Origin of the sequence: Vreelandella arctica (assembly GCF_037070215.1) — a bacterium.
GTDB classification, from domain to species: domain Bacteria; phylum Pseudomonadota; class Gammaproteobacteria; order Pseudomonadales; family Halomonadaceae; genus Vreelandella; species Vreelandella arctica.
This window is the reverse complement of the sequence record NZ_JBANSN010000020.1, coordinates 1-57,192: the sequence shown is the minus strand read 5'-3', so window position 1 is coordinate 57,192 and position 57,192 is coordinate 1. Positions and strand designations below refer to the sequence as shown.

General features: G+C 52.6%; 58 protein-coding genes and 2 rRNA genes. 19 read left to right on the top strand and 41 right to left on the bottom strand.

Annotated features, from left to right (window positions below; genetic code table 11):
• The first annotated feature begins 151 nt into the window (after positions 1-151).
• The gene (locus V8L70_RS16210; protein ID WP_431313229.1) at positions 152-694 is read left to right on the top strand and encodes a hypothetical protein; all 543 of its coding nucleotides are present in this window, start codon (positions 152-154) and stop codon (positions 692-694) included.
• 11 nt (positions 695-705) lie between these two features.
• Here the strand turns inward: V8L70_RS16210 and V8L70_RS16205 are convergent, their stop codons facing one another.
• The 27 genes from V8L70_RS16205 to V8L70_RS16075 all read right to left on the bottom strand — a co-directional run bounded on the left by V8L70_RS16205 (position 706) and on the right by V8L70_RS16075 (position 30,234).
• Positions 706-2,712: a sensor domain-containing diguanylate cyclase gene (locus V8L70_RS16205; RefSeq protein WP_336270157.1), complete on the bottom strand. Its 2,007-nt coding sequence runs from the start codon at positions 2,710-2,712 to the stop codon at positions 706-708.
• Positions 2,713-2,740: 28 nt separating this feature from the next.
• Complete coding sequence (locus tag V8L70_RS16200) at positions 2,741-3,412, bottom strand: OmpA/MotB family protein (RefSeq protein ID WP_101145809.1); 672 nt, start codon at positions 3,410-3,412, stop codon at positions 2,741-2,743.
• A gap of 5 nt (positions 3,413-3,417) precedes the next feature.
• A complete protein-coding gene (locus tag V8L70_RS16195) occupies positions 3,418-4,239 on the bottom strand; it encodes a motility protein A (protein WP_101145810.1) in 822 nt (273 codons plus the stop codon).
• A gap of 41 nt (positions 4,240-4,280) precedes the next feature.
• Positions 4,281-4,982 (bottom strand): RNA polymerase sigma factor FliA, encoded by a 702-nt coding sequence (locus tag V8L70_RS16190; RefSeq protein ID WP_101145811.1) that lies wholly within the window; start codon positions 4,980-4,982, stop codon positions 4,281-4,283.
• A gap of 26 nt (positions 4,983-5,008) precedes the next feature.
• A complete protein-coding gene (locus V8L70_RS16185) occupies positions 5,009-5,437 on the bottom strand; it encodes a flagellar protein FlhE (protein WP_101145812.1) in 429 nt (142 codons plus the stop codon).
• Positions 5,438-5,462: 25 nt separating this feature from the next.
• Complete coding sequence (locus tag V8L70_RS16180; RefSeq protein ID WP_101145813.1) at positions 5,463-6,038, bottom strand: hypothetical protein; 576 nt, start codon at positions 6,036-6,038, stop codon at positions 5,463-5,465.
• Positions 6,035-8,263, bottom strand: a complete 2,229-nt coding sequence (flhF, locus tag V8L70_RS16175) for a flagellar biosynthesis GTPase FlhF (RefSeq protein WP_101145814.1) — start codon at positions 8,261-8,263, stop codon at positions 6,035-6,037. The genes V8L70_RS16180 and flhF overlap by 4 nt, the downstream gene beginning before the upstream one ends.
• Before the next feature lie 56 nt (positions 8,264-8,319).
• Positions 8,320-10,410, bottom strand: a complete 2,091-nt coding sequence (gene flhA / locus V8L70_RS16170) for a flagellar biosynthesis protein FlhA (protein WP_101145815.1) — start codon at positions 10,408-10,410, stop codon at positions 8,320-8,322.
• Positions 10,407-11,573, bottom strand: coding sequence for a flagellar biosynthesis protein FlhB (gene flhB, locus V8L70_RS16165; protein WP_101145816.1), 1,167 nt, complete (start codon positions 11,571-11,573; stop codon positions 10,407-10,409). Before flhB ends, flhA begins: the two co-directional genes overlap by 4 nt.
• 103 nt (positions 11,574-11,676) lie before the next feature.
• Positions 11,677-12,372 (bottom strand): protein phosphatase CheZ, encoded by a 696-nt coding sequence (gene cheZ, locus V8L70_RS16160; RefSeq protein WP_101145817.1) that lies wholly within the window; start codon positions 12,370-12,372, stop codon positions 11,677-11,679.
• A 42-nt stretch (positions 12,373-12,414) separates the two neighbouring features.
• Positions 12,415-12,804, bottom strand: a complete 390-nt coding sequence (gene cheY / locus V8L70_RS16155) for a chemotaxis response regulator CheY (protein ID WP_009097747.1) — start codon at positions 12,802-12,804, stop codon at positions 12,415-12,417.
• A gap of 70 nt (positions 12,805-12,874) precedes the next feature.
• On the bottom strand, positions 12,875-14,566 hold the full coding sequence (locus V8L70_RS16150; RefSeq protein ID WP_101145818.1) for a methyl-accepting chemotaxis protein: 1,692 nt from the start codon (positions 14,564-14,566) through the stop codon (positions 12,875-12,877).
• Positions 14,567-14,652: 86 nt separating this feature from the next.
• Positions 14,653-15,714, bottom strand: a complete 1,062-nt coding sequence (locus V8L70_RS16145; RefSeq protein WP_101145819.1) for a protein-glutamate methylesterase/protein-glutamine glutaminase — start codon at positions 15,712-15,714, stop codon at positions 14,653-14,655.
• 91 nt (positions 15,715-15,805) lie between these two features.
• The gene (locus tag V8L70_RS16140; protein WP_101145820.1) at positions 15,806-16,678 is read right to left on the bottom strand and encodes a CheR family methyltransferase; all 873 of its coding nucleotides are present in this window, start codon (positions 16,676-16,678) and stop codon (positions 15,806-15,808) included.
• Entirely contained in the window at positions 16,675-18,846 is a 2,172-nt protein-coding gene (locus V8L70_RS16135) for a methyl-accepting chemotaxis protein (RefSeq protein ID WP_101145821.1), read from the bottom strand. The genes V8L70_RS16140 and V8L70_RS16135 overlap by 4 nt, the downstream gene beginning before the upstream one ends.
• A gap of 57 nt (positions 18,847-18,903) precedes the next feature.
• On the bottom strand, positions 18,904-20,193 hold the full coding sequence (locus V8L70_RS16130; RefSeq protein WP_101145860.1) for a methyl-accepting chemotaxis protein: 1,290 nt from the start codon (positions 20,191-20,193) through the stop codon (positions 18,904-18,906).
• A gap of 119 nt (positions 20,194-20,312) precedes the next feature.
• On the bottom strand, positions 20,313-20,810 hold the full coding sequence (gene cheW, locus V8L70_RS16125) for a chemotaxis protein CheW (RefSeq protein WP_101145822.1): 498 nt from the start codon (positions 20,808-20,810) through the stop codon (positions 20,313-20,315).
• The gene (cheA, locus tag V8L70_RS16120) at positions 20,807-22,900 is read right to left on the bottom strand and encodes a chemotaxis protein CheA (RefSeq protein WP_101145823.1); all 2,094 of its coding nucleotides are present in this window, start codon (positions 22,898-22,900) and stop codon (positions 20,807-20,809) included. Before cheA ends, cheW begins: the two co-directional genes overlap by 4 nt.
• Positions 22,901-22,952: 52 nt before the next feature.
• A complete protein-coding gene (gene motB / locus V8L70_RS16115) occupies positions 22,953-23,879 on the bottom strand; it encodes a flagellar motor protein MotB (RefSeq protein WP_101145824.1) in 927 nt (308 codons plus the stop codon).
• Positions 23,876-24,745, bottom strand: a complete 870-nt coding sequence (gene motA / locus V8L70_RS16110; protein WP_101145825.1) for a flagellar motor stator protein MotA — start codon at positions 24,743-24,745, stop codon at positions 23,876-23,878. Before motA ends, motB begins: the two co-directional genes overlap by 4 nt.
• A 252-nt stretch (positions 24,746-24,997) precedes the next feature.
• Positions 24,998-25,540, bottom strand: coding sequence for a flagellar transcriptional regulator FlhC (flhC, locus tag V8L70_RS16105; protein ID WP_101145826.1), 543 nt, complete (start codon positions 25,538-25,540; stop codon positions 24,998-25,000).
• Positions 25,537-25,869, bottom strand: a complete 333-nt coding sequence (gene flhD, locus V8L70_RS16100; protein WP_101145827.1) for a flagellar transcriptional regulator FlhD — start codon at positions 25,867-25,869, stop codon at positions 25,537-25,539. Before flhD ends, flhC begins: the two co-directional genes overlap by 4 nt.
• 106 nt (positions 25,870-25,975) lie before the next feature.
• Positions 25,976-26,269, bottom strand: a complete 294-nt coding sequence (locus V8L70_RS16095) for an EscU/YscU/HrcU family type III secretion system export apparatus switch protein (protein WP_101145828.1) — start codon at positions 26,267-26,269, stop codon at positions 25,976-25,978.
• On the bottom strand, positions 26,253-27,512 hold the full coding sequence (gene fliK / locus V8L70_RS16090; protein WP_198556015.1) for a flagellar hook-length control protein FliK: 1,260 nt from the start codon (positions 27,510-27,512) through the stop codon (positions 26,253-26,255). Before fliK ends, V8L70_RS16095 begins: the two co-directional genes overlap by 17 nt.
• Complete coding sequence (gene fliT / locus V8L70_RS16085) at positions 27,509-27,919, bottom strand: flagellar protein FliT (RefSeq protein ID WP_101145829.1); 411 nt, start codon at positions 27,917-27,919, stop codon at positions 27,509-27,511. The genes fliK and fliT overlap by 4 nt, the downstream gene beginning before the upstream one ends.
• Before the next feature lie 7 nt (positions 27,920-27,926).
• Positions 27,927-28,343, bottom strand: coding sequence for a flagellar export chaperone FliS (fliS, locus tag V8L70_RS16080; protein ID WP_101145830.1), 417 nt, complete (start codon positions 28,341-28,343; stop codon positions 27,927-27,929).
• A 202-nt stretch (positions 28,344-28,545) separates the two neighbouring features.
• Positions 28,546-30,234: an HD domain-containing phosphohydrolase gene (locus V8L70_RS16075; protein WP_101145831.1), complete on the bottom strand. Its 1,689-nt coding sequence runs from the start codon at positions 30,232-30,234 to the stop codon at positions 28,546-28,548.
• 320 nt (positions 30,235-30,554) lie between these two features.
• Here V8L70_RS16075 and V8L70_RS16070 point away from each other — a divergent pair, with 320 nt between their 5' ends.
• Positions 30,555-30,923, top strand: a complete 369-nt coding sequence (locus V8L70_RS16070) for a flagellar protein FlaG (RefSeq protein WP_101145832.1) — start codon at positions 30,555-30,557, stop codon at positions 30,921-30,923.
• A 4-nt stretch (positions 30,924-30,927) separates the two neighbouring features.
• Here V8L70_RS16070 and fliE read toward each other — a convergent pair whose 3' ends face one another.
• Positions 30,928-31,260 (bottom strand): flagellar hook-basal body complex protein FliE, encoded by a 333-nt coding sequence (gene fliE / locus V8L70_RS16065; protein WP_101145833.1) that lies wholly within the window; start codon positions 31,258-31,260, stop codon positions 30,928-30,930.
• 255 nt (positions 31,261-31,515) lie between these two features.
• On the opposite strand from fliE, the gene fliF reads away from it, so the two are divergent.
• The 13 genes from fliF (at position 31,516) to fliR (ending at position 43,059) form a co-directional block, all read left to right on the top strand.
• A complete protein-coding gene (gene fliF / locus V8L70_RS16060) occupies positions 31,516-33,297 on the top strand; it encodes a flagellar basal-body MS-ring/collar protein FliF (RefSeq protein ID WP_101145834.1) in 1,782 nt (593 codons plus the stop codon).
• On the top strand, positions 33,290-34,297 hold the full coding sequence (gene fliG / locus V8L70_RS16055) for a flagellar motor switch protein FliG (RefSeq protein WP_101145835.1): 1,008 nt from the start codon (positions 33,290-33,292) through the stop codon (positions 34,295-34,297). The genes fliF and fliG overlap by 8 nt, the downstream gene beginning before the upstream one ends.
• Positions 34,290-35,060, top strand: a complete 771-nt coding sequence (locus V8L70_RS16050) for a flagellar assembly protein FliH (protein ID WP_101145836.1) — start codon at positions 34,290-34,292, stop codon at positions 35,058-35,060. The genes fliG and V8L70_RS16050 overlap by 8 nt, the downstream gene beginning before the upstream one ends.
• 11 nt (positions 35,061-35,071) lie before the next feature.
• A complete protein-coding gene (gene fliI / locus V8L70_RS16045) occupies positions 35,072-36,478 on the top strand; it encodes a flagellar protein export ATPase FliI (protein WP_336270144.1) in 1,407 nt (468 codons plus the stop codon).
• Positions 36,475-36,927, top strand: a complete 453-nt coding sequence (fliJ, locus tag V8L70_RS16040; protein WP_101145838.1) for a flagellar export protein FliJ — start codon at positions 36,475-36,477, stop codon at positions 36,925-36,927. Before fliI ends, fliJ begins: the two co-directional genes overlap by 4 nt.
• A gap of 19 nt (positions 36,928-36,946) precedes the next feature.
• On the top strand, positions 36,947-38,416 hold the full coding sequence (locus V8L70_RS16035; protein WP_101145839.1) for a flagellar hook-length control protein FliK: 1,470 nt from the start codon (positions 36,947-36,949) through the stop codon (positions 38,414-38,416).
• Positions 38,417-38,591: 175 nt separating this feature from the next.
• Positions 38,592-39,068, top strand: coding sequence for a flagellar basal body-associated protein FliL (gene fliL / locus V8L70_RS16030; protein ID WP_101145840.1), 477 nt, complete (start codon positions 38,592-38,594; stop codon positions 39,066-39,068).
• A 21-nt stretch (positions 39,069-39,089) separates the two neighbouring features.
• Positions 39,090-40,145, top strand: a complete 1,056-nt coding sequence (fliM, locus tag V8L70_RS16025; protein WP_101145841.1) for a flagellar motor switch protein FliM — start codon at positions 39,090-39,092, stop codon at positions 40,143-40,145.
• Entirely contained in the window at positions 40,142-40,663 is a 522-nt protein-coding gene (fliN, locus tag V8L70_RS16020; RefSeq protein WP_101145842.1) for a flagellar motor switch protein FliN, read from the top strand. Before fliM ends, fliN begins: the two co-directional genes overlap by 4 nt.
• Positions 40,660-41,103, top strand: coding sequence for a flagellar biosynthetic protein FliO (fliO, locus tag V8L70_RS16015; protein WP_101145843.1), 444 nt, complete (start codon positions 40,660-40,662; stop codon positions 41,101-41,103). Before fliN ends, fliO begins: the two co-directional genes overlap by 4 nt.
• 8 nt (positions 41,104-41,111) lie before the next feature.
• Positions 41,112-41,924 (top strand): flagellar type III secretion system pore protein FliP, encoded by an 813-nt coding sequence (gene fliP, locus V8L70_RS16010; protein ID WP_101145844.1) that lies wholly within the window; start codon positions 41,112-41,114, stop codon positions 41,922-41,924.
• A 69-nt stretch (positions 41,925-41,993) separates the two neighbouring features.
• On the top strand, positions 41,994-42,263 hold the full coding sequence (gene fliQ, locus V8L70_RS16005; protein WP_101145845.1) for a flagellar biosynthesis protein FliQ: 270 nt from the start codon (positions 41,994-41,996) through the stop codon (positions 42,261-42,263).
• A gap of 4 nt (positions 42,264-42,267) precedes the next feature.
• Positions 42,268-43,059, top strand: a complete 792-nt coding sequence (gene fliR, locus V8L70_RS16000; protein WP_101145846.1) for a flagellar biosynthetic protein FliR — start codon at positions 42,268-42,270, stop codon at positions 43,057-43,059.
• A 63-nt stretch (positions 43,060-43,122) separates the two neighbouring features.
• Here fliR and flgL read toward each other — a convergent pair whose 3' ends face one another.
• The 11 genes from flgL to flgB form a co-directional block, all read right to left on the bottom strand.
• Complete coding sequence (gene flgL / locus V8L70_RS15995) at positions 43,123-44,421, bottom strand: flagellar hook-associated protein FlgL (protein WP_101145847.1); 1,299 nt, start codon at positions 44,419-44,421, stop codon at positions 43,123-43,125.
• A gap of 18 nt (positions 44,422-44,439) precedes the next feature.
• Positions 44,440-46,356, bottom strand: coding sequence for a flagellar hook-associated protein FlgK (flgK, locus tag V8L70_RS15990; protein ID WP_101145848.1), 1,917 nt, complete (start codon positions 46,354-46,356; stop codon positions 44,440-44,442).
• Positions 46,357-46,429: 73 nt separating this feature from the next.
• Positions 46,430-47,464: a flagellar assembly peptidoglycan hydrolase FlgJ gene (gene flgJ, locus V8L70_RS15985; RefSeq protein ID WP_101145849.1), complete on the bottom strand. Its 1,035-nt coding sequence runs from the start codon at positions 47,462-47,464 to the stop codon at positions 46,430-46,432.
• Entirely contained in the window at positions 47,464-48,594 is a 1,131-nt protein-coding gene (locus V8L70_RS15980; RefSeq protein WP_101145850.1) for a flagellar basal body P-ring protein FlgI, read from the bottom strand. The genes flgJ and V8L70_RS15980 overlap by 1 nt, the downstream gene beginning before the upstream one ends.
• A gap of 61 nt (positions 48,595-48,655) precedes the next feature.
• Positions 48,656-49,345, bottom strand: a complete 690-nt coding sequence (locus V8L70_RS15975; RefSeq protein WP_101145851.1) for a flagellar basal body L-ring protein FlgH — start codon at positions 49,343-49,345, stop codon at positions 48,656-48,658.
• A gap of 35 nt (positions 49,346-49,380) precedes the next feature.
• Positions 49,381-50,163, bottom strand: coding sequence for a flagellar basal-body rod protein FlgG (flgG, locus tag V8L70_RS15970; RefSeq protein ID WP_101145852.1), 783 nt, complete (start codon positions 50,161-50,163; stop codon positions 49,381-49,383).
• A gap of 50 nt (positions 50,164-50,213) precedes the next feature.
• Positions 50,214-50,972 (bottom strand): flagellar basal-body rod protein FlgF, encoded by a 759-nt coding sequence (flgF, locus tag V8L70_RS15965; protein ID WP_101145853.1) that lies wholly within the window; start codon positions 50,970-50,972, stop codon positions 50,214-50,216.
• 31 nt (positions 50,973-51,003) lie between these two features.
• Entirely contained in the window at positions 51,004-52,515 is a 1,512-nt protein-coding gene (gene flgE, locus V8L70_RS15960) for a flagellar hook protein FlgE (protein WP_101145854.1), read from the bottom strand.
• A gap of 34 nt (positions 52,516-52,549) precedes the next feature.
• Positions 52,550-53,239, bottom strand: coding sequence for a flagellar hook assembly protein FlgD (locus tag V8L70_RS15955; RefSeq protein ID WP_101145855.1), 690 nt, complete (start codon positions 53,237-53,239; stop codon positions 52,550-52,552).
• Between the two features lie 2 nt (positions 53,240-53,241).
• On the bottom strand, positions 53,242-53,652 hold the full coding sequence (gene flgC / locus V8L70_RS15950) for a flagellar basal body rod protein FlgC (protein WP_101145856.1): 411 nt from the start codon (positions 53,650-53,652) through the stop codon (positions 53,242-53,244).
• Between the two features lie 31 nt (positions 53,653-53,683).
• Positions 53,684-54,118: a flagellar basal body rod protein FlgB gene (gene flgB / locus V8L70_RS15945; RefSeq protein ID WP_336270141.1), complete on the bottom strand. Its 435-nt coding sequence runs from the start codon at positions 54,116-54,118 to the stop codon at positions 53,684-53,686.
• Between the two features lie 201 nt (positions 54,119-54,319).
• Between flgB and flgA the strand changes: the two genes are divergently transcribed.
• From flgA to V8L70_RS15925, 4 genes are all read left to right on the top strand, one after another.
• On the top strand, positions 54,320-55,036 hold the full coding sequence (flgA, locus tag V8L70_RS15940; protein ID WP_336270140.1) for a flagellar basal body P-ring formation chaperone FlgA: 717 nt from the start codon (positions 54,320-54,322) through the stop codon (positions 55,034-55,036).
• Positions 55,037-55,072: 36 nt separating this feature from the next.
• Positions 55,073-55,399 (top strand): flagellar biosynthesis anti-sigma factor FlgM, encoded by a 327-nt coding sequence (gene flgM, locus V8L70_RS15935; RefSeq protein ID WP_336270138.1) that lies wholly within the window; start codon positions 55,073-55,075, stop codon positions 55,397-55,399.
• A 12-nt stretch (positions 55,400-55,411) separates the two neighbouring features.
• Positions 55,412-55,861 (top strand): flagella synthesis protein FlgN, encoded by a 450-nt coding sequence (locus V8L70_RS15930; RefSeq protein WP_336270137.1) that lies wholly within the window; start codon positions 55,412-55,414, stop codon positions 55,859-55,861.
• 76 nt (positions 55,862-55,937) lie between these two features.
• Positions 55,938-56,678: an SDR family NAD(P)-dependent oxidoreductase gene (locus V8L70_RS15925; protein WP_336270136.1), complete on the top strand. Its 741-nt coding sequence runs from the start codon at positions 55,938-55,940 to the stop codon at positions 56,676-56,678.
• A 69-nt stretch (positions 56,679-56,747) separates the two neighbouring features.
• Here the strand turns inward: V8L70_RS15925 and rrf are convergent.
• Together rrf and V8L70_RS15915 are read right to left on the bottom strand one after the other, a co-directional pair.
• Positions 56,748-56,863, bottom strand: a 5S ribosomal RNA gene (gene rrf, locus V8L70_RS15920).
• Between the two features lie 136 nt (positions 56,864-56,999).
• Positions 57,000-57,192 (bottom strand): 23S ribosomal RNA (locus V8L70_RS15915); the annotation flags it as partial.

Sequence of the window (57,192 nt, the reverse complement as noted above, 5' to 3'; positions counted from 1 at the left end):
ATTATACGTGGCATCGGAGTGAAGTATAGACTTGACTTTCCACCATATGAGGCACTTTTTTAACTATTTTCTACCATATATAGAAAAATCAGCGCGTTACTCTTTTGCCAGCTTCGACCACTCGATAGACTAAGGATTTGGGTTAATAACAATGTTACTACCGATAGCAATAGCGGCCTCTCTGTTGGTCACAGCGACCATGTCTACCGCAGCCACGTTTAATACTGAAGGCGTAGCCACCCACGATCATTGGCAGTCGATGACACTGTCATTGGGGAGTGAACGACACTACCGGGCGATAGAAACTCACAGCTATTCTGATGCCACCCTAAGCCTGAACGCCACCGCAGGCGTTTGTGATTTACCCTGGCTGGAGATGCGCGTGACGCTTGAGCAGCAGCAAGGTGAAAGCCGTGCAGTGAACTTAGTACCCGCCAGGCTACGCATTGATGAGCAGCCCGTGATTGATACCATGGCGGAGTTTATAACCGAACGCGGCGACGACGGGTTTTATGCCCACTTTTACTTAAGCGACTTAACGGCGCTGATGGCCGACATGCGCCAGGGCGAGCAGTTATTTCTCGGTTTTGACCAGGCAGAGCGCGAGCCTTGGTATATGACCTTTAGCCTGCAAGGCGCTGACGCGGCGATTAACCGGATGCTCACCCAGTGTGAAGGTAGCGGAACCCATTAAGGTGTGAATGATTAGATCGGCATCACAGGCTCAGGCGCCATTTCAACGCGATTACGTCCGCCATGCTTAGCGCGGTACATCGCATCGTCTGCCCGGGAAATGATGGTTTTACAGCTGTCGCCCGACTGCCAAACGGCAACGCCGATACTCACCGTGATCGTTTGCTCAAGGCCCGCAATGCGTAGCTCTGCTACCAGCGAGCGCAGGCGCTCGGCTAAACCAATAGCGGCATCAACGTCTGAATGAGTGGCCAGCACAATAAACTCCTCGCCCCCCCAGCGGCCTAAGTGGTCACAGCCCCGCAACGAACTCTCCACCAGGCGCGCCAAGGCCACCAGCACATCATCACCAACGTTATGGCCGTGGGCATCGTTGATCTGTTTGAAGTTATCGACATCAAATAGCAGCAGGGCAAAGGCAGCCGCGTAGCGCTTGGCCGCCACTAGCTCTGCATTGATCGCTTCCTCGATGCGGTAACGGTTCCACACCTTGGTTAAGGGATCGAAATGCGCTAGCTGCTCAAGCCGCTGTTTTGCCTCGGCAAGGGCTTCCCGCTCTCGCTCCAAATGCATGTTCAGTGAGCTAATTTCATAGGCTGAAATCGCCAACGTCAGGTCTTCACCTAAATCGACCGCCGCTAGGCGCTCTACCCGCTGCCATGCTTCGCTTTTGCCCACCACCTCTTCATGCCAAGCAACCGACGGGGTCACTATCGACGCTGGCTGAGGGCTAGTCGAAGGCTGCATCGCCCAATACAATGTTTCTACCTGCTCAGGGCGAAAGAAAATTAACCATGCGCGCTGGGTAGAGTTCATCGGTAGCGGGACGGCCAAGGCGCCGCACTGGTCGGGCATGGCTAACGAGCAGGTTAACGGCTCTTTGGCCAGCTCACGTGTGCACCAAGGTCCGCTATGTACGTGGGCTCTTTCGAGGCGTAACACAAACTGACTTATAGCTTCCGGGGCAGGCGTCACGCCCGCTTGATAAGCGCCCCCATTCACCCAGAGCACGATGCCATGGGCGCGAAACAGCTTCATCCAGGTAGCCGCCTGCTCATGGAGTAGCTGCTGGGGGCTCTGCGGCTCACTGGGCGCTCGTGCACTCAATATCAAGCTATCCTGTACGCGCTGTAAGTAGCGCGCTTCTTGACGCGCCCGCAGTAACAGCATGCGCTGCGTGGCCATTTGCACTAAGGTGCGTACGGCATCGCGTACCGATGGCTCAACTGAATGCGGGCTTGCCGAGTGGCAAAACACCAAGCCCCACAGGCCAGTATCTCCTTGCATGGCTAAACTCAGCGAACCACGCACCCCCATGCGCTTTAGGTAGCGCTGCCTTTCTGGAGCCGGGGCACGTAAAAAACTGCCGCTTAAGCGTGTGGCGGAACAAGCGGGCATCAGCGTTTCAGGCGGAGCATTAACGTCTTCAATCAACCGCACAGGGTGATTTTCATAGCTCAGTCGCAACGTGCTAGGAAAGTCACTAGCGGGAAAGCGCTGGCCCAGTAGCGGAGGCAAATGCTCTCCCTGCGCTTCGGCAACCATTAAGCCATGCCAATCACTATCGAAATGGCACACGCTGACACGATCATAGCCGGTGAGCTGTTGTATAGCATGTACCAAGGAGTCGAGTAGCTCCTCTTGATGAGTCGCTTCAGCCAAGTGCATCAACCGTTCGTTCACCGTCCCCAGTAGACGCCGCTTGCCGAGGGGATTGAGAGGCTCAATTTCAACAATAACTTGCTCATCCTCTCGGTAAGCATGCAGTTGAAAACGTACGCTACTGTGCTTAGGGCGAATAAACGCCAATGGCCCAGGCAAGCGTTGCTGCCCCTGAAGCTCACGGCGTACCCGCTGGCTAAGGCGTTTGCCCAACACGCAGGCAAGACTTAACTCCCCGTTTTCAGGGCACTCAATGCCGGTTAAGCGGGTTAAATTTGTGCTGGTAGCTTGGATACGCCGACAATCGGCATCTAAAACCAGCAGGGCACCAAACGACTGTAATAGCGGGCGGTACATGGACACAGGCGTGGCCTCAAGAATCTATTCACCCTTCGACCTGCTGCCTCAACAACAGCTCTACGCGCCGGTTGGCCGCTCGGCCATCCGCGGTTGCGTTCGTTTCCATGGGTTGGGTGTCAGCATAGCCGACGGCCCGCATATGAGAAATATTGAACCCTTGGCGCTCTAAATGACGCACGACGGCAATAGCCCGCGCGGATGAAAGCTCCCAATTAGAGGGAAAGCGCGCTGTCGAAATGGGTACGCTATCGGTATGACCTTCCACCGAAATCTGCCCGTCAAAACTGGCTAATACATCGATAAGGCTTTCAACCACGCCGCGCCCTTGAGGCGTCAACACTGCTTGGCCACTGGAAAATAATAGGCTGTTATCAATACGCAGTGTGACCCCTTCACGCCCTTGCGACACGCTCACTCCAGGAATATTGAGCCCGGAAAACTGCGGCTGCAGCCCTTGGTGGCGGGGCTGTATACCTGTGGCAAGTGACGCTAGCGGCAGCGATGATACAGCGCTAGCCGAGCGCATAAAAGCCGTATCCGCCGCTTCACCACCCCCCGGTGGCGTCAGTGAAAGCAAGAGGACAAATAGCGTGATGAGCAGCGTCAGCACATCAAGATAGCTGGTTAGCCATCCCTCTTCGCCCTCCCCAGGCGAGACCGGTATTTCCAGGGCGTGACGGGTATCACGGTCTAACATGATAACTATCCCTTCGCCGCCGAACTAACCGAGGAGTCTGGTCTTGGTTTGACGCTGTTATCACGAATTTCATCGTGGTAATTGGCCACAAACGAGTTAAGGGTCTCTTCAATGAACGAGGGCAGACGGCGCTTAGTGATCAGTGAGATGCCTTCCAAAACCATGTTCATGGTAATCAAGCGCTCTTCGGTCCGGCGCTCTAGCTTCACTGCAATCGGCTTAAACACCAAATTGGCGAGTAAAATGCCGTAGAAGGTGGTCAGCAGTGCCACCGCCATGCGTGGGCCAATGACCTGCAGGTCGCCAGCATCCATGACTTCCAGCATGTTCACCAGCCCCACCAGGGTGCCGATCATGCCAAATGCAGGCGCATAGGTAGCCATGGTGCGAAATATTTGTGCTTCAGCCTGTTCACGCGCTTTCAGGCGGGCAATGCGCCAGCGCAGCATGTCAAAAATTTCGTCCTCTTTGGTGTTGGCGATCACCAGTTGAATGCCGGTGCGTAAAAACGGATTGCGGGTATGCTCTAGCTCGCGCTCAACCGCCCGCACATCGCCTTTAAACCACAGTCGTGACATATCGACCAGTTCCCGGATATCGTCACGCATATAGGTGTTTTCGCGCCGGAATACTAGGCCCACCAACCGCACCACACGGAGCACTTCTCTCAGCGGATAGCTGATAAAGGTAGCCGCCAACGTACCAGTCACCACAATGGCCAGGCCCGGCAAATTGATAAAGCTTGAAGGGGACTCTGCGGTCAAAAACAGTACACTGACCAGCAGCAATATGCTGGCAAATATACCTATCAGCGTCGAAGGATTCATCCACGGCTCCTTGCCGGTCACAAGTGAGTAAAAAAGAGGTGTTATGCCGAGTCGTGTAAACGCGCACGTAAACGGCTGACGGCCTGACTGTGTAGTTGAGAAACGCGTGATTCCGTTACGCCCAACACAGCCCCTACTTCCTTGAGGTTGAGTTCTTCCTGGTAATACAGTGCCATGAGCAGTTTTTCACGCTCTGGCAGTGCGTCAATCGCATCAATCAGCGTTTGCCGCTGCTGGCCATCAAGCAACTGCTCGAACGGTGAGTTGCTCAGTTCATTACTGACCGGCTCGCCGCCATCGGCCACCAGCTCTTCAAACGGCAGCAATTGGCCACTGTTGGTGTCATTGAGGAGCTGCTGGTATTCACTCAACGGCATTTCAAGATGGTGGGCGATTTCGTTCTCTTCCGGTGCTCGCCCCAGCTGTTGTTCTAACTGGCGAACGGCATTGTCTACTGCGCGCGCTGAACGACGCACACTGCGGGGCAGCCAATCGCGGGTGCGCAATTCATCCATCATCGCACCGCGAATTCGTTGGCTGGCAAAGGTCGCAAAGGTCGCACCTTGGGTAGCATCAAAGCGACCGAGCGCTTCCAGCAGCCCTACCATCCCTGCTTGAATAAGGTCATCGAGCTCAATGCTGGCTGGTAAGCGGACCTGAAGCGTCAAGGCCTGACGTCGTACCAGTGGCATATATTGCGTCAACAGCTCACTCTGTTTGATCCTACCTTGTGCTGTGTACATCCTTTCGCCTCGCGGCTATACAGCCTTCACTGATAGTTCACAATCATTTGCAGCCCCTGCACTCGAACCGGCCGTTGGCCTGGGCGTAAGGCGAAACGAAAATGCAATGGCACACCTGCCGTCCGTCCTGCCAATGCGGTAGTGGACCCGCGCATGCCGGTTAACGCAACGCACTGCTCAGGATGGCACAACCAAGCGTTTAACAGCGCACCGGGAGGATGGCTGAACTGCCACTGAATACGCTCAAGCTGCTTTGTCCGAAGATTCGCCGCAGCGGGCGGAGAAACGTTTTGGCTAGCGCTTGCCCGATCACTCATCGCCACCATCAGCCCAGGAACCTGGGTGCTCCAACTGCCGGTAGCGGCCTGGGCACTCGCCGTTAATCCTGCCAGTAACCACCCTGTTAGCAGTAGCGCCACCAGCGGCAGCGCCCTTCTTAATTGCAAGCTTAGCATGCTTAGTCACCTTGGCGGAGTATGCTCATCGTGCAAGTACCAGTAGTTCCATATTTAAGTAGTATTCGGCGGCACCACGCAAGTTGTCGAGCAATCCCTGGCGCGGCAAATGCGGTTCATGAAGCGCTAGCAAACGACGCGGCCCACCGTGTTCCTGTAGCTGGCGCAAGGTGCTGTACATGGCAGCAAAGGCATCGGCATCGCTATTGATCCATAGTGCCCAACGGCTGTACTGAGCGCGTAACTGAGCAAGGTCAGCAGTATCTGCCGCCACGATATGCACATCCCAGTCTTCAGGGTCACCGGCCCAGCTTCGACCTAACGTGGACCACTGCCCCAGACGTGCTTTGACTTTGTTTACCTGAGAGGCACCGCTACCGGGCAGCCCAACCACTATAAGCGGAATTTTGGGTCTGGGTGGCGCTATCGCCTCAGGCGCTTCTGCTTCTACTGCTGCAGCCGTAGGCGTTAATAACGATGGGCTCTGTTCTGGTTCTGGCACATGCTCGGCCGCCGCGACATCAACCGCCCCTTCCGCCTGCTGCTGGCGCTGCAGATTCGCCCACTTACGCAGCCCTGAAGCTTGATCTTGATCGCTCACGTCACACCCTCTCGGCTGACACTGCCCATTTGGCGAATCGCATCGCGGGCCATAAACGCGTAAACCAGCGCATCAAGCATGCCAGTATCGCGACGCCGACGGCTCGTGCCTAATAAATTGAGCAGGTCGCCGCGCAGCGTTTGCGCCTCTTCATCATCGGCAACATCAAGATGCCCGGCAACGGATGCCAAGCCGCTGGCCATGAGTAGGCGCACTTCGGCATTAACATCGCCGCTGTCGGCCTCTTTTAACTGCTGCCAAGCGCGGCGTGTTAATGCCGCTAAGCCATCGCTTTGAAGTTGTGTTAACAGTAGCGAGAGCACCTCGGCTCCCAGCCGAGCAGGGGTAAGCCAGTAGCGGCGCGCTACCACTTTGGCGCTTTCCGGATCACGCACTTCACCGTACCAAGCAAGCAGGGCATAACCCGTCGCATCCTCTACTTCGGCGTAGGCGGTCCACAGCTGCACGGATTGACCACGAAAACGAACGCCCACTTGGTGCGTCAGCACGCTGTCATTAAACAGCTGACGAATGGACTGGCGCTCGTGGTGAAAGCGTACCCGATGACTAGGGGATACTTGGCTGACCCAGGTCAAATGCTCGGCTTCCAACCACGCCAACGCATCAGGCTCGGGTAAGCGCGGCAATAAATGCACCGCGACGCCGCTTGATTCCGTCAGCGCGGCTAAGCGCGGCTGCCACCCAGCAGCATGGCGATGCTGTAACCAGGGTAGCGCCAGCCAAGCGCCCTCTGTGTCCAGGCCAATATCGGGCATTGCCCAGTCGCAGCCGCGCTCATTCCGCCGAGCTGACCACGCCATACCCAACGTCGTATTCACGGCGGGATAGTGGGCGAGCAATGCGTCCAAACGCTCTTCCTGCAGTCGGCTTGGGAGTGACGCTAAATCCCAGATCGCTTCTAATTCCGTAAATCCCGTCACGCGTTGGCGCAGCCGCGCCAGTAGCGACGACAAGCGGCGCCCTTGCCCGAGTACATCCCGCGACCAGCGCGGCATCCCCATGGGGGCGTCAGCGCTTTGTACCTGTTCGCGCTGCGGCGTTGCCGTACTTAGCGCTTGATCCACGAGTGCTTCAGGGGAAGCAATGGCCATATCTTCAGGCACCTGCTGACCATTTGAACCAAACAGCACACGCATCCCGTGGCGCATCACAATGTCGAGCACCGGCGCGAGGCGCCCCGCTTCATCCTGTTTAGTAATAATACAATCGTCTAACTCTGCCCCCGCCGCACGGGCAGCCTGACGATAACGCAGCACGACCTCTTCGAGGGTTTCCGGCTGGCTGGCGGCATTGAGCAGTAGCACCAGGCGCACTCGCGAGCGTCCCCCTTGCAGGTGGGCAATCTGCTCAATCACCCGCTGGTCACGCTGGCTCATGCCTACGGTGTCGATAATCACCCACTGCTTGCCCTGCAAGCGGCCCAGTAAATCGTCGATGGGTTGCTCGGCATCCAGCGCGTACATGGGCGTGTCCAGCAAACGCGCATAGATGCGTAGCTGCTCGTGGGCACCAATACGAAAGCTATCGGTAGTCACCAAGGCAACGGGGCGGGTACCGTGGCGCATCACAAAACGCGCGGCCAATTTAGCCGTGGTGGTGGTTTTGCCTACCCCCGTGGGGCCCACCAACGCAACGATACCGGTTTGGTCGAAAAAGCTGGCTTCATCGCTCAACACACAAAGGCGTTCGATCAGCTGCTGTCGCAGCCACTGCAGGGGCGCTTCGCTGTCGGCATTTAACGCGGCAAGCGGTTCGGGAAGCCCTGTCAGTAGCTCATCGGCAAGCTCGCTGCTAAAACCAACGTTCCATAGCAGTTGGCGCAGGCGGGCGGCCGTTCCCGTTGCTAGCGGCGGCTGGTAGGCAGCCGCTTTTGCGGGTGCGCTGCTTGCCAGCAGCTCACGCATATCCTGCATCTCACGCAATAACCGCTCGCTCATTGCCTGCATGGAGTCTTGCATTGGCGGCGCTGGCGATGGTTCTGGAGACGATAGCCCTGGGGACGATGCCCCTGAAGACGACGGCTCTGGAGGAAGTGACTCTGGCGAAGGCTCAAAATGGTCAATAGCTTCATCCGCCATGGCCAGAATCTCAACGCCCCCTTCGGTGCGCCGATTAGCCACAATCAGGGCATCTTCACCGAGCGCTTCGCGCACTTGGCGCATCACATCACGACTGTTGGCTCCCACGAAACGTCTAACGCTCATGACTTACCCTTTGCCTATGCTGAAAATGGTCAACGCTAGCCTATCACGGCAGGTGGCTACGAACGCCCGCCGACTAGGGTGGTGACCCTTAATGTACGGTCATCGGGAATCTCGGCTTGCGACAACACCGACATATGCCGTAGGCGACGGCGTAAAAAGCGCGAAAGCACTGCCCGCAACGAATGCTGCACGACCAGCACCGGCGGCTCGCCTGAGCTTTCGTGACGCTCTAGCGCCTGCTGCGCCTGGGTCATCAGTGTCTCGGCCAGGCCAGGTTCCATGGCACCGTTGCCATTCATCGCCTGTACCAGCACTTGTTCCAACTGAGCATCCAGCCCCATCACATTGAGCGTCTCTTGGCCGGCAAACCACTGCTGAACAATGGCACGCCCCAAGGACACACGGACTAGCGCGGTCAGCTCGTTGGGGTCTTTTTGCTGGGTGGCGTACTCCGCCAGGGTATCCAAAATGGTGCGCATATCACGGATGGACACGTCTTCATCGAGCAGGTTTTGTAAAATACGCTGCAATACCGTCAACGAAATCGCTTTTGGAATGACTTCTTCGACCAGGGCTTTTTGATCATCGCCCATTTTATCCAGCAGCTTCTGCACTTCTTGGCGGCCTAACATTTCAGGTGAGTGGCGGTGCAGCAGGTGGTTCAAGTGGGTCGCAATCACGGTGCTGGCATCAACCACGGTGTAGCCATATACCTGAGCGTGCTCACGCTGGCCGCTTTCAATCCACACAGCGGGCAAACCAAAGGCTGGGTCTTGGGTATGAGTGCCCTGCAATTCGCCTGAGACCTGGCCTGGGTTAATCGCCAGCCATTTACCCGGCTGCGCTTCGGCGCGGCCGATTTCAGCGCCTTTCATCGAAAGCACATAGGCGTTGGGCGGCAGCTCTAAATTATCGCGGATATGCACGACCGGCGGCAAAAAGCCCACTTCTTGAGCAAACTTTTTGCGCACACTTTTAATGCGCCCAAGCAGCTCACCTTTTTGGCGCGAGTCCACCAGCGGTATTAAGCGATGGCCCACTTCCAGGCCAAGAGTATCGACCAGCTGCACATCTTCCCAGCTTGCTTCCGGGGTCTCTTGTACAGGCACGGGGGCTGCGTCAATTTCCTCTTTAACCAAGGCCTTCTCTTTTTGGCGCGACAACAGCCACGCTAAACCACCCAGCAGCGCGGTGAAGAAGAGAAAGACAAAATTGGGCATGCCGGGCACCATGCCTAGCAAGCCCATGACCACGGCGGCTAAGATCAGTACCTGGGGGTTAACGAACAGCTGGCTCAGCATTTGCTGGCCAATATCCTCGTTCGTGTCGGTGCTCACCCGCGATACCGTGACACCCGCTGCGGTCGAGATCACCAGGGCGGGAATTTGTGCCACTAGGCCATCACCAATCGCCAGCAGCATATAGGTCTGGCCAGCAGCGCCAAAGCTCATATCATGCTGCAGCATACCAATCAGCAGCCCACCGATGATATTGACCACCATAATCACCAGGCCGGCGATGGCATCACCGCGGACAAACTTACTTGCACCGTCCATCGAACCAAAGAAGTCAGCCTCTTGGGCGACTTCTGCACGGCGCTTTTTGGCGTCTTCTTCGCCGATTAAACCGGCGTTAAGGTCGGCATCGATGGCCATTTGCTTGCCGGGCATCGCATCCAGCGTAAAGCGCGCACCCACTTCAGCAATACGGCCAGCACCTTTGGTAATGACCATGAAGTTGATAATGACCAGAATCAGGAAGACCACCAGGCCCACCGCGAAGTTACCGCCGACCAAGAACGCCCCAAACGCTTCAATTACCTTACCCGCGGACGCACCGCCTTGGTGGCCCTCCATTAACACTACCCGAGTGGAGGCGACGTTAAGCGAAAGACGCAACAGTGTGGTGAATAGCAACACAGCAGGAAACGCCGCAAAATCCAGCGGCTTCTGCGTAAACATGCTGACCATCAACACCATAATGGCCAAGGCAATATTGAAGGTGAAGAGTAAATCGAGCGCAAAGGGAGGCAAGGGCACAATCATCATGCCCAAAATCATCAGGATGAGCATCGGCCCGACCAGCAGCTTCATGCGCACGTTACCCATCCAGTCGCGCCGACCAATTAGCTGGTTTAAGCCTTTCATGATTGCGCCTCGTTACCGCCGGTGCCACGCCCGGGGTTTTCCAGCTCTGGGGGAACCGGTAGGTTATCGGGTGTTGGGGGCACGTCACCTCCTTGTTGTGCGACTTGTTTAAGCCGGTAGGCCCAGGCCATTACTTCAGCGACCGCAGTATACAGTTCGGCGGGAACCTCCGCATCGAGATCCACGTGATGGTACAGTGCGCGCGCTAATGGCGCTGCTTCTAAACGGGCAACGCCTGCTTCCTCACCAATTTCGCGAATACGCAAGGCCACCGCATCGGCACCTTTTGCTACCAAACGCGGGGCACCCATGCTGCCTTCCTGATACATCAGCGCTACTGCATAGTGGGTCGGGTTGGTAATGATGACGTCGGCCTGGGGCACTTTACTCATCATTCGGCCCCGCGCCATGGCCTGTTGCTGCTGGCGAATACGCGCTTTCAAGAGTGGGTCACCTTCAGACTCTTTATGCTCGCGCTTGATTTCTTCTTGGCTCATGCGCAGCTTTTTGGCGTTGCTCCAAAGCTGAAAGGGCACGTCGATCAAAATAACCACGATAAGCACCAGCACCATCAGGCCAGCCGCTTGAGCCGCCATACGCAGCGCGTTGGTGAGCGCCTGCTGGATAGGCTGGTCCATCAGCGCCATAAACTTGCCGATGTTGTAATACAAAAACACCGAGACAACACCGCCTACCAACACCGATTTGGCGATAGCTTTCGCCAATTCCACCAGTGCCTGAGAGGAGAAGATCCGCTTTACACCCTTAATCGGATCGAGCTTGGAAAGCTTAGGCTGCATCGACTTCCCTGATATCAACCAGCCGCCCAGCAGCCCGGGCGCTATTAACGCGATGATGGTTAATAGTAAGAACAGCGGCATCATGGCCAATAGCGTGCGCTGACCAAGATCAAGCGCGTTGACCAGCATGGGCGTGCTTTCCATTGCCTGGCGACGTTCAAATAGGAACGCCTGCTCCATCACCATGCCTAACTGGTTATAAAGCATACTACCCATGCTCGATAGGCCAATGACGCCGCCCAATAAGAGCATAAACGTGGTTAGCTCGAGGGAGCGAGGTACCTGCCCCTCTTCACGCGCTTTTTCCTTACGTCTGGGCGTGGCTTCTTCGGTCTTTTCCTGGTCGCTATCGTTATCTGCCATAAGTCATCCGACCAGGTGAAACAAAGGTTATCACGTATTCAGCCGCCCATAGGGACGGCTAAATGGCGCTCTTATTTGCCCGCAGGGCGTTTAACCACGTGCTCTAAAAGCCTAGCTCGTCCAATAAGTCGTCGACTTGATCCTGCCCAGTGACGATATCAGGTGCATTGTCCCTTACTTGCGGCCCATTCAAAAGCTCTTCGTTACGCCGTGCATTGTCGCTTTTCCACTGATCCTCGACCTTGCGCTGCATCGTTTCTCGTGCATGGGCGCCCGGCGCGTTTTCGATCAGCACCTGTACCAGCTGATGTTCGATCTCTTGGATCACGTCCATCATCTTCTTAATCACCTGGCCGGTCAGGTCTTGGAAGTCCTGGGCCATCATAATTTCCATCAACTCTTTGTTGGTCGCTGAGGCCATATCGGGCACGTCACTAAGATAAGTCCGTGTCTCAATGACCAACGCTTTGGCCTCATCGAGCTCTTTGGGGGCTTCAAACCACTCGGCCCAGCGTTTATCCAAGGCGCTGGCACGGTCCGACAACTGATCCTGGAGCGGCTGCGCACGATCAATGGCATTGAGCGAGCGGTCTGCTGCCTGTTCTGTCATGGTAGCGACATAGTGCAAGCGGTCACGCGCATCCGGAATGGCTTCTGCCGCTTTCTCAATCTCTTTATCCAGCCCCAGCTCACGCATATTTTCGCGCAGCATGCGCGTTAATTTGCCAATGCGGTGAATTAGGTCTTCAGCGGCGTCTTCAGACAGCTGGGCAGAACCGGGCTGCTCATTCTGACTCATTATGTGGTCTCCTCGTTAACCAGGCACGCAGGCCTAGCCGCTTTATTTACCCATTTTGTCGAAGATTTTATTGAGCTTCTCTTCAAGGGTAGCGGCAGTGAACGGCTTGACGACATAGCCGTTAGCGCCCGCCTGAGCGGCCGCAATGATATTTTCTTTTTTTGCTTCAGCGGTCACCATCAACACAGGAAGTCCCTTCAAGGCCTCATCCTGGCGGATCTCCTTAAGCATCTCTAAACCATCCAAATTCGGCATATTCCAATCGGAAACGACGAATTCAAAGTTGCCTGCACGCAGCTTATTGAGCGCGTCTTGACCATCTTCTGCTTCATCCACATTGGTGAAGCCCAGTTCCTTAAGCAGGCTACGCACGATCCGACGCATGGTAGGAAAGTCATCTACAACCAGGAAACTCATATTCTTATCTGCCATCGGTCATCCTCTCGTCAATACATGGCACATGGGGTGACTGGTAAGTACAGTCAGGGGTTAAAACGCTTCCTTAAAATTCTTCCCACTCTTCGTGGTCACTGCGCTGCGCGGCAGGCCGACGGGCTGGCTGGTCGGCTCTGGCGGCAGGCATTGTCTGAGAGGTCGAAGTCGCTGACGGTAGCGATTGATGCGCCGCCGCCTGCATACCCAACAGTTTGAAGACTGCAACGGCCTGCTCTAAGCGATTGGCCTGCTCTTCCAACGAAGCCGCAGCAGCAGACGCTTCTTGCACCAGCGCAGCGTTTTGTTGAGTGACTTGATCCATCTGGCCAACGGCTTGGCTGACCTGTTCAATGCCGTCGCTCTGCTCTTGGGAAGCGGCAGAAATTTCATCCATGATATCGGTGACCCGGCGTACCGCGGTGACGACATCAGACATCGTGGTACCTGCCTGCTCGACCAGGGTGGAGCCTTGTTGGATCTGCGTTACCGAGGCATCAATCAGGGTTTTAATCTCTTTGGCAGCATCGGCACTGCGGCTGGCCAAATTGCGCACTTCCCCCGCCACGACCGCAAAGCCGCGGCCTTGCTCGCCGGCACGCGCCGCTTCTACCGACGCATTGAGGGCCAAGATATTGGTTTGAAAGGCAATCGAATCTATAACGCTGGTGATATCGGCGACTTTTTTCGAGCTGGTAGAGATGCCGTGCATGGTCTGAACCACTTGCGCGACGACTTGGCCGCCACGTTCAGCAGTGGTTGAAGCGTCAGCTGCCAACGTACTGGCTTGGCGGGCGTTATCGGCATTCTGTTTTACCGTCGCGGTCATCTCTTCCATGCTGGCGGCAGTTTCTTGAATCGATGCGGCCTGCTGTTCAGTGCGCGATGAGAGATCGGCGTTGCCGCTGGCAATCTCACGGGTACCGTGGTGAATCTCATTACTGCCTTCACGCACCCGGCTAACGATATTGGTGAGGTTCTGCTGCATGGTGCCCATAGCACCAAACAGGCGGCCAATTTCATTTTTACCCGCTTCTGGCAATGGATCGGTCAGATCAGCCTCTGCAATCGCATCCAGGCGCTGAATGGCGCCTCTTAGTGGTGCAATCACCGTACGGCGCAAACCTAAGTAGGTCACTAAGGTCATCAGCAAGGCAAAGATAACTACCCCCGCATTAATCATAGTAAACAGATTGCCCTGAGCCGCTGCATCGGTGCGAATAGCATCTACCCGCTGGAAACCGTACTCAACAAACGCCGTCATACTCGTTGCCAAATTGCTTAATGGCTCAACCAGCTCGTCACGTAGGTTGTTGTAGCTGGTCACATCCATATATTCGAAAGTTTCGTGTTGCTGCTTAACTAGCCCGAGTACAGACCGAAAATCTGCAGTTAAAGCGTCCCCTAACGCTTTTCCTTGTGGCGATAGAGAAGTTGCAGCAAAGCGTTCAAAACGCTCCTCTGCCCGCGCAATGCGATCACCAGCGATGGCGACTTGTGCATTGGATTGCTGGGTCTGGCCGACCATCAAATAGTTAGAAGCGGTTTCCATCTCCAGCATCGCTTGGTTTAACAGCGAGTCGGCACGGTTAATCTCATTTAACTGCGCATCGCTAATACTACTGAGCGTCGACAGATTACTTTGTGAATTGCGGTCGGCCACAACCGCCATGCCCGCAATTAATAATATTAGGGTGGTAAAGCAGACGAGTGCCGTGACCACAGCGGCGTGGATACTCAAATTGCGTAGTAAACGATTCATTGGGAGTTCCCTTGCGAGCTTATTAATTTTTATGCCACTTTTTCACAATGCTTAGACTAGCTTTAAGCTAAGTATAATGATCCGCCCTAAACGCGCTGCGCGCGGCCTGAGGCTGCGATTAGCGCCATCATGCGCGTGGGAATGTCGTCTAACGCCACCACTTCCACCGCACCACCCACCGCAATGGCCTCACGGGGCATGCCGAAGACCACACACGTTTGCTCATTCTGGGCAATGGTCGGCGCTCCCGCTTGTCGCATCTCAAGTAAGCCTGCTGCGCCGTCTTTACCCATGCCGGTCAAAATCACTCCAATGGAATTTTTACCTGCGTGCTGCGCCGCGGAGTGAAATAACACATCTACCGACGGTCGGTGGCGGTTTACCGGTGGGCCACTGTCTAAGCGCGCCACATAGTTAGCGCCACTCCGCGCTAATTTGAGATGCTGATCACCGGGGGCGATATAAGCGTGCCCTGGTAGAATCCGCTCGCCATCAGTCGCCTCTTTAACGGTAATTCGGCATAGCCGATCTAAGCGCTCGGCAAATGAGCGGGTAAAGCCGCCAGGCATATGCTGAGTAATCAAAATGGCGGGGGCGTTAGCCGGTAGGGGCTCAAGCACTGATCGAATCGCTTCGGTGCCACCGGTTGATGCACCAATAATAATCAGCTTCTCGCTGGTGACTAACGGGGCCTTTAAGGCGACAGGCGGCGGGGTATTTTTATGCCGCGCCTGGCGAGGCCGAGAGCGCGCCGCAGCACGTATTTTTTCGGCGATCTCGTCGGCGTACTCCATCATGCCATTGCGAATACCCAGGCTTGGCTTAGCAACAAAATCAAGCGCACCAAGCTCAAGCGCGCGCAGGGTAATTTCCGAACCGCTTTGGGTTAGCGACGACACCATGAGCACCGGCATGGGCCGCAGACGCATTAAGCGTTCGAGAAAATCCAGGCCATCCATGCGTGGCATTTCGACGTCTAGGGTCAACACATCAGGATTGTGCTGCTTGATCAAATCCCTGGCGGCAATAGGGTCAGGCGCTACCGCAACGACTTCCATATCAGACTGGGAATTAATAATTTCCGTTAATAAATCGCGAATTAGCGCCGAATCATCGACACACAGTACTTTGATCTTGGCTGCGCTCAAAGCACGCCTCCTCTTGCTGTAGACGCCTGATGTGTGATTGCAACCGCTGGAGCCACAGCGCCTGAAGCGATCATAAAGACACGACAATTGTTCATTTTTTTGCCAGGGTATAGACGGTCTGGCCGCGTAGTTTGAAAGCGTCGCTGATATACGAGAAGTTTTCTGAGTGGCCGGCAAACAGCAACCCATCCGGCTTCATCAGTGGCGCAAATCGCTTGAGTATTTTTGATTGAGTATCTTTATCAAAATAAATCATGATATTCCGGCAGAACACCGCATCAAAAAGCCCCTTAATTGGCCATTGCGGCGCCAGCAGGTTAAGTGGCTGAAACTCGACGAGGGCCGACACTTCAGGCCGGATCCGCGCAAAGCCTGCATGGTTACCGGTACCTTTCTGGAAAAAACGCTTTACCCGCGCTTCATCAAGCTTGCGCACCTGTTCTAGCGGGTAGACGCCTGCGCGGGCTCTAGCCAACGCATCTGTATCGATATCGGTGGCAATCACTTTGGCTTGTGACGCTTTAGCGCCTAATGTTTCTAAAAGTGTCATGGCTAGTGAGTAAGGCTCCTCCCCAGTGGAGGCTGCCGAACACCAGATTGTGACCGGGTCTTGCTTATTTTTTATATGCTCAGCGAGCAGCGGAAAATGGTGCGCTTCACGAAAAAAAGCCGTGAGATTGGTCGTCAGTGCGTTGGTGAACGCCTCCCACTCCTTAGCCTCGGGCTGGCGATCCAGGCGCTGCAGATAATCGGTAAAGCGCGTCAGGCCATGGTGGCGTAGCCGCTTGGCCAGGCGGCTATAGACCATTTCACGCTTATGTTCTGCCAGCACAATCCCGGCACGCTGATAAATCAGTTCACGAATGCGCTTAAAATCCGCATCGGTGAGTATCAGATCGCGCTCGATCTGATTATTGGATGCCCACTGACCTGCATCTACAACCCCTTCACTTTGTTCGGTCAAAACGCTTCCCACTCCTCTACTGAGGCTGCTTGCCGTTTAACGGGCGAATGAGGCGACGTTGCACTAGGCGGCTGAGCGGCCAATGCGTTCGGCGTCTGCGCGACGTGTTTGGTTGCTGTTAACGCAGGCGGACGTAAAGCGCCGTTGCTGTTTAAGCGAAATGCTTCCACTGATAGCGCTAATAGTCCCGCCTGTTTCTCTAAGGAAACAGCCGCGCGGGCCGTCTCTTGAACACGCAAGGCATTACGCTGTGTCGCTTGATCCATTTCTGCCACCGCCTGGTTGACCTGCGTAATCCCATTACTCTGCTCTTCAGAAGCGGCCGAAATCTCATGCATAATTTGAGTCACGCTACGTGCAGCTTCTGCCACTTCGCCGATCGCCTCTTCAGCTTTGGTTACCAAACTGGAACCGGCGCTAACCTCGCGATTAGAGCCATCAATCAAGCCACGAATTTCTTGAGCAGCACCTGCACTGCGGCCCGCCAGATTACGCACCTCTTCGGCAACCACCGCAAAACCACGCCCATGCTCGCCAGCACGTGCCGCCTCTACCGACGCATTCAGCGCCAGAATATTGGTCTGAAAAGCTATTGAGTCGATCACATTGATGATATCGGCCATCTGCTGGGAGCTTTGGGTAATCCGCTGCATATTGTCGACCAGCTGTGCCATTAGCTCGCCAGTATTTGTTACCTGGATAGCATTGTTATCGGCTAAGCGGCGGGCTTCTTGAGCATTTTCGCTGTTTTGCCGCACAGTAGAGGTCATTTCTTCCATGCTGGAAGCCGTCTGCTGCAGAGAGGCCGCTTGCTGCTCAGTGCGCGCCGATAGCTCTTCATTACCACTGGCAATGTCCCGGGCAGCAGGAGTGACAACATCAATACCCCCTTTGACGTCGGCGATGATGCTGCTGAGGCTCTTGCGCATGGTGTTGAGCGAGTCCATTAACTGGCCCACTTCGTCACGCCTCGGCGGTGGTACTTTTGTCGCCAAATTTCCGCCTGCAATTTGCAGCGTAAAACGCGCTGCACTTTTTAAGGGACGAGTAATCGAACGCAGCGTCAATACACCAATCAAAATGAGCAACAATAAACCAACGCCAAGCACGATGGTTTGCGCACCGAGCATGGTGGCTTGCCCTTGCTGGGCGTCAACGGCCATGGATTCCGCTGCTTGTTGTTTCTGGGCAATCAGTTGATTAACCATTCCTGACAAGTCGCGACCATCGCTGTTCATCACGTTGATGACTGCATCTAATCCGGTAAAGGCTTGATAGGTTTCTTCCGCTTGCAAAACACTGGCAGCTTGGCCCATACCATTGTCTAAAAATGCCTGTAACTGCTGATCAAACTCACCGGCGAGTTCGGTTTTATTGACGTCTCGAGAGTAGTATTCCTGCCATACGGCGGCGACTTCTGCAGTGCTCTCTTCAATACTTTCGCCCATTTCAAAACGCTGATTGATGAGATCCATACGTTCCGGCTCAATCATCGCTTGCCGGGTTTGGGCGATGGTTTGATCGATTTGCTGCAAGCGAACGACATCACGCAGACCATCATTATTTAGCTGCGCCAAACGCTCGCCGGAGGCATTTAAGCCATACAGCCCCAAGCCGCCACTCATAAGCAGTAGCACCCCAGCCACCACAATCATGCCTGCCAATCTTGCCCGAATGGTATCGAGCCGCACTCGAGCCAGACGGCTGAACAGCCCTTTCTGACGTAAACGACCTTTATCCAAATAGAGCCGTTTATTGCGTCCTTCACGTAGGTCAGCGTAAGCCCGCTCCGCTTGCTCAATAGCCTGCCGTGCGGCTTGAACACGTACCGAGGTGTAACCCACCACTTGTTCATCTTCGATAATCGGAGTCACGCTGGCATCCACCCAGTAGTGGTCACCGTTTTTGCAGCGGTTTTTAACCAGCCCGCGCCACGTTTCCCCCGTTTGCACGGTTTGCCAGAGGTTTTCAAAGGCTGCTGGCGGCATATCGGGGTGACGTACCAGGTTATGTGGCGCACCTATCAGCTCTGCGTGGTCAAAACCACTAATATCGATAAACGCGGGGTTCGCATAGGTAATACGCCCTTTAGCATCGGTACGTGAGACTAAGAAATCATCTTCTTTTAACTCGATTTCACGCTGAGAGACTGGCTGGTTATTCCGCATGATCTACCTTTTTAGTGTTTGTTATTCATTAAGAGCGTGCCTGCCCTACCAGACACATTAAAACGATGCCCACTCTTCGCTGTGTTCTGCTGATTGTTTGTGACTCGCTAGGGGCGAGTGTGCTACTACAGCCAGGGCTGGCGTAGGAATGGCAGAAGAAGAGTGATGGTTTGATGTTTCAGTGACACGGAAGCGCTCCACTGCTTCACGTAAACGAGCCGCTTCACTTTCCAGCTCATTGGCACTTCGCGCCGCCTGCTGAACCAGTTGGGCATTTTGCTGCACCACCTGATCCATTTGTGCAACGGCTTGATTTACTTGGCTAATACCGCTGCTTTGCTGTGCAGAAGCGGCGGCAATATCATCCATAATGTCACTAACGCGCTGAACAGCCGCCACTAGATCTTGCATCGTTTGCCCGGCTTGATTGACGCGCTGGGTGCCGGTATCGACTTTATTGAGCGAGGCTTCAATCAGCGTACGGATCTCTTTTGAAGCAGCGGCACTGCGGCTGGCCAGGCTACGCACTTCCTGTGCGACCACCGCGAACCCCTTACCATGTTCGCCAGCACGAGCAGCCTCTACTGAGGCATTCAGCGCCAAAATATTGGTCTGAAACGCAATATTATCGATAACCGTTATGATATCCGACACTTGGTGTGAGCTAGCGCTGATCTCTTGCATGGTATCAACGATTTGCCCGACTTCTTCACCGCTACGTCGTGCAGTTAACGTCGCGCTACCGGCCAGTTGGCTGGCTTGGCGAGCGTTCTCAGCATTGTGGCCTACCGTAGAGGCTAACTGCTCCATGCTGGAGGCGGTTTCTACTAACGAAGATGCCTGCTGCTCTGTGCGTGAAGAGAGGTCGTTATTACCACTGGCAATTTGCTGGGAGCGCTCATAAATCGATGTACCGCTAGTACGCACGGTGCCTACCGTTTGGGAGAGAGAGCCCTGCATATGAGCCATCGCGCTGTAGAGACGCCCAATCTCATTGTTACCCGGCGAGGTAATGCGTTGGCTTAAGTCACCCTGCGCCATGCGCTCAAAATGACCCACCAAGCGATCTAACGGGCGCAGCACGTTGGCGGTCACCCCCCAGATCACCACGATAACCGTGGCCACCGTCATCGCTACGATGCCGAGTAACGCCCAACGTATTGTGGAGGCAAACGCACTGAAGGCGGCTTGCTGGGTCTGCACATCGTTCGATGCTTGCACGATTGCCGCGCCATGGTGCAATGCATAAAGGCCGATACCACTGGCAACTAAGACGAGTACTGATAGGGTCGCAAGCACTAAGCCCCAACTTAAACGCACCGTCATATTATTCATTAATTGCCGCATTTGCTGTGTCACGCCCTTTTCTCCACGCACAACCTGCGCTCTCGGTGCTTTCCATAGCGCGAGAGTGCATCATTAGGTAGAACGTAACCGGCATGTCCCTTATGCCTTGTTGTTTAGGTTTAGTGACTGCTGGTGCTGTCGACTAGCGCCATCTCTTCGCTGGTCAGCAGCTTGTCGATATCGACCAATACCAACATGCGATCATCTAGGCTACCTAAGCCACTCAGGAAATCAGACGAGAGCGTAACGCCAAATTCCGGTGCGGGCTTGATCTGATCGGGCGTCAGCGTCATTACGTCCGAAACGCCATCGACCACGATGCCGACCACGCGGTCTGCGACATTGACGACGATGACCACCGTCTGGCCGCCGTACTCGACGTTTTCAAGATGAAATTTAATACGTAGGTCGACAATCGGCACAATCACGCCGCGCAGATTGGTGACCCCTTTGATAAAATCAGGCGCATTGGCGATCCGAGTCACGTTTTCGTACCCACGGATTTCCTGCACTTTCAAAATATCAATGGCGTACTCTTCATCACCCAATGAAAACACGAGAAATTCGCGGTTTTCGGCTTCTGCGGCTAATACCGCCCCACTGTTGGCTTGACTCATAACGGCTCAGCCTCCTTGAAAAATGAAAAGTTTTGATTGTTCACTACTTTTTTGCCTGCTTCTTTTTTGTACCGGCTTAAGCGATGTAAACCGGTAATATCCAGAATTAACGCAACACTGCCATCGCCTAAAATGGTAGCGGCCGAGATCCCCGGCACTTTGCGGTAATTGTCTTCCAAATTCTTAACCACGACCTGCTGCTGCCCAATCAATTCATCCACCAGCATGGCGTAACGACGGCCTTCGCCCTGCACAATAACGGCAATGCTTTTGGTGGGATCGGTAATGGCGTTCTCAACATCCAGCACTTCGTGAATAGCGATAACGGGCAGGTACTCATCGCGCACTTTGATGACCACATCGTCGCCAGCCATGGCGTACATATCGTCTTTAGAGGGCTGAAGCGACTCAAGCACGGTTGACAGCGGCAGTATGAACGTTTCACCGCCGACTTTAATCGACATACCGTCCAGAATCGCCAACGTCAGCGGCAATACGATGCGCGTATTGGTCCCCTCACCTAGCTTCGACTGAATTTCGACGCGACCGCCCATGCTTTGAATGTTGCGCTTAACGACATCCATACCCACACCACGGCCGGAAACGTCGGTGACCTCTTTGGCGGTAGAAAAACCAGGGGCGAAGATAAGCTGAAAAACCTCTTCGTCAGACATGGAGTCAGAGACGTTAATGCCATTTTCACGGGCTTTAGCAAGCAGACGGTCACGATCCATACCGGCACCGTCATCGCGCACTTCAATCAAAATATTACCGCCTTGATGGCGCGCCGATAGCGTTAATTTACCTACACGCGGTTTGCCAATCGCTTCACGTACATCAGGCATTTCAACGCCATGATCAAGGCTATTGCGCACCAGGTGGGTTAATGGATCGGTGATCCGCTCCACCAGGCTCTTATCCAATTCGGTAGACTTGCCTTCGGTAACCAGCTCAATCTCTTTACCTAGCTTCCCGGCGGTGTCGCGCACTACGCGTGGAAAGCGACTGAAGACAAACTCCATGGGGATCATACGAATCGACATGACCGCCTCTTGGAGGTCACGCGCATTGCGTTGAAGCAGGCTCATGCCATTTTGCAATGAGCTATTACCCACTGACTGATCTTCTAAATCACTAACCGTTTGATCAAGCATCGACTGGGTGATGATCAGCTCACCCACCAAGTTGATAATTTGATCGACTTTATCCACAGAGACGCGGATTGAAGATGACTCGGCGGCGGCTTTTTTAGGTTTCTCTTTGGTCGCTGCTTTTGTCGGGCTCGCCTTTGAGGCTGTTTTTTCCGCAGGCGCTTGCGGCACAGGAGCCGAAGCTTCTGGCTCAGAGGTTGCTGGCGCGGAGTTTGATGACTCAGCAGCAACGCCCTCGACAGCCGTAATCTCAATCTGATCTGGCTCGATAATAAAGCACATGACCGCTTCAATATCGTCTGCACTGTCGCTACTTTTAAGGATGACTTCGTAGCGCTTTGCGTCGCCGGATTGGGACTGCACTTCGCCAAGCTGCTCTAACTCTTCAACCAGCAAAATGCGGTCTTTATCGACAACATTCAGCAGTGCCACTAACAGAAGTCCGTTTGCGCCTTGCTCTTCGCTACTGCTTGCTTCTGCGCTGTTTTCGCTGGTAACAGGTGAAGCCTTGGGCTCAGCCGCTGGAATAGCGGGTCCATCTAACTGTTGCCCAATTTCATCCAGGGCAATCTGTTGTAGCGTTTGGCAAATGCGCTCAAATGCCTCTTGGTTTGGCTCCTCTTCGCTACGGTAGGCATCGAGTTGCTCATGCATGATGTCTTTAGCCTCTAAAAAGGTATCCACGAGGTCGGCGCGCAGCGTTAGCTCACCTTTACGTGCGTAATCGAGAAGGTTTTCCAAAATATGCGTGGTTTTCTGTAACACGACAAAACCAAAGGTCCCAGCTCCCCCTTTGATCGAGTGGGCGGCACGGAAAATAGCATTGAGCTGTTCACTGTCTGGATCATCAACATCCAGCTCCAACAAATGCTGTTCCATATCCGACAGCAGCTCTTCTGCCTCTTCAAAAAAGGTGTCAAAAAAATCCGCTATATCCATTCACCGCTCCACCCTTAACGTCGCTTTTATGAAAGGCTCTGACAGGCTCAGGTCACTCTGGGTCTTGCGCCTGAGGCTCGTCTTGTTGTGGTAATTCTGTTAGCGCTTCAGACGCATCGTCTGGCAGTGAAGCTCCCGGGCCCATAATGGCTGGATTACGGATCGCTTCGGCTATTTCTGGCAGCAGCACCACCAGCTCTATGCGCCGATTAATGGGGTCTGTTGGCTCAGTCTCCGGCAACATGACACGGTCTGCAAAGCCTGATACGCGAAGCAATTGATCTGGGTCAAACCCGCCGGCAATAAGCTCTCTACGCGACGCGTTGGCGCGATCATTGGAGAGTTCCCAGTTGCTATAGCCGCTATAGCCTCCCGCATAGGGAACGCTATCGGTATGGCCCCCAATACTTAGTTCATTGGGTAGCTCGTTAAGTAGTGGTGCGATAGTACGCAGTAGGCTGCGCATATAAGGCGCGACTTGGTCGCTACCCAACTCAAACATGGGCCGCTGATCCGTATCTAATAACTGTATGCGAAGCCCTTCTCGAGTGAGGTCAAAGCGCATCTGAGAGCGCAACTGACGTAGCTCGGGATCTCGCTCGATAGCTCGCTCAATACGCTCTTGCACATTCATAAAGAAGCGTCGATCCTGCGAACTAGGGCGAGAGCGCTGAAGGCTATCAATCATTGCCCGCTCCCCATCGCTATGAGTGGGATCCGGCCCACCGCCAGGAATCGCACTGGTACTACCCGAACGATCGCCCCCCGTAATGGCGCTAATCAGTGGGGTACTGAAATACTCTGCTACGCCCCTGCGCGTCTCTTCGCTGGAAACGCTCAAAAGCCATAGCACCAAAAAAAAGGCCATCAGAGCGGTCATAAAATCCGCTAGGGCAATTTTCCAAGCACCACCGTGATGGGTATGGACGACTTTTTTGCGTCGAATAACGATTGGACGCTTGTCACCACCCTTACTCATGCGCTACCGGCCTTTTTTGCATCTCTCACATACTCTTCAAGCTCTATAAAGCTCGGGCGCTCGGCGGTAAAGAGTGCTTTGCGGCCAAACTCAACGGCCAACTGCGGCGCGTACCCATGCAAGCTTGCAAGCAATGTAATGCGAATACACTGCAGCATTTTTTCGGCTTCTTTAGCCTGCCGTTCGATGTAGCTTGCGAGAGGGCTAACAAAGCCATAGCCCAGCAAAATACCCAAGAAGGTGCCCACTAGCGCTTGGCCGATCATTACGCCCATCTGAGCTGGCGTAGCATCGGCATAGGTGAGTGTTTTAACGACCCCCATCACCGCCGCCACAATGCCGAAGGCAGGCATGGCATCGCCGACTTTGGCAATGGCATCAATGGGGATATGGGCTTCCTGCTCGAAGACTTCAATTTCATGTAGCATCAACTCATCGATTTCCATAGGCTCCATCCCGCCACTGACCATTAAGCGCAGATAGTCCGTCAGGAAATTCATGATGTGGGGATCAGCTAATACCGTTGGGTGCTCTTGAAACAGAGGGCTCTCTTGCGGGTTATCAATATCGCGCTCAATGCCTAGCATGCCCTCGCGGCGAATTTTGGACAGTAGCTTGTACTGCAGCGCCATGAGCTCCATATAAAGCGCTTTGTTATATTTTTTCGCCCGTTTGAGCCGCGGCAGAATTTTAAACGTTGCTTTGATCGCTTTGCCATTGTTGGCAGCGATAAATGCGCCAACCCCCGCACCGCCAATGATGAGTAGCTCTAGCGGTTGGTAGAGAGGGCCTAAACTGCCGCCTGCCAGTACATAGCCGCCAAATACAGACAGCAATACAATCACATAGCCTAGAGGTATCAGCACAAGCAAGGTCCTTGCGGTATTCAGTATTAAGTAAGGGAACCAAAACTTAGCCACCTGATCTGATGATTAAGAAATGTTCCATCCAAAGCACAATTTAGTCCCATTATACTAGGGCTAAGCTGCTGTTTAATGAAAAAGTACCATTAGCTTTTGTGGCTATCTACGCCGTTGCACTCATATTTTATTATTAAGTACCTATCCCTACGTCTTATACCTTAATTACAGCTAATGGGCGCGTAGAAGATTGAGTTGTTACATTTTTTCACTATTTTCCTGCTGGGCTTTGCGTGTTTTCCCCGCCCGTGAAGGTGGTTGGCATATGCCACATACATAGTGCTGTGCAGGGCTATGCGCATGTGCCACAAACTGCCCGGTGCAACGCGTACACTGATTGCGCTGTAGCAAGTCACTTTCAAAAAACCGTACTAATGTCCAAGCGCGCGTCAGCCCAAGCACCGGCTCCACCTTTTCCAACGACATTTGCTCGTCATAAAGCCGATAAGCTTTAACGAAGGCATCAATTCGTTCACAACCTGCGGTCTCTTTTAGGCTGATATAAATGTTGAAAAACAGCGACGAATGAATGTTGGGTAGCCAAGTAATAAACCAATCAGTAGAGAACGGTAGCATCCCCTTGGGGGGCGACATGCCCCGCACTTCCTTATACAGCTTGATCAAACGCGTGCGGCTTAATTCCGTCTCGGTTTCCAGCACCTGCAAGCGCGCACCCAGCTCAATCAACTCGATTGCCAGTTGCACTTGGTGCATTTCATCGACCAAGCTTTTCTGGCTCACTTCACTTCTCCTGACGGCATTGGCTCAAATGGTTCGCTAGCCAGCAGCAGCGAAGCATGGAGCCCAGCCAAACCCTGGTCACGAGGGTTGTCAGTGAGCTGGCGCAGACGCTCGGCACTCGTTTGGCTGAACCGGCACAATAGCTGGCTGGTGCGTGCCAGTTTGGTAAGCTGACGAGCATTGAGCGACACAAGTAGCTCAGCAACCTCGCTATCTATTTTCAGGCGAAACATGGCGGCCTCGCGATCTTCATCAAGCAAGCGCTGCGCCAGAAGTAAATAAGCTAAATTTATTTCCTGAATTTCATCGAGAAAGTTGGTTTGACTCATGATGTCCCATTAAATGACTCAGGCGCGATATGTTGACCATTGTACTGGCGCCATTAATGACTTTTTATTACCTATCCTCATGGTTGCATACAACGTCTGTAATTGGCTACTCAGGCATTTCACGATGACTTAGCCCTTCTTCTGAAAGCTCAAACACCCATACCAAGAGTTCCGCGACAATTTGATAGAGTCCGGCGGGGATTTCCGCGTCCAAATCTAGCTGCATCAAAAGCGCTACCAGCTCGGGCGCATCGTGCACATAAATACCCTGACGCTGTGCCTCTGCCATAATGCGCTCGGCCAGATCTCCATAGCCTTTCGCCACAACACGAGGGGCACGGTCATTCTCTTGGTAAGCCAGCGCAACAGCTTGACGACGACGCTCACCCGGCGTGTCCATGGGCTACCTCCGCTTCGACATAACGTGCGCGAAGCTGCACTTTCTGTAAGTCTAAAGCACTCAGGCGCTTCTCTAACGCTGGTAAACCAGCGTTAATTCGTTGATGGGCCTCTGTGCTTTCAGTGGTGAAGTCGATACTCAGCACATTTCGGTAGAGCCATAACGAAGCATTGAACGACCCCAAGTTAGGAACGTCTAGCCGCATATCTGAGCGCCAACCACCCTCTGGCTCACCCTCTTGCTGCTTGTTCTCTTGCCCCTCTTCACGAGCGGGCAAATTAATCACTAAGGCCATAAAAATACCTGCCCAAACATCGCCTTCCCAGCGAATAGTGGGCATCACCAACATCTCAAGCTGCTGACGCACTAGGCTCTGTAGGCTTTCATGCACGACATCCCGCGCTGGACGGTTAGCTATCAGCTCAGTCACTTCCCTTGCGTGACTTAGATCTACTCTTGCTTGATTACTCTCAGGCGCTGAACTGGGCATAGCAGCTGAAGGCGCCTGGGTAGCCGCACCTGGTGAATTCATAAGCGGAGCAGCCGCCACTAAATTCTGCCGAGGCGCCAAGCCATTTTCTTGAGTCACCGGTACTAACGGCACGTTAGGCAGGATAGTTACCCCTTGCCCAGCCGCCTGAGCCCCCGGTGTGACCAATGGTGCTAATCCCGTTAACCCATTGGTGACGCCCAACCCAGCGGGTAACAAGGGCGCCAAAGGGCGCGGCCCAGGCTGCATTTGAGGTTCATTCATTAACTGTTGGCGGGTTCCCGCGCCCTGGAACCACCGTTTTAAATGCGACTCGTAGAACAGCCCGCTGTCGCGGATGCTCGCTTCCAAGCGGGTCGCAACGGCGCTGACTCCGGGTGCTTCTGGGCTGGTGAAAAGAGGCGCTTCGGGTCGCATGACGGAGGGAGGTGCTGGAAAGCGCAGCAGCACGTCAGCAATAGTTCGTGCAGCGGGGCTAAAATGGGTTTGGGTTGACCCCGGCGGAGAAGGCAGCGGCTCACCGCGGGGTAGCGCTTTTCCACCATCAAGAGGAAGGGGCAAGCGCTTTAAATCATTTAATGGTGTCGCTGGCGCTCTTCCATCTAAATTAGCGTCACGCATTACGGCACGCGGCCCTTCTCCAGGCGCAACGGGCTTAACTGGTTGATCTAACGCCCGCTGCAGCGACACCTCCCCTTGTCGCCCTAACACTTGGTTCAAGAGCGTATCAATGAGAGGGGTAATACCGCTCACGATGACCCCGTAACATCAGCATCATCGGCGGCATAGGACACCCCTGCGCCCTGCTGGGGTGCATAAGCGCGATGCAAGTCGCGCTGACGTTGCGACACCCCAATTAGCTTACCCAGCTCATCTCGACGTGCTACCAAGCGACGCCGGATATCAACATCGTGCTCAAGTATGCTCTCAAGCAACTCTGCCTTTCGTTGTTGGGCAGCACCGTCAAGCAGCACGGTCGCATCCAACTCACGCAGTTGCTCCACTAACACAACATAGTTGGTACGTTGGTCAATGAGCTCGGCCCACTGCTCAGCATTGGCAAGTTCATGCATGTATTCAACGCTGCTCAATAGCGCTTCGTAACTAGCAAGCAATGACTGTTGAGCATTTTGGTCACAAGCGGTGGTAGAAGCTAACATTATTGCCTCACGCGCTCTGCTGTTGGCCAATATCGCGCCACGCTGAGCCAATATCTTCAAGCAAACGCTCGGCTTGATTTAAGCTCTCTTCATCGTTACGCAGATTAGCCGCCAACAGCAGGCGTACAATATAGTCATACAAAGACGCTAAGCGCTCGGCAATTTCTCCACCTTTCTCCTGATCGAGCGCGGCGGCGAGACCGTTATTAACGATATCAAGCGCTTTTGATATCGATTTACCTTTCTCAGCTATATTGCCTGCCTGCATATGAATGCGGGCAGCGCGAATAGCCGCTTGAGCGCCGTCAAATAACATCACAATAAGTTGATGTGGGTCTGCCGACATCACTCCGCTTTCTACGCCGATACGCGCATAAGCGTTAGCTCCACGCCCATAGGCGGCGCCACCGCGAGAGTAAGTCATAAGCGGAACTCCTGTGCGTGGTTTGGTTATCGCCTATAGCGGGGAACCACGAAGATTAAAAGATATAAAACAGCAAACTGCACGCTGCTACTATTAACTATCGGCGCGAGCCAGAGGGACTTTAACGTCTCGCAATGCTTTTTTACCCAGGCCTATTTGACGGCAACGAATGGCTAACCATTCACTAGCGCTTTTTGCACTTTCAGGTAGAAACAGCGATTTCGCCTACCGTTCGCCCAAGCCGCTCAGTGACATCGTCCTTTACTATCGCCCCGACATTGTCACGCATGGGCGGTTCAGCTTGCGGTGCAAGCAACACCTCGGTGGGATTACCCTTTGCATCTAGGCGCAATATCCAACCCTGTTGCTGGCTGGAAAAACGCGCCAGCGAACCCACAGGTAGCCCCTTGAAATGCTCGATATAGCGCTTGATCCAACGCATATCGAATTGATGTGGATGCTGTAATAAATGACGATAAATTTGCTGTACCGTTTTAGCGGGACGATCAGCGCGGTCACGCCTCATCGCCTCGACCACATCAACAACAGCACTGGCTTTCGCTAACTCACTGAGCTCAGTCCCACCTACTCCCTCAGGATAACCACTGCCGTCCATACGCTCATTAATCCCTCCAATAACGGCCTGCACAATCGCCACTGACAGCCACTGACAGCCGTGCAAGCGATCTAACAGCAACTGGACATGCTCGCTGACTACTTTTCGATGACTTGCCTCAAAATGCGGCGCCTTAAACAACACCTGGGGAACCAGCGCCTTGCCAAGATCATGAATAAGACCACTGGCGACAATCGCTTTGCGCAATTCTCGCGGCATACTCGCGCCCACAAAATCAAGCAAATGAATGGCCACTGCAATGCCGTGGCGCACCACCAAAGGCTCTGGAAATAAGCAGCGGGAGGCAAACAGCAAGGCTTCACGATCCTCATCGTGAAGATCCAATATTCGATCAGCATAACGAGAGAGCTGGCGCCCATCGATATCACTGCCTTGCTGCAACGATAGTAGCTGCGCATCTAAATAGGCGGCTACCTTTACCAGTCGTCGCGCCATCGGCGTGGCGTAACGCTTAACATCTCGTCGCCCCAGTAGCTCGTCTGCGCCAGAACGCTTATTCGGTAATACAAACAGTGGAGAGGGCTGGCGCTCGTCCTGTTGCTCTTTGTTATAACGGGCAGCCTCACGTTCAATTTCACACACAAAATACCAAATTTGGCGTTCTTGCTCCGCGCTGCACTCAACGAAGTTAAAACCAACACGCAGCAGGTGCCGTTCAGCATCAGTTTTTTGATGCCGGGCATCGCCAAGCACTTCAAAATAAGTGCCGTCAGGAAAGGTAAACGCCAACTTTAGCGAGTTAGCATCTTCTGCCAATAGACCACTGGCCGCTAACGGCAACTCAAGTTGGCAGCCGTCTTGGGAAAGGTCTTTTAGCTCGCCAGCCACCTCGGCATCCCCACTACCCAAACTGGCCGCCACCACCATCCCCATTCGCAACTCGGCGCGAAAGGATTCACGGCGCTGAAGTACGTCTAACGTCGCAGGGTAATCACTGCAACACAAAAAACGCCCACCTGCATGGCGCGTTTCCGTCAAGTGCAAGAGAGGTGTTTGAACCACTTTCCCCTGAGCCTGCCCGCGCAAGTAGAAAGCAGCACCGCCCTGCAAGTGGTGAAGCAAATAATCAACCGAGGAGAGATCCATCACCAAGGTTTGGTCCCGATGCTGCTCCATCAATACAATAGGTTCTGGACGCGCATCAGCCGTGGCGAGACACAGGGATACTCCGCCCGTTTCAATTAGCGCGTTCAGCAGAGACTCAATTACCGTTGTGCTTGCTACTGTTTCAAACTCATCCTGCTGCGCTGCCATGCTCGCCTCACTTACTCTTATGCGTTAATTAGTTCACCGCAAAGCGCAGAAGCATATCAGATGCCAACAGCGGGGCGTATGCACAAAAAGCCATCATTCCTATGCTTATTAAAAGACTATAGAAGCAGAGGCAGAAGAATATGTATCTGGCTCTTGCGCCAACAAACAGCCCCCCCCCGGTGCAGCATAAAGTTTTTCTGCGCCATGCCGATAAAAAGGTAGAGGCGTATATTGATAATTAAAAATCCAAGCTGAAGCCGCCGTTACTCGCTGCTGCACCACAACCGGTTGCCAAAGCTAACTAAAGAGGAATGTGCCCCATGAGTTCATTACCCCCTGCTGAAGCAACCAAGCCGCTGACCTCGGTTCTCACCAACCTAAACCCGGGACAACGGCTAGAAAACACGCTGGCCCAGCTAGCGCCAACGAACATTCAAATTAAAAATATCGACCAAGACGAACGAGAAATCTCCGCTGACAAACTTATCGAGCCCATTCAACGCATTAACGAAGCGATGCGCCCACGCGGCTTAGAGTTTGAGTTAAGCGAAGAGACATCACGCGTCATTACACGAGTAATCGACCGAGAGTCTGGAGACGTCATACGCCAAATTCCCGCGGAAGAAGTACTAAAAATTGCTGAGCGGCTAGAGGCAATGCAAGGGCAGATCATCTCTTTGGAAGCCTAAAGCTCTACACTTGCATATTCATAACGTCACGATATGCAGACACTAAGCGATTGCGAACCTGAAGCCCCATTTGAAAAGCAACGCTGGATTTCTGCATATCAACCATCACATCGTTGAGCTGCAAGTTAGGGTCGCCCGCCTGGAAAGCCATCGCCTGGCTGTTAGCCGTTTGCTGAAGACGGTTAATACGCTGAATGGAAGCCTGCAATTCACCGCCAAAACCGCCGTGCCCTACCGCTGTTGACGCCTGAGCACCGCTAAGAGGCTGCGTGGATGCCGCCTGAGTTGCCAAGCCTTGCATTTGTTGTAGCGTAGCCTGTATTGCGGGAGTGCTCATACGCTTACCTCAATTCGCAAAAAAGAACTAATGCAAAAAGCCTAACACTGAAGTGATTAACCTCATACAGACAAATGCGCATAAAAAGCGAAGCTTATCGCTCCTTTAGGCTGGACTAGTCACCGGATAATGGCGTCCATCACAATTCCGCTTCATCATTTTGGCGGATAACCGCGATTGACGGATATAGCCTATGCCTTCTTTGGTGATGCGCCTGGGCCGACGCCAGTTTTGCCTGCCCCTTAGGAGGGTCGCATGAGCGAAACCGGTGCAACGGCAGGCCGTCAAACTAGTACGAATCAAGCCGCCCCTCGCAGTGGCGGTACCGCTAATGGAAATTCCGAACGTGATGCCGCCAGCGACTCGGCCTTTGGGCGTACGCTGAAGCAACTGCGTGGTAATCCATTGGTGGCGCTACTCATCGCCGGCGCCGCCTCTATTGCCATTGTGGCAGCCCTCTTCATGTGGGCAAGCAGCCCAGAGTATCGCGTTCTTTATAGCAACTTGAGCGAATCCGATGGCGGCGGCATTATCAACGAGCTTGATGCCCGCGGCATTCCCTATCAGTTCAGCGAGGGCGGCCAAGCATTAATGGTGCCTAGCGACCAAGTCCACACCTTGCGTTTGCAACTAGCTGAGCAGGGCCTTCCCCGTGGTGGCAATTTGGGCCTGGAACTGATGGATAGCCAGGCGTTTGGGATTAGCCAATTTGCTGAGCAGATTAATTATCAGCGCGGCCTGGAAGGCGAGCTGGCGCGCTCAATTGAATCACTAGGGCCAGTCGAAGGCGTTCGTGTTCACCTCTCCATGGCCAAACCATCGGTATTTATTCGCGATCGTGAACCTGCGAAAGCATCTGTGGTGCTCACGCTATTACCCGGCCGCGTGCTGGGTGAAGGGCAAGTTAGCGCTATCGTCCACATGGTCTCAGGCAGCGTTCCCGACCTTGCTGCTGAAGACGTCACCGTGGTTAACCAGGATGGTCGCTTGCTGTCTGCCGAAACAGGCAGCGGAAACGATCTCGATGGTTCGCAGCTTGAGTATATTGTCGAAGTTGAGCGCTCCTACCAGCAGCGTATTGAACATATTTTAACGCCCATTTTAGGTCGCGATAATGTGCGTGCCCAAGTTGCCGCACAAATAGACTTCTCACGACGCGAGGAAACGTCTGAACGCTACGGCCCCAATCAGCCACCTAACGAAGCCGCCGTGCGTAGCCGTCAGCTCAGCCTTGCCTTTGATGGCGAAGACCCATTGGCCACTGGCATTCCAGGTGCGCTAAGCAATACACCGCCAGGCACCCTGCCCTCCCCTATTAATGAACCAGCGGAAGAGGGCGACCCAGAAGTTGACGACCAGCAAGAGGACGCGCCCCCTGAAGCGCTGCGTAACTTACGCCAAGACGACGTTATCAACTACGAAGTTGATCGCAGCATTGAGCATGTGCAACACCGTCTCGGCCAGATCGAGCGGCTATCGGCGGCAGTGGTAGTGAATTACCGCACAGAAATGAATGACGAAGGCGAGTGGGTAGATGTTGCCCTAACGGACATTGAGATCGCTCAAATTGAGCGCCTGGTTCGTCAAGCAATGGGCTTCTCGCAGCTTCGTGGCGATGAGGTAGAAGTCGTCAATTCACCCTTCGCGCGCAGTGTTGATGAAACCACTGACGTCGTGTGGTGGCAGCAACCCAACACCCTTTCAATAGCCGCCACTGTAGGTCGCTACTTGCTGGTTGCGCTGGCTATCTTATTACTCTACCTACTGATTTTGCGCCCCTTAATTAAGCGCTATACCCAATCCCCGGTTATGGCAACTGCAGTACCTGGCGGTACGTTGGCCGCGAGCGTAGGCGACGAAGATGGCGAAGAGGGTGAAGAGTCCTCTGATGAGGGCGATGAGACCTACGCTAAGCCCAAGCGGCGGCGTAAGACCTCACTTTATGAGCATAACCTCAATGACCTGCGTGAAATGGCCCAGGAAGACCCCCGCATGGTCGCGATGATCATTCGTAGCTGGATGAATGCTAATGAGTAGTTCAATTGCTGAAATGAGCGGTGCCCGCAAGAGCGCCGTCTTATTGCTTGCACTCGATGAAGACAGTGCCGCTGAGGTGTTTAAGTACCTTGGTGCCAATGAAGTGCAAGAAATTAGTATGGAGATGGCCCGTCTGAATCAGGTCTCCCATGACGACATGAAAGCGGTGCTCGAAGCTTTCCATAAAGAAACCGAAGAGTTTGTAGCGCTTAACCTGAATTCAAGCGACCACATTCGCTCGGTGCTGACCAAAGCACTGGGTAGCGAACGCGCCACTAGCCTGATCGAAGATATTCTCGAAACGACGGGCGGCAACTCTGGCATCGACGCACTCAATCTCATGGAAGCCTCCATGGTGTCTGAGTTGATTCGCGACGAACATCCACAAATTATTGCGACTATTCTGGTTCACCTGGATCGTCATCAAGCTGCTGATATCCTGGAGCTATTTGAAGAGAAGCTACGCAATGATGTCGTTCTAAGGATTGCCACCTTTAGCGGCGTTCAGCCCGCCGCCTTACAGGAACTGACCGAAGTGCTTACCAGTATGCTCGACGGCCAGAACCTCAAGCGCAGCAAAATGGGCGGCGTAAGAACAGCGGCCGAGATTCTTAACTTAATGAACTCTTCTCAAGAAGAGACCGCCATCGAAACAGTTCGCTCGCACAGCGAAGATTTGGCACAGAAAATCATCGACGAAATGTTCCTATTCGAGAATCTGCTCGACCTCGACAACCGTGCCATTCAAATGGTGCTTCAGGAAGTCGATACCAACTCGCTGGTGGTGGCCCTTAAAGGTGCTCAGGACGCCTTGGTGGACAAATTCCTGCGCAATATGTCGCAGCGCGCCGCCGATTTAGTGCGCGAAGATATGGAAGCCCGCGGCCCCATCCGTGTCTCTCAAGTGGAGACCGAGCAGAAAGCCATTTTGCAGGTTGTGCGGCGCTTAGCTGATTCAGGTGAAATTGTCCTAGCAGGTGGAGATGATGAGTATGTCTAATACTCACTCGCCTAAATTTGATCGCCATGGCGATTGGCGCCGCTGGCAAATGGATGAGCTGGCCACCACGGCTGAGCGCGTTGCTGATGGCGAGGAACCCACGGCTCACCAACGCAAGGTACAGGCGGCGCAAAAGGCAGCCGAACTGGCGCGCCAGCGTGAAGAGAAAGAGCGCCAGGAACTCCATGACCGTATTCGCCTGGAAGCGGAAGAAGAAGGCTATAAGGCAGGCTTTGAACAGGGCCACAAAGAGGGAATGGAAAAAGGCTTGTCAGAAGCCGCTGAGCAGGCACAAGTGGAGTTACAAGAGCAAATTCGGCTAACCGTTACCCCGCTACAAAGCCTTGCAAAGCAATTCTCTGATGCACTAGAGCGCATTGACGACACCATCGCCCATGACCTGGTTGAGTTAGCGCTAGCGACCGGCAGACAGCTTGCCAGTGATGCCATACAGGAAACGCCTGAGCAGATTTTAGCGATGGTGCGCGAACTTCTGCACACCGAGCCGCCCTTGGTAGGTCAGCAGCGCTTGTGGCTCAATCCCAATGATCACTCTTTGGTAGAAGAACACTTAGGTAATGAACTTAAGGCCGCCAACTGGAAGCTGCAGCCCGATGATCAACTTGCCCGTGGCGGCTGCCGGGTCACCAGTGCTCAAGGGGAAATTGACGCGACTTTCGAAAGCCGCTGGCAGACCATTCAAGCTCAGTCGCGCAAACGTGGCCTCAATTCACCACCACCTTCTAACGTCCCCACATCCTAGGCATATACGCTATGGCAGATACTACCTGTCCCCATCAACATCGCTGGAATAAGGCAGTGCGACGCACGCAGCAGCGCGTCAGTCATTTGCCGCGTTACCGCAATAGCGGTCGCGTCATTCGCGCGACAGGTATGGTGATTGAGGTGGTCGGGTTACGAGTGGCCGTCGGCAGCGCATGTCGCATTGAATTACCGGGCAGTGATGGTCGCTTGGCTGATAGTGACAAACACGCTGAAGCCGAGGTGGTCGGTTTTGCCGGTGACAAACTGTATTTAATGCCGCTAGAAGAGGTTTCCGGGTTAATGCCTGGCGCACGCGTTTCCCCATTGGATGAAGGCGGTAGCAACAGCGCACGGCGATTCCCAATAGGCGAAGATTTGCTAGGCCGCGTGCTTGATGGCAACGGCAACCCGCTTGATGATCGCGAAAACTTACTCAAAAACATAGAAGAAACGCCTCGTGCAACACTCAGCACGCCCTCTCTTAATCCCCTTTCACGCGCCCCTATTGAAGAACAGATCGATGTCGGCATCCGCGCAATTAATGCGCTGCTAAGCGTAGGGCGAGGGCAACGGATGGGGCTTTTTGCAGGTTCGGGGGTAGGTAAATCGGTGCTGTTAGGGATGATGGCTCGCTATACCAAGGCCGATGTGATTGTAGTTGGCTTGATTGGTGAACGGGGCCGTGAAGTACAGGACTTTATCGACAATATTTTAGGCCCGGAAGGTCGACGGCGTGCCGTGGTAGTGGCGGCCCCCGCTGACACCTCGCCACTGCAACGCTTACAGGGCGCGGCTTACGCGACCCGCCTAGCGGAAGGCTTTCGCGATGAGGGCCGTAATGTGCTGCTGATTATGGATTCGCTGACTCGCTATGCCATGGCCCAGCGGGAAATTGCCCTGGCTATCGGTGAGCCACCCGCCACCAAAGGCTATCCGCCGTCAGTGTTTGCCAAATTACCTAGTTTAGTAGAGCGCGCAGGCAACGCTGAGCGCGGCGGCGGTTCGATAACAGCGTTTTATACAGTTCTTACGGAAGGCGACGATCAGCAGGACCCGATTGCCGATGCTGCTCGCGCCATCTTAGACGGGCACATTGTGTTATCAAGAACGTTAGCAGAAGCAGGACATTATCCTGCCATTGATATAGAAGCGTCCATCAGCCGGGCGATGACCTCGATCACCGCTCCTGAGCAACTCCAGGAAGCGCGTGTTTTCAAGCAGTTGTTTTCGCGCTACCAGCGTAACCGGGACCTTATTAGTGTCGGTGCCTACAGCCCTGGTCACGACCCACAGCTCGACGAGGCGGTGAAACGGTTCCCTTCATTAGAGAACTTCCTTCAACAAAATATTAATGAGAGCGCAACGCTTGCCGATTCTCGTCAAGCGTTGCGCTCACTGGTGGGAGGGCGTACATGAGTACATCGCAACTCGAAATGCTAACCGACTTAGCCAGAGACTCTCGCGATCAAGCGGGCAAAGTACTAGCGCAAGAGAGACAAACAGAGCAGCAAACGACCGCTCAACTACAGTCGCTGCTGAGTTACCGAGCCGAGTATGCTGAGCGATTGCAGAAAGCGATGCGCGATGGCATTGACCCTGCCACCATGTACAACTATCAACAATTTCTAGCCTCGCTGGATACAGCCCTAAGCCGTGCCCGGCAAGCGTTAGCGACACAGCAGGCAAGCGTTCAGCAGAGTCAAAAGAACTGGCAACAAGAGCAGCGCAAGCTCTCTTCCTACGATACACTGGCGTCGCGTCGACTGTTAGAAGAGCACCGCCGCAGCGAGCGTCATGAACAAAAAACTAACGATGATCTGGTGACTAGCCGTTTGGCTCGTCAGCATAACGACACTCCGCATTAGCGGTGCCAGGGAACTGACCATGACTATTCACCAGTTGCTTTCAGCCAGCCAAAGCTCGCCTCAGACGCAGTCTCATGGCACTTTCAGCCGGCAAGATTCTCCCAACGGTTTTTTCCAGCAGGCGTTTTCACAAGCTTCTGCCGCGCAACGCTTGTCGGCACCTACGCTTAGTGAGAATGGCTCGTTACAGACAGCTTCACACCAAGCACAGCTCAATACACTCGGTAGCCTCTTATCTGACGCGCTAGAAATGGATAGCGAGGATTTGAACGCCGTCCTTGAAGCACTCGGGCTTGATCTCAGTGAAAGCGACTTATCTGATCTACTGGCTCAGCTTGAACTGCCGAATTCAAAGATCAAAGTAGACACGCTGGAGCTTAAGGGTGCGGAATCTGCCACGCCCCTTGACGAGATTGCTGCTCGTCTCGCCCTAATGGCTTCATTTTCTGAAAGTAGCCCTCAAGCACAGCCTGAATCACCAATGACTCCGGCTGCCTTCGAGATCATTACAGAACAGTTAAATATTAATCAGGATCAAGTCAACGAGCTTGCAGCAGCATTGAATTCCCTGATGAACCAAGCTCAAAGCGCCCAGCCTTTAGCTACTGCTTCTACACAGGATGGCAGCCCCTCTCTAGCGCTAGAGACTGTCGCCGAGCAGCTTAATATTAGCCAAGTTGAAGCAGCACAGTTGGTCTCCGCGCTAAATGGCCTGATTGCCCAACGCCAGGGTGGTCAGAGCGATCAATCCTTGCCTGTTGATACAGCTCGCTTAACCAGCGCTCCTGCACCGGCTATGGACATTCAGGCTGCTCCACGAGCTCAATCTGATACTTTCTTTGCGCAAGTTAATACCAGCGCTGCCGCCACCTCACAGATCAGCAGCGAAGCCCTAATGAGGGCTCTAATGACGCTTGAGGGAGCACCAAAAGGAAGTCAATCCAGTGAGCACTTACCTACAGGCTTTTCGTTAGCCGCTGGCAGTGGTCCGTTAGCTTCAACACCTTCTGCACAAGGGTTTACTCCCACAGTCGCCCCGACACCCGCTGCCTTAACAACGCCCTTTACAAGCCCTGCCTGGCCACAACAGCTTGGCCAACAGTTGGTGCAGATTTCACAGCGTGGGGGCGAACAACACGTCCAAATGCAGTTGAATCCAGCAGAGCTAGGGCCGCTATCTATCTCTTTAAAATTTGGTGAACAAGGGGCGCAAGCACACTTTTTGTCCGCCCATGCTCAGGTGCGACAAGTACTTGAACAAGCGATTCCTCAATTAAGGGAAGCATTGGCTGAACAAGGTATTTCGCTAGGCGAGACATCGGTAGGAGAACAGCGAGACCCTAATGCACAGGGCTTTGCCCAATCAGGCGGTGGACGAGGCACAGGAATAGGCAGTGACAGTGGCGATGAAGGCGAGGGTGAGAAACTCTCGTTAAGTGCCGAAAGCAGCCCACTGATCATCGATGGACGAGTCGACCTTTACGCTTAGCCCTTTACGCTTAATAGGGGTCGCCTGACTCTGTATGATTATTCTGGTGCCGAGCACACGAGATAACTAAACCAAAAGATAGGCTTGCCAAACAAGCCTGTTCATTTCATCACCAGCATGCGCTTTAGGCATAATACTTTGCTAGTGATACGCATGGAGTTCACAGGAATCGCAAATGGCAGAAACAAGCGGCGGGTCAAAAAAACTGCTCTGGATAATGATTATCTTGGTGCTGCTGTCGTCGATAGGCGCAGCGGTCGCTATTTATATGGTAATCGACCAGCGTAAAGATGGTACAGAAACGGCAGAAGTACAGCAGGCGATGGAGCGCGCGACGCCCATTTTTATGCGCATTGAACCCTTTACCGTCAACCTCGTCGATGACGGCTATGGCTCACGTTTACTCTATACAGGCGTGACCCTTCGCGTTGGGAACGAGGAAAGCAAAGTCATTCTTGAAGAACATATGCCCCAAGTGCGTAGCCGTTTATTAATGCTGCTTTCCGGCAAGCAGGCTGATGAACTTACCTCAACGGAAGGTAAACAGCAGCTTGCTCAGTCGATTGTTGACCGACTAAACGTCCCGTTAACGGAAAATCAGCCGCCGCTTGATTTGCGTGAAGTTTTATTCACTGAATTTATTGTGCAATAACCTCGGGAACTGGAGCCGTTCATGTCACAGGACGATCTACTGTCCCAGGAAGAAATTGATGCCCTGCTAAAGGGTGTTAGCGGAGACGATGAGTCATCGCCTTCCTCTTCCCAAACGCAAGATGAATCGCGTATTCGCGCTTACGATCCGGCGACTCAGCATCGCGTTATTCGTGAGCGCTTGCATGCGCTGGATTTCATCAATGAGCGTTTCGCTCGTTACTTCCGTAACGGGCTGTTTAACCTATTACGGCGTAGTGCAGACATCACAGTAGAGTCGGTACGCTATCAAAGCTTTAGCGAATTTTCTCGCAATGTTCCCGTACCCACGAACCTGAATATTGTGTCGATGAAGCCGCTGCGCGGCTCTGCACTTGTGGTGTTCCCACCTAACCTCGTTTTTATGGTGGTGGACAACCTTTTCGGTGGCGATGGTCGTTTTGTCACTAAATCGGACGGCCGCGAATTTACCAACACTGAACAACGTATTATCCAGCGCCTGCTCAATCTGGCAATTGATGCTTATCAAGAAGCCTGGAAGGTCGTTTACCCACTTGATGTGAGTTTTTTGCGCTCAGAAGTACAGTCAAAATTTGCCAACATCACTAACTCACCTAACGAAATCGTGGTGAATACCAAGTTCAATATTGAAGTTGGCAATCTATCAAGCAATTTCCAGATATGCATGCCTTACGCCATGATCGAGCCGTTGCGGGATTTATTGGCCAACCCGATCAACGATAGTAACCACGACCAAGATGGCAGTTGGTCGCGCCGTATGGCGAGTGAGCTACGTCAATCAGAAGTAGAGTTGGTGGCAGAGTTTGCGCAGATACCCAGCCGTATCGCCCATGTAATGGGGCTAAAGAAGGGTGATGTCCTCCCACTAGAAATTCCAAGCTCAATTACAGCCAGTGTGGATGGTGTGCCTGTTATGCAGTGTGAGTACGGCAGCCAACGTCAACAGCATGCGCTGCGTGTCTTACATCTGATCGACCATGCCGCTATGAACAGCGCATCGTCCAAAGACTTTATTAAAGTGCCTACGCGACAGAAAGCCAAGGAATCCAAAGCATGACTGATCCCAATAAGCCTAATCAGAACGTCTCTGAAGACGATTGGGCGGATGCCATGTCCGAGCAAGAAGAGACGGCCTCCAGCGCCGACGCCGCCAGCGAAGAGGAAGATCCGTGGGCAGCTGCCATGGCAGAGCAGGAAGCCGCTGAAGAGAGCTCAGAAGAGCCTGCTGACGAGCCAGAAGCCAAAGCGCCCGCTAAAGCCGCGAGTGATGACGTGTTTCGCCCGTTAAGCCCAGACAGCGGTTCCTCGCAGGCGCGTGAGCTTGAGATGATCATGGATATCCCGGTGAAGCTCACTGTGGAGTTAGGTCGTACCAAGCTAACCATTAAGCAATTGCTGGAGTTAGCACAAGGCTCTGTTATTGAGCTTGAAGGGCTCGCCGGTGAGCCGATGGATATCTTGATTAATGGCTATTTAATTGCTCAAGGGGAAGTCGTTGTTATTGAAGATAAATACGGGATTCGTATCACTGAAATCGTCACACCTTCCGAACGAATTCACAAATTGAACCGATGAGTGTTACTACCACCTCGGCGCAGAATGGCTCGCTTGATGCACTAGGCAATGGGGGCGAGTCATTAGTGGGCATGGCTATGCTGGGTAAAACCGCCGCCGCTTTAGCCCTCGTTATTGCGATCATTTTAATTTGTACGGCGCTTTTAAAGCGTTGGAGCAACCACACCACTCGTCATGGCGCTCACTTACGTGTCGTGGGCAGCACGGCGGTGGGCAACCGTGAACGTGTTGTCATCGTTGAAGTGGAAGATACATGGCTGGTTATTGGCGTTGGCGGGGGACGTATTACTAAGTTACACGAACGCCCGGCGCCAGAAGAGCGCGCCCCCACCGCCTCATCTCCTCCGTCTTCGCGCTTTGCGCGACGCTTATCTAAAGCGCTAGCCGCTAGCCAGCGCAAAGGGTCAGCCGCTCCCTCCGATCCCTATAAGACGCCATGAGGCAATGGATGCACCTTTCTTGGCCCTGTTTTTTTAAGCCATGTGTTTCAAAAGATTATATTGCTAACCGTGGTAGTCAGCGCTGGCTATGGCTGATTACCGCTATGGTTGTGTGCTTTATCGCCGCGCCAGCGCATGCTCAGCAAATACCCGGGATTATCTCGCAGCCCTTAGAGGATGGCGGGCAACAGTGGTCGCTTTCGCTGCAAACCCTGCTCTTTCTGAGCTCGCTAGCGTTTTTACCTTCAATGCTGCTGATGATGACCAGTTTTACACGCATCATCATTGTGCTTAGCCTATTGCGTACAGCAATGGGCACCCAGGCAACACCGCCCAATCAAGTGCTCTTGGGGATCGCACTGTTCTTAACTTTTTTTATTATGTCGCCGGTATTGGCACAGGTCTATGACAACGCCTGGGTGCCACTGACTAATGAAACAATAAATTTTGAAGAGTTTTTATTACTTGCCCAAGACCCCTTTCGTGAATTTATGCTTGCCCAAACCCGCGAGCCCGACTTGGCTTTATTCGTTCGCTTGGCGGATGTAGGCCCTATGCAAGGACCAGAAGAGTTGCCTATGCGTGTTTTGTTGCCTGCCTTTGTTACCAGCGAACTGAAAACCGCTTTTCAAATTGGCTTTACTATTTTTATTCCGTTCTTAATCATCGACCTAGTTGTCGCCAGCACGCTGATGGCACTGGGGATGATGATGGTACCGCCCATCACAATCTCGTTACCCTTTAAACTGATGCTGTTCATTTTAGTGGATGGTTGGCAGCTTATTATTGGCTCGATGGCTGAAAGCTTTTACATGATATAGCGTGTTGTTGAAATAGCTTTTTATATCAAATAAGCCGTGGCGTTTTATACGCCACATAGGATTTCTACGATGACCCCTGAAATGGTGATGAGCATTGCGTACCAAGGCATGCGTGTAACGCTTCTCCTTGCTGGTCCCATGCTGCTGGCAGCGCTATTCACCGGCCTTATCATTAGTCTGTTTCAAGCCGCGACTCAGATAAATGAAATGACGCTGACATTTATTCCTAAAATCCTTGCCGTGTTTGCGGTGCTGGTGTTTGCTGGCCCCTGGCTGATTGGCTTAATTACTGACTTTACACACCGCCTATTTACCAACATCCCTAATATGGTGATGTAAGCCGATGGTCGAAGTCACTTTCGCACAGCTACAAGGGTGGCTAGTGGCTTTTTTATGGCCGTTTGCGCGCATCACTGCCTTTATGGCCGCCTCCCCGCTTTGGGGGCACTCGAGTGTTCCCAATCAAGCCAAAGTCGGCCTTGCTGCCCTCATTGCCTTTGTGATTGCGCCGATTCTACCAACTATGCCGGCTATCGCCATCATGTCCTGGGCTGGCGTCGGCATTATGATCGAACAGATACTGATTGGCTTGGCGATGGGTCTCGTCATGCATATCATGTTTGCGGTTGTTCAAGCAGCCGGGGACTTTATCGGTCTTCAAATGGGCCTAGCATTTGCGAGCTTTTTTGATACAGCGAGCGGCACCAACATTATGGTGCTATCGCGTATTCTCTATATGATCACACTGCTCATGTTCTTGGCGATGAATGGCCATTTAATGGTGCTTGAAACCTTGATTATGAGCTTCCAAACGCTACCCATTGGCATTGGGACGTTCAACCCAGATGCGTTTATTTTGCTAGCCCGCTACGCGGGGACGATTTTTGCGGCGGGTATGTTATTGGCACTGCCGCTAGTGGGCTCCCTACTAACCATCAATCTGGCATTGGGCATACTGAACCGTTCCGCCCCTCAGCTCACCGTCTTCAATATTGGTTTCCCTACCTCGCTCATCGTGGGTCTGATATTGATGATGGTATTAATGACCGATATTAGCCGCTTTCTGCAGCGGCTATTTACTCAAGGATTAGACTTTCTGCAAAACCTAATCGAAACAATGGCACCTTTAACGTAAAAACCCCATGCTTTTTGTAAAGCCTGGGGTTTTTTAGTAAACCGTGTAAGAACAAAACGCTCGTTACATATAGTTAAATAGCGATAAGCCTTTAATATCGACAAACGCTTTTTGCGCTGCCTGCATACCTACTTGGCGCAAGCTATACTCAGAAATGGCTTCTGCGTAATCAAGATCGACCAGATCGGACAACGTTTGCTCATAGTTCAGCATACGGTTACTACCGACAGCATCAATAACATCAAGCTCATTGAGCCGCGCACCAGCAGAAGCGCGTACGGTTAGGGCATTATCTAGGCTGTTGTCCAGATCGCGCATAGCAGTATTCAAAGTGTTGCGCAGGTCAGCTTTTTTGGTTGGATCATCCGCTGGAAAATCCAAAACCCTGATAGCTTCTTCCATGGTTCGAAAGAGATCAGCACCACGAACGTCCCCACCAGCTTGTGCCACTAAAATCTCATCGTCTTTAGCTGGTTCACCCTCTAACGTAATATTAATACCGCCAAAGGATAACTGCTGACCTGCTCCCGTATATTCACCTTCAGCAACCAAACTACCAGCATCGGTTTGCCATTCATCATCTTCAAAACGCTGTACTTGGTAGATAAACTCACTTTTAGGGTCAGCGCCAGTATTTTCAGTGAATACAATGCGGTAATTGTCACCGTAGCCCTCGGCGTTTACATCACTTATCTGCGGACCAGTGAATGTTACGGTGCCATCGTTTCTAGCGCCCTCTCCAACTAGGCGCTCGCCCTGGGCACTAGTCTTGACCGACTCAGCTATATAGCCCGCACCGCTTGGAACGCTCTTGAAGATAGTCTCGCCATTATCGTTAACCGGCATTAGCCGCGAAGCATCCACGCGCTGTTCGCGTACATTACTATCGCCCTGATACTGCACACTGCCATCGGCTGACTTTACGAACGGCGGGGCATTATCTTTATAGCCCCCAAACAGGTAACGACCGTTACCATCAGTGGCATTGGCTTGGCCCAGCATCGTTTCATAAACGCCTTTGAGCTCACTGGCGATTGACTCACGATCCACGTCACTCAGCGTGTCACTCGATGCTTGAATCAAGAGTGTTTTGGCGCTAGTCACCGCATCGCTAACACTGTTTAAGATGCTTTCAGTCTGTGATAGCGAATTACGTGCCGATACTCGCGCATCGGCATACTGCTGTGTAACGGCTTTTGACTGGTCTACGCCCACTGCCCGTGAAGCAGCTTGTGGGTCATCAGAAGGATTCACTACCCGTCGGCCACTGGCAATCTGCTGGCTAACTTTCAAGAAATCGCTCTGTTGACGATTAATAGAAGCCGTACTTTGGTCGTACATAGTTACGCTGCTAATGCGCATGAAATAGACTCCTATAAGTTAGCTTCGCAGACCTAAAATGGTGTCAAAAATATTGGAAGCCGTATCAATCACACGTGCGTTCGCTTGATAATACTGCTGAAAGCGGATCAAATTAGCAGCTTCTTCATCTAAGCTAACGCCTGATTCAGACTGCTGTACTGCCTTTAATTGATCGGTTAAACCTTGGCGTGCATCTAAATTAACTTGAACAATATTAGTTCGATTACCTACATCACTGACAATAGATGCATAAGCACCGCTGACAGAAGCACTCCCCCCCACAATCGATTCAGCCTGCATATTCTGCAGTGCCAGGGCGTTACGATTATCGCCCGCGCTAGCGTCACTTCGGCTGATGACAAGACTAGCTTCGCCGACTGGAAGTGCATCCAGGGTAAAGCTTAGACCGTCAATACTGATTTTGTCTCCCGCTTCCAGAGGTGTACCAGAAGTAAGGACTGAATCACCCCGTGTAACGGTCACTGTTGGTGTTGTCGGCATAACCGCCAGGTCACCAGTATCGTCAACATTTAGTTCATAACTCTCGTTATCGCTAAAAGCACCGCTTGCAGCAGTTAGTTCGCTAATGTCCAAATCACCTTTACTTTCAACCAAGCTGGCCGCAGCAATTTTATCTAGATCCGTAATATTGCTATCCATACCGCCAGCGGCGCGGCGAACGGGCTGTACTTCAAAACGATCTCCGTTTTGAGCCGTATTAAGATCCGTAAAAACGACATTGACACCGCCAAAGCTTAGCGTGTCTGTAGTATCCTCGAATTCAACATCGACTAACGAACCATCATCTTTACGAGTAACTTCAAATGTTGGTGGTGTAGCTGCAGCGTCAGTCACTTTAATAGAGTAATCGGTCGCTTTTAATGCACTGATATCTTCCAGGTCAAAAGTCGCTTCAACGCTAGCGCTGCCACCATTCTCAGCATTAAAGTAAGCATTTGGCTTACCTAAGCTGAAAAACGCTTCGCCTTGATCTCCTTGTAAATCTACTCCTTGCTGATGCTGCTCATTAAAAGCTAATGCCAATGAGGAGGCTAACTGGCCAATTTGATTCTGCGTTTTATCTAGCGTGTCTGAGCGAAAGCTCATCAAACCACCTAACGCGCCACCGCTAATCAATCCCTCGTCTAAAGCAACTAAATTTCCGTTTCCTTGGGCTCCCTCTCGGTAACCCACTACCACTCTTTGCGGATCACTTTGCGACTCTATCGCTTCAAGTTTATAAGCGGTATCACCGGTAACAAGCGGCTGGCCATTAGGAAGAGTTAGATTATAGGTTTTACCATCTTGGATATTAAGGCGCACATCCAATCTTTCGTTTAACTCGGAAATCATCTGATCACGCTGATTTAATAGGCTATTCGGTGCTTCACCTAATTGCGCTCTTGCTAGAGAAATTTCACGGTTAATCGATGCGATTTGAGTCGTCGTATTATTAATTTGAGTGATTTCATCTTTTATTTGCCCATTAACACCTGACTGCAAATCTTGGAGATAACCATCAAACGAACGGAACTGGGCAGACAATGTATTAGCAGAGCCTAACACACCCTGGCGCGATGCAGGGTCAGAAGGTGCGCTGGCCAAATCTTCAAGGGAGGAAAAAAAATCCTGCATCAATGGTGCCAAACCAGCTTCACGATCGGCAAGCAAGTTATCGATTTGCGTGACTTGCGTGCTATAAACATTTAGAGCACTAGACTGGGATTTGGCATTATTCAGCTGAGCAGCGACAAATGTGTTGTATTGTCGTTCAATATCCGCGACGCGCACGCCAGAGTTATTATTACTTTCGTTAAGAACCGTAATTTCCCGATTGTAGCCAGGCGTATAGACATTACTAATATTATTACTAACCGTATTCAGGGCATTCTGTGCCGCATTAAGGCCGCTTAACCCAATCGAAAACATGCTCATGGTTCAATTCCTTAGGCTGATACCTATACATGTTACAAGTATCGGCAGTGCGCAAAAAAACTTGAGGAAAGGGCTAGCGAGAATCTGCCAGGAAATCGTCACCCGCGTTAAGCGGCCCCATCGACTTCATTACTGCCACTAGTTTATCGGCATAACGCGGGTCAGTGGCATAACCACCACGCTGTAACTCTTGCGCTGCCTGCTCGGCACTCGGTGCCTGGACAACACCGGCATAGCGCGGGTTATTACTGATCAGGCTGGCATAGTCGGTAAAAGCGTGCTCAAACGACTCGTAAACGCGGAATGTGTCGACTACCGGAGTACGTCGCCCATTGATATATTCATGCGTCACAATGTCAGTTGTTTCGCCCTGCCAATGGCTACCTGCTTTGATACCAAACAAGTTATGGCTGTTATTTCCATTGCGAGTGGCAATTTCGTGCCGACCCCAGCCCGTTTCTAACGCCGCCTGGGCCAAAATTAATTCAGCAGGAACGCCAGTGTTGGCACTAGCCGCCTGGGCTGGCGCCGCTAACGTTTGCATAAATTGGTCAATGTGACCTGAAGCTGTCGGCTCTCGCTGATTTAACGCGGACTCATCGACTGTATTACCTTTCTCCACACCTTGGCGAATGGCCTCAAGCTCAGCCAGGAATTGCCCGCTGCCCTGTGAGCTTGTTGTGCCAGTAGCGCCCGGATCTACCGAGAAAGAGTCATCAAGTATTCGGGGCGTGCCACGGGGAATACCGGCGATTAGGGCTTGCAGCTCTTGATCTGCATTGGCTGCTGGCTCTGCTTTTGAAATAGCACCTTGGCGCTCTAACTGCTCAACGAGAACATCCGCAAGGCCCATGCCACGCGAAGCCATCACTTGGGACCACTGTTGATCCAGCATCGATTGATAGGTATTCGTCGCGCTGCTATTCATCAGTCCTGAGGTGGGTGTCGCTTCGCGCATACTCTTCATCATCATCTGAATAAACAACGCTTCAAATTGCTGGGCTGCGCCATCTACGCCAGCTTCAGGGTCGACTCGGGCGGTGTGTTGAAGCCGTTGAAAGCCGCTCACATCCAGGGCGAACTGACTGCTCATATCATTCGCGCTCATTAAATGACCTCCAGCTCAGCGCGTAGCGAACCCGATGCTTTTAACGCTTCTAGAATCGACATTAAATCCTGGGGTGTGGCGCCTAACGCATTCAATGCATTGACCACTTCGTTGAGCTGCGCGCCTTCTACGATTTGCAGATAAGCCTCTTGCTGATCAATTTCAATATCCGCATCAGGTACGACGACCGTCTCTCCCTCGCCAAACGGGTTAGGCTGGCTAACGCCAAACTGGGTATCAATCATGATCGACAGACTGCCGTGGGCTACCGCCGCTTCTCGCAATGTGACGGCACTGTTCATTACGACCGAGCCGGTACGTGAATTCAGCACAACAAGCGCTGGTGCCTCAGTAGGTGTTACCTGAACGTTTTCGACACGGGCCATAAAGTTGACCCTTGCATTGTCATCGGTAGGGCCATCCAGGGCGATGACTCGACCATTTCGTGCGTAGGCAACCGACTGGCCAAACTCGTTATTAATCGCCGTCACCATGCGCTGAACGGTGCCAAAATCGGAATCGTTGAGCTGTAATTCAAGCATCCCACCGTTACTGCCCAGGTTAAGCGGCACTTCTCTTTCCACCAGGGCACCATTGGGGATACGGCCTGAGGCCTGTTGGTTAATCTGAACGCTACTGCCACCAGCCTGTGCACCCGCCCCACCTACGAGCATATTGCCTTGGGCAATCGCATAAGTATCCCCGTCGGCACCTTTTAGCGGCGTCATTAACAGCGTACCGCCTCGCAAGCTGCGCGCATTGGCAATCGACGAAACCACTATATCCAACCGCTGGCCCGGCCTGGAAAATGGCGGGAGATCAGCCGTTACCATCACTGCAGCCACGTTGCGCAATTGTAAGTTCGTACCTGCAGGTACCGTCACCCCAAGCTGGGAAAGCATGTTGGTCAGGCTTTGACTGGTGAAAGGCGCCTGGGTTGTTTGGTCACCGGTGCTATCAAGGCCCACGACTAACCCATAGCCCACCAGCTGGTTATCGCGGACACCGGCAAAGCTCGAAAGCTCGCGAACACTCTCCGCTTGGGCGGGTAGTGCCAGTGAACACATCAGCACTAAGACACCCAGCTGAACCAACCAGGTGTTGCTTGTTCGATAACCACTTAATCGCATCGCTATTGCCCGTCGTAACAGTGTTATTGGTCGCTTTAACATTGATAGCTCCAAATAGGGGCTAGAATGGCGAGACGTTTAAGAAGAAACGTTGTAGCCAACCCATGTGCTGCGCTTCGTTGATATAACCGTCACCCACATACTCAATACGCGCATCAGCCACCTGAGTGGAAGGAACGGTATTTTGTGCGGTAATCGTGCGCGGGTTAACCACGCCTGAAAAACGGATAAACTCCGTTCCCTGATTGATGGCAATTTGCTTCTCGCCCCGTACACGTAAATTGCCGTTATTCATGACTTCTAACACCGATACGGTAATCGTACCGGTAAAGGAGTTATTCGCCTGCGACCCACCACTGCCGGTAAAATCGTTCTCACCGGAAACATCGTAGCCGTACTCAGCAAGAGTATCGAGAATATCTGGAAGCTCTGCCAATTCCAGGCTAGCACTGCCACTACGACCTGCGTTGGACTGCGAATTCTTGCTCGCACTGACTTCTTCATCCAACACAATGGTCAAAATATCGCCAATCGAGCGCGGCCGGCGATCTTCAAAAAGCGGCTGATACCCTTGCCTTGCCTGATAAATAGAGCCATTAGGGATGGGTGGTGGACGATCAACAATACTGATCTGCTCCTGCTCTCCCACCACTGAGGCTCTTGGAATTTGAGCGCACCCGGCAACCACCAGTATTAAGAGCGCCAAGCCAGCTAGTGCAATACGACGTAACATTGGGTGCAACTCCAGCATGACGCAACCTGTTAGTAAACTTTATTGAAAAACCGTTACAGCTGGCTCAAGCGTGCCAACATTTCATCGCTGGTAGAGACCGCTTTGCTATTAATTTCATAGGCGCGTTGGGTCTGAATCATATTGACCATTTCTTCAACCACATTAACGTTGGACGTTTCTACATAGCCTTGGAATAGACGCCCAGCGCCGTTCATTCCGGGCATATTTTCGTTAGGTGCGCCTGAGGCCCCTGTTTCAAGATAGAGGTTGCCCCCAACACTTTCTAAACCTGCCGGGTTAATAAAGGTACTGACGGTGATTTGCCCAACTTCATTATCAATAGCCACGCCTGGCTGGCGGACGCTCACCGTACCGTCTTCACCTACATTCACTGACAGTGCGTTGGGAGGTAAGAAAATAGCAGGCTCAACGGGATAGCCATTAGCCGTCACCATCTGGCCATTTTCGTTTAGCTGAAAACTGCCGTCGCGGGTATAAGCATTAGTCCCGTCGGGCATCAATACCTGAAAAAAGCCTTCGCCATCAATGGCTAGATCACGCGAGTTTTCCGTTTGCTCTAAACCACCTTGGGTATGCAAACGCTCAGTGGCCACCGCGCGAACACCGGTACCAATTTGCATGCCTGAGGGCAGGCGATCCTGAATATTGTTCTGAGCCCCTGGCTGACGCATATTTTGATATAACAAGTCTTCAAACACGGGACGTGAGCGTTTGAAGCCATTGGTACTGACGTTGGCCAGGTTATTTGAAATGACATCTAGCTTGGTTTGTTGCGACTCTAGACCGGTTTTAGCGGTCCACAATGACTTAATCATAATTATGCTCCCTTGGCCGACTGACTCACATCAGCATTGAATGGCCAACATCAACCTTGAATAGATAGAATGCCGTTGGCACGCTGGGCGTTTTCGTCAGCGGTACTGAGCACTTTCATCTGCATATCGTAACGGCGTGCCACATCGATCATTGAAACCATGGCATCGACGGCACTCACGTTGCTGCCCTCAAGCGCGCCGCTCACTAGCTTGGCATTCTCGTCGGCGGGCAAGGCGCCCGGTCCACCTTCCTCATTAGGAGGTGCACGAAACAGGCCGTCCTCACCACGGGTTAGCGCTCCCTCTTCGGGTGTCACTAACTTAATCCGCCCTACTTCGACGAGCGCTTCTGGCCCTACGCCCTCGGGAATGGCACTAATGGTCCCGTCGGCACCGATAGAGACTTGCGCGCCTTGCGGCACGGCAATAGGGCCACCTTCCCCCATCACCGGGCGCCCTACATTAAGCAGAACCCCATCACTGTCAATTTGGAGATCGCCGCGCCGCGTATAGGTTTCGGTACCATCGTCCGCCTGCACTGCCATCCACGCATCGCCCTGCATCGCGACATCAAGTGTGCGCCCCGTAAACTCAACGGGCCCCTGTGAAAAGTCACTGCCGGGCGTGGTGGTCACCGCTGACGTCCGCGTTGCCAGCAACGCCTCACCCTGCACGGGCACAGAACGAGCAGTCTGTAGCTGGGCACGAAAACCAGTAGTACTCACATTCGATAGGTTATTACTCACTATCGACTGTTGATCCATACTGTTTTTGGCGCCACTCATGGCGGTATAGAGCATTCGATCCACGGTACTTACTCCTTACAAGATTGACCGACTATTAAAGATTAATAATGGTCTGCAGGAGCTCGTCCTGGGTACTAATCGACGTCGAGTTCGCTTGGTAAGCACGCTGGGCAACGATGGTATCCACCAGCTGTTTTGCTAGGTCAACGTTGGAGTTTTCCAACACGCCAGACTCAATGGTGCCGAATACGCCGGTACCACCAGTACCTATAATGCCGATACCTGAGGCATTGGTTTCGCGCCATGCGTTGTCGCCTATAGACTGGAGGCCCTCTTCGTTTGCAAAGTTAGCTAATACAATTTGCCCTGCATCACGGCGCTCTTCGTTGGTATAAATACGAATAACACGACCATCGCGTGTTATTTCTAACCCAGCGAGGCTGCCGGAGGTATAACCATCTTGCGTCAGTGTATTTTGCACAGAGTTATTGTTGAACTGGGTAGTTCCAGTCAGTGCAAAATCATAGTTAAGCGGATCAGCACCATCACCCACAATAAATTCTAAATTTGCAAAGGCTTTCGTTAGGCCTGCATTGTCTACCGAGGCTTGGTTGAATGCTTGAGTCGCATCTTGACCATTGGCGGAAGCATTATCTACATCAAGATTCACTGGGGTAGTAGCCGTACCAAAAGCAAGCCGATAACCGGCATCAGCGACACCAACTATATCGTCTTCATCTCTAAGTCCAGCCCCTGCCCCATCAAGATCGCTATATTTAGCAAGCTGTCCATTACTGTTAAACTTCAGCCAGAACGAATTCTCCAGATCTTGCGCAGCATTATCCACTCCATCAAATGAAAGCTTCCCATCAACAGCTTGAAACGCTTTCCAGGTATTATCATCTACCTTTTCATAATACATCGTAATATTGCGTTCATTTCCCAAGGAATCGAACGTAGTGAAACTATTGGAAAAGTGATACGAAACATCGAGTTCAAGTGGATCGCCTGTTGCATCAAAAGCACCGTCGTTATCAACCGTGATTAAATCACCATTTCCATCCACTGCTTGGACAGTTGCTTGCTGCAAACCCTGTCCTGGTACTGTACTGGCATTCAAATTATAGGTAGCTGCCACGTCCGCAGTAGCCTTTGCAGGAATGTCAGCTGATGAAATATTTAGCGCTTCAGGGGCTCCTCCTGGCACAACAGCTGAAAACGGATCATTAGGATCAGAAAGACCATACCCCGTTAACCGCTGGCCTGATGCATTCACCAAAAAGCCTTCATTATCTTGGCTAAATTGACCATTTCGAGTATAAGCGGCTTCACCACTCGTTTGTTCAACCCGGTAAAAACCTTCACCAGCCACTGCCAGATCCAAAGTGCGACCCGAGGTTTCCAAATCACCTGCCGCAAAGTCTTGACGAACATCTGAAATTTTTACGCCCAGGCCCACTTGGCTACTTGCACCGGCAAATACATCAGAAAATATTGCACCTGAGCTTTTAAAGCCGACCGTTTGCGAGTTCGCAATATTATTACCTAAGATCTTTAGGTTTTCTGACTGTGCATTCAGACCGCTTAGTGCTTGAGAAAAACTCATTTCATTCTCCTAGAAGACAATTTATGTTACTAAATCAAAGGATTTGTTTAACATCATTCAGGCTGATTTGACCATAAATCGCCCCTAGGTCCAGCCGAACACCACCGTTAACATCGTTAGGTGTCACGCTATTGACGATCGCATAGTTAAGCGCGGTTGATTCAATGGCTTCGCCTTCAGCGTCCGTCGCCTCTAACTGAACGGCATAGCGATTACTGGCAACCACCTCGCCCTGGTCATTCTCCCCGTCCCACTTGAAAGACTGCACACCCGCATCAACTGCCCCTAAATCATAACGGCGAATAACTTGGCCACCCTGGCCAACTATCGTCGCTTGAACATTGGCGGCGGGCTGGTCTAATTCAATCCCAAAAGGTGTTGAGTAAGGTTGACCTTCGCTATCTTGCTCCAACATGATTTGACGCCCAGGTACCATGACCCCCTGGCCAATCAACCCGCTCGCCTGCAATGCCTGATTGGCATCCATTTGGCTGGTGATGCTCTGTAACGTGCTATTCAGCTGCTCAATACCGCTTACCGTGTTGATCTGTGCGATTTGAGACGTCATCTCCGCGTTTTCCATGGGTTTAAGCGGGTCTTGATTTTGCAATTGCGTAATCAATAGCGTCATAAAGCTATTACGCAGCTCGTCTGATTGACTCTGCTTTAGCTGAATACCACCACCATTGATATTCGACAACGTGGTTGGATCAATAGTACTCATTGTTAGCCCTCTCCCAGCGACAGCGTCTGCATCAGCATTTGCTTACTGGTATTAAACACTTCAACGTTGGCTTGATAGGAGCGCGAAGCAGAAATCATATTGACCATTTCATGCACAGGCTCAACATTGGGTTTTGCGACATAGCCCTCTTCATCCGCTGCCGGGTGGTTGGGCATGTACTCCATGCGTAGCGGTGAGTCGTCTTCCACCACTTCGGTAACTCGCACACCGCCAACGCCATAGCGGTTGCCTTGTGCCTGGGTCTCAAACATGACCTGTTTTGCTCGGTAGGTTTCCCCATCAGGCCCGGCAACACTATCGGCATTGGCCATGTTGCTAGCGGTAACGTTCATTCGCTGGGACTGGGCACTCATTGCCGAACCGGCAATATCAAACGTAGAGAACATCGACATCGTTGCTTAACTCCTCACTAATTTGGCCTGGTTATTCGGGCTGCATGGCATTTTTCAGCCCTTGAATACGGCTGTTGAGCATCGTAAGGCCGACTTGATAACGAACAGCGTTATCCGCAAACTGCGTGCGCTCACGATCCATATCAACCGTATTGCCATCCAAACTAGGCTGGTCGGGAATGCGGTAAAGTAAATCGGCGTTGCCCGCTCCACGCCATGCGGGGCCTTCTCCAGCAATATGGTTGCCAGCGGTACGCGCCAATGTCAGACCGCCACCAGTATTACCAGATGCATTCTGAGTACCGTCTACTGCTTTTTTCAGTTCACTAGCAAAATCGATATCACGCGCTTTATAGTTAGGCGTATCGGCATTAGCGATATTAGCCGCTAACACCTCGTGGCGTGCCTGGCGCAAACCGACTGCTTGCTGATGAAAATTAAAGGCAGATTCCAGTTGATCAATCATGCCGACCCTCGCGTTGAGGCAAAAATAAAATGGATTTTGTTGATGATGAAGAATACGTCTGGAACTGTCAGCCTAAAGCATGGAACAGCTGGCGTTTCTACCAGCATTTCGCGTGATACGGCTGCTACCTTTTCGCTACACTGACTGACCGGTAGCCTCATCAGCCTACTTCCCCAAGCTCTTCAGCAAGTGGCCCCTTCCATGCTACGAAAGCACGTTACTCAGCCAAGCATGCTTTGCTACTGGCAAGTGATTTTTTTATTGGCAATGCTAGCCGTTACAGCTTTGACTAAGGTTCAGGCTGATGACGACGCTCTGCTTCAGCAAGTACACCAATTTTTGTATCAGGAAACCCAGGCATTAGGCGAGGAAGTGGTGATTGATTTACGGCCACCTTCTCCACATTTGCCGGAATGCATTCAACCAGAGCCTTTTTTACCCAACGCCAATCAAGCCCCCTTGGGCCGCGTTTCCGTTGGGGTACGTTGCGGTGAAAACGGCCGACAAGTGCGTTACTTACAGGCTCAGATTGATGTCATTGGTAGTTATGTGGTGGCAGCGAGAGATATTGAGCGAGGCACGTTGATTACTTCGAATATGCTCAGCGAACGTGGTGGTAATTTAGGCGATCTTTCGGCGCAAGCTTTGACGGCTGAAGAAGACATCGTAGGTAAAATCACCCAGCGCCCCATTCGCACTGGCAGCGCTTTTTTGGCTCATTACTTACAAGCTCCTGACTTAGTTGAACGTGGGCAGCGCGTTACTGTCGTAGCGCAAGGTTCAGCTTTTCGCGTTTCACGCGAAGGGGAGGCGCTAGAAAATGGTGCTCTTGGTGAGCAAGTAAGGGTGCGTTTTGGGTCACGCGAAATCATGACTGCCCGCGTCACTGATCGAGGTGTTTTGGTGGTGGATTTTTAACGCATCGCCTAAAGTTATACCCTGCGCTGCCGATATATGGCTATACAAGCTACACTAGGCGCCAAGCGCATCGACGTTGACGATGAGGCAGACAACGTGAAAATTGATAACATTAACTCGCTATTACGCTCGAATCCTACGCAGCAGCGGGATGAAGCGCAAAAAGCAGAGAGCGTATCGCCAGCCACACCGGGCGGCACGACTCGTGAATCGACCCAACTGAGTCAATCGAGTATTGATGAGTCTCAGGATATCGATACCGCCAAAGTTGAAGAGATTCGAGACGCTATTCGTGAAGGGCGCCTGGAAATGCGCGCAGACCGAATTGCTGACGGTCTAATTGCCAATCTTAAAGATTTATAGGGGACGCTTTAAATGAGCCTTGCATCTTTGCTTACCGACCAACGGCAGCGCCTTGATGCGTTAATTTCGTTGTTGTCCAACGAGCAAAACCTTTTAACGCAAGGTGACATTGACGGCGATGCGTTAGCTCAAGTCGCACGCGAAAAGCAGTCATTATTAGCCGAGCTAGAGCGGATTGAAACTGTGCGCCGCAATGTACAGAAACGCCTCGGTTATGATGAAGGTGCTATTGGCGCTAGATCAGCAGCTGTTGATGCTGGCTGTCAAACAGCATGGGAAAGCCTGCTGGAAAAAAGTGAGCGCGCCTCACGCATGAACGAGCTGACGGGACAAATGCTGTCAGTACGAATGAAGCATAACCAGGCAATGCTGGATTACATCCGCCAAATTGCAGAAAAAACGCTGTATAAGCCGGATGGTCGTAATAGTGCTCAACCTGGCAGAATCAACGCTTCCGCCTGATATATTCCCTCGACAAGTTCCCTGCATAACGTTTCAATGAAAGCCCTCCTCACTAGTAGGATTCCAAAGGCTTTCCATGTTCTATTTGCTGCCTCATCATTATACAGCGCTGGTTGTTGGCGCATCGGGAGGAATAGGCGCTGCCATCATTCAGCAGCTACTCTCTTCCTCCCAGCTCGGCCACATTATTACGGTAAGCCGTAAACCATCACAAATTGACCATCCACGCCTTACTCACCTAATGCTTGATGTTTCTCAAGAACAGGATAGGCAGGCACTTCAAAATGCATTGGCTGCCCGGCCTGTTCACTTCTTCTTTAATGCCATCGGCATCCTTCATGATGAAGCTAAACAACTGGTTCCTGAAAAGCGACTTGATCAGCTGAGTGTTGAAAACCTAACGCAGACAATGAATATCAACGCCTTTACGCCTATCTTGCTGCTGGCGTCACTAAAAGACTCTTTCAAAGGGACACACCCTACAGTGATCGCCAGTCTTTCCGCGCGAGTTGGCTCCATCGAGGATAATCAGCTAGGCGGCTGGTACAGCTATCGTGCCAGTAAAGCAGCCCATAACATGCTGCTTAAGACGGCATCAATAGAGCTCAAGCGGCTTAACAAACAATGCACCGTGTTATGCCTGCACCCTGGCACCACCGATACAGCGCTCTCTAAACCTTTTCAATCAAGGGTGCCTGACGAGAAGCTCTTCACGCCTGCATTTGTTGCAGAGCAGTTACTGGCAGTCATCGCTCAACGAACACCTGATGATAACGGTACTTTTTGGGCTTGGGATGGCCAATCTATTGGGTGGTAAGAGCCACGTTTTTTTCTTCCACGCACACAAAAAACCCAGCCGGGTGGCTGGGTTTTCTGCGGTATAGGTGCCTGACGATGACCTACTCTCGCATGGGGAGACCCCACACTACCATCGGCGCTAAGCGGTTTCACTGCTGAGTTCGGCAAGGGATCAGGTGGTTCACGCGTGCTATGGTCGTCAGGCGTAACTGGCTATGTACATCATGCTGTTTGCGATCGTCTCATTGTGCCGCTTGCTCTTCTTGAGCTAGGCCACACGCTGCGTATCCGGTGTTTTAAATGTTGCGTCATCATCGCGACCAGACCCCTTGGGTGTTATAGGGTCAAGCCTCACGGGCCATTAGTACACGTTAGCTCAACGCCTTGCAGCGCTTCCACACCGTGCCTATCAACCAGCTGGTCTCGCTGGGCCCTTCAGGAGGCTCTAGGCCTCAGGGATGTCTCATCTTGAAGGGGGCTTCCCGCTTAGATGCTTTCAGCGGTTATCCCGTCCGACCATAGCTACCCGGCAA

What these genes read in the sequence shown, in the direction of transcription:
- V8L70_RS16210 (WP_431313229.1), top strand. Translation starts at nt 152, where the DNA reads ATGTTACTACCGATAGCAATAGCGGCCTCTCTGTTGGTCACAGCGACC.
- V8L70_RS16205 (WP_336270157.1), bottom strand. Translation starts at nt 2,712, where the DNA reads ATGTACCGCCCGCTATTACAGTCGTTTGGTGCCCTGCTGGTTTTAGAT.
- V8L70_RS16200 (WP_101145809.1), bottom strand. Translation starts at nt 3,412, where the DNA reads ATGTTAGACCGTGATACCCGTCACGCCCTGGAAATACCGGTCTCGCCT.
- V8L70_RS16195 (WP_101145810.1), bottom strand. Translation starts at nt 4,239, where the DNA reads ATGAATCCTTCGACGCTGATAGGTATATTTGCCAGCATATTGCTGCTG.
- V8L70_RS16190 (WP_101145811.1), bottom strand. Translation starts at nt 4,982, where the DNA reads ATGTACACAGCACAAGGTAGGATCAAACAGAGTGAGCTGTTGACGCAA.
- V8L70_RS16185 (WP_101145812.1), bottom strand. Translation starts at nt 5,437, where the DNA reads ATGCTAAGCTTGCAATTAAGAAGGGCGCTGCCGCTGGTGGCGCTACTG.
- flhF (WP_101145814.1), bottom strand. Translation starts at nt 8,263, where the DNA reads ATGAGCGTTAGACGTTTCGTGGGAGCCAACAGTCGTGATGTGATGCGC.
- flhA (WP_101145815.1), bottom strand. Translation starts at nt 10,410, where the DNA reads ATGAAAGGCTTAAACCAGCTAATTGGTCGGCGCGACTGGATGGGTAAC.
- flhB (WP_101145816.1), bottom strand. Translation starts at nt 11,573, where the DNA reads ATGGCAGATAACGATAGCGACCAGGAAAAGACCGAAGAAGCCACGCCC.
- cheZ (WP_101145817.1), bottom strand. Translation starts at nt 12,372, where the DNA reads ATGAGTCAGAATGAGCAGCCCGGTTCTGCCCAGCTGTCTGAAGACGCC.
- cheY (WP_009097747.1), bottom strand. Translation starts at nt 12,804, where the DNA reads ATGGCAGATAAGAATATGAGTTTCCTGGTTGTAGATGACTTTCCTACC.
- V8L70_RS16150 (WP_101145818.1), bottom strand. Translation starts at nt 14,566, where the DNA reads ATGAATCGTTTACTACGCAATTTGAGTATCCACGCCGCTGTGGTCACG.
- V8L70_RS16135 (WP_101145821.1), bottom strand. Translation starts at nt 18,846, where the DNA reads ATGCGGAATAACCAGCCAGTCTCTCAGCGTGAAATCGAGTTAAAAGAA.
- V8L70_RS16130 (WP_101145860.1), bottom strand. Translation starts at nt 20,193, where the DNA reads ATGCGGCAATTAATGAATAATATGACGGTGCGTTTAAGTTGGGGCTTA.
- cheW (WP_101145822.1), bottom strand. Translation starts at nt 20,810, where the DNA reads ATGAGTCAAGCCAACAGTGGGGCGGTATTAGCCGCAGAAGCCGAAAAC.
- cheA (WP_101145823.1), bottom strand. Translation starts at nt 22,900, where the DNA reads ATGGATATAGCGGATTTTTTTGACACCTTTTTTGAAGAGGCAGAAGAG.
- motB (WP_101145824.1), bottom strand. Translation starts at nt 23,879, where the DNA reads ATGAGTAAGGGTGGTGACAAGCGTCCAATCGTTATTCGACGCAAAAAA.
- flhD (WP_101145827.1), bottom strand. Translation starts at nt 25,869, where the DNA reads ATGAGTCAAACCAACTTTCTCGATGAAATTCAGGAAATAAATTTAGCT.
- V8L70_RS16095 (WP_101145828.1), bottom strand. Translation starts at nt 26,269, where the DNA reads ATGGACACGCCGGGTGAGCGTCGTCGTCAAGCTGTTGCGCTGGCTTAC.
- fliT (WP_101145829.1), bottom strand. Translation starts at nt 27,919, where the DNA reads ATGTTAGCTTCTACCACCGCTTGTGACCAAAATGCTCAACAGTCATTG.
- fliS (WP_101145830.1), bottom strand. Translation starts at nt 28,343, where the DNA reads ATGACTTACTCTCGCGGTGGCGCCGCCTATGGGCGTGGAGCTAACGCT.
- V8L70_RS16075 (WP_101145831.1), bottom strand. Translation starts at nt 30,234, where the DNA reads ATGGCAGCGCAGCAGGATGAGTTTGAAACAGTAGCAAGCACAACGGTA.
- V8L70_RS16070 (WP_101145832.1), top strand. Translation starts at nt 30,555, where the DNA reads ATGAGTTCATTACCCCCTGCTGAAGCAACCAAGCCGCTGACCTCGGTT.
- fliE (WP_101145833.1), bottom strand. Translation starts at nt 31,260, where the DNA reads ATGAGCACTCCCGCAATACAGGCTACGCTACAACAAATGCAAGGCTTG.
- fliF (WP_101145834.1), top strand. Translation starts at nt 31,516, where the DNA reads ATGAGCGAAACCGGTGCAACGGCAGGCCGTCAAACTAGTACGAATCAA.
- fliG (WP_101145835.1), top strand. Translation starts at nt 33,290, where the DNA reads ATGAGTAGTTCAATTGCTGAAATGAGCGGTGCCCGCAAGAGCGCCGTC.
- V8L70_RS16050 (WP_101145836.1), top strand. Translation starts at nt 34,290, where the DNA reads ATGTCTAATACTCACTCGCCTAAATTTGATCGCCATGGCGATTGGCGC.
- fliI (WP_336270144.1), top strand. Translation starts at nt 35,072, where the DNA reads ATGGCAGATACTACCTGTCCCCATCAACATCGCTGGAATAAGGCAGTG.
- fliJ (WP_101145838.1), top strand. Translation starts at nt 36,475, where the DNA reads ATGAGTACATCGCAACTCGAAATGCTAACCGACTTAGCCAGAGACTCT.
- V8L70_RS16035 (WP_101145839.1), top strand. Translation starts at nt 36,947, where the DNA reads ATGACTATTCACCAGTTGCTTTCAGCCAGCCAAAGCTCGCCTCAGACG.
- fliL (WP_101145840.1), top strand. Translation starts at nt 38,592, where the DNA reads ATGGCAGAAACAAGCGGCGGGTCAAAAAAACTGCTCTGGATAATGATT.
- fliM (WP_101145841.1), top strand. Translation starts at nt 39,090, where the DNA reads ATGTCACAGGACGATCTACTGTCCCAGGAAGAAATTGATGCCCTGCTA.
- fliN (WP_101145842.1), top strand. Translation starts at nt 40,142, where the DNA reads ATGACTGATCCCAATAAGCCTAATCAGAACGTCTCTGAAGACGATTGG.
- fliO (WP_101145843.1), top strand. Translation starts at nt 40,660, where the DNA reads ATGAGTGTTACTACCACCTCGGCGCAGAATGGCTCGCTTGATGCACTA.
- fliP (WP_101145844.1), top strand. Translation starts at nt 41,112, where the DNA reads ATGCACCTTTCTTGGCCCTGTTTTTTTAAGCCATGTGTTTCAAAAGAT.
- fliQ (WP_101145845.1), top strand. Translation starts at nt 41,994, where the DNA reads ATGACCCCTGAAATGGTGATGAGCATTGCGTACCAAGGCATGCGTGTA.
- fliR (WP_101145846.1), top strand. Translation starts at nt 42,268, where the DNA reads ATGGTCGAAGTCACTTTCGCACAGCTACAAGGGTGGCTAGTGGCTTTT.
- flgL (WP_101145847.1), bottom strand. Translation starts at nt 44,421, where the DNA reads ATGCGCATTAGCAGCGTAACTATGTACGACCAAAGTACGGCTTCTATT.
- flgK (WP_101145848.1), bottom strand. Translation starts at nt 46,356, where the DNA reads ATGAGCATGTTTTCGATTGGGTTAAGCGGCCTTAATGCGGCACAGAAT.
- flgJ (WP_101145849.1), bottom strand. Translation starts at nt 47,464, where the DNA reads ATGAGCGCGAATGATATGAGCAGTCAGTTCGCCCTGGATGTGAGCGGC.
- V8L70_RS15980 (WP_101145850.1), bottom strand. Translation starts at nt 48,594, where the DNA reads ATGCGATTAAGTGGTTATCGAACAAGCAACACCTGGTTGGTTCAGCTG.
- V8L70_RS15975 (WP_101145851.1), bottom strand. Translation starts at nt 49,345, where the DNA reads ATGCTGGAGTTGCACCCAATGTTACGTCGTATTGCACTAGCTGGCTTG.
- flgG (WP_101145852.1), bottom strand. Translation starts at nt 50,163, where the DNA reads ATGATTAAGTCATTGTGGACCGCTAAAACCGGTCTAGAGTCGCAACAA.
- flgE (WP_101145854.1), bottom strand. Translation starts at nt 52,515, where the DNA reads ATGAGTTTTTCTCAAGCACTAAGCGGTCTGAATGCACAGTCAGAAAAC.
- V8L70_RS15955 (WP_101145855.1), bottom strand. Translation starts at nt 53,239, where the DNA reads ATGAGTACTATTGATCCAACCACGTTGTCGAATATCAATGGTGGTGGT.
- flgC (WP_101145856.1), bottom strand. Translation starts at nt 53,652, where the DNA reads ATGTCGATGTTCTCTACGTTTGATATTGCCGGTTCGGCAATGAGTGCC.
- flgB (WP_336270141.1), bottom strand. Translation starts at nt 54,118, where the DNA reads ATGATTGATCAACTGGAATCTGCCTTTAATTTTCATCAGCAAGCAGTC.
- flgA (WP_336270140.1), top strand. Translation starts at nt 54,320, where the DNA reads ATGCTACGAAAGCACGTTACTCAGCCAAGCATGCTTTGCTACTGGCAA.
- flgM (WP_336270138.1), top strand. Translation starts at nt 55,073, where the DNA reads ATGGCTATACAAGCTACACTAGGCGCCAAGCGCATCGACGTTGACGAT.
- V8L70_RS15930 (WP_336270137.1), top strand. Translation starts at nt 55,412, where the DNA reads ATGAGCCTTGCATCTTTGCTTACCGACCAACGGCAGCGCCTTGATGCG.
- V8L70_RS15925 (WP_336270136.1), top strand. Translation starts at nt 55,938, where the DNA reads ATGTTCTATTTGCTGCCTCATCATTATACAGCGCTGGTTGTTGGCGCA.